57 protein-coding genes (2 of these 57 running past the window's edge) are annotated in these 54,571 nt (G+C 68.0%); 26 read left to right on the top strand and 31 right to left on the bottom strand.

All coding sequences use genetic code 11. The annotated features are described in order from the left end of the window. Positions 1–382, bottom strand: the start of a protein-coding gene (locus B3D50_RS10500) for an aspartyl/asparaginyl beta-hydroxylase domain-containing protein (protein ID WP_286951114.1). 782 nt of this gene lie to the left of the window's left edge; only the first 382 of its 1,164 coding nucleotides appear in the window; the start codon lies at positions 380–382; the stop codon falls past the left edge of the window. 190 nt (positions 383–572) lie between these two features. Here B3D50_RS10500 and B3D50_RS10495 point away from each other — a divergent pair, with 190 nt between their 5' ends. The 6 genes from B3D50_RS10495 to phhA all read left to right on the top strand — a co-directional run bounded on the left by B3D50_RS10495 (position 573) and on the right by phhA (position 5,040). Then, complete coding sequence (locus tag B3D50_RS10495) at positions 573–1,229, top strand: DUF47 domain-containing protein (protein ID WP_040345695.1); 657 nt, start codon at positions 573–575, stop codon at positions 1,227–1,229. A 6-nt stretch (positions 1,230–1,235) separates the two neighbouring features. Next, a complete protein-coding gene (locus B3D50_RS10490) occupies positions 1,236–2,237 on the top strand; it encodes an inorganic phosphate transporter (protein ID WP_286951113.1) in 1,002 nt (333 codons plus the stop codon). Continuing rightward, positions 2,237–2,683 (top strand): NUDIX hydrolase, encoded by a 447-nt coding sequence (locus B3D50_RS10485; protein WP_286951111.1) that lies wholly within the window; start codon positions 2,237–2,239, stop codon positions 2,681–2,683. The genes B3D50_RS10490 and B3D50_RS10485 overlap by 1 nt, the downstream gene beginning before the upstream one ends. Positions 2,684–3,023: 340 nt before the next feature. Next, entirely contained in the window at positions 3,024–3,539 is a 516-nt protein-coding gene (gene rplJ, locus B3D50_RS10480) for a 50S ribosomal protein L10 (protein WP_003165479.1), read from the top strand. A 55-nt stretch (positions 3,540–3,594) separates the two neighbouring features. Beyond that, positions 3,595–3,975: a 50S ribosomal protein L7/L12 gene (gene rplL, locus B3D50_RS10475; RefSeq protein WP_003165478.1), complete on the top strand. Its 381-nt coding sequence runs from the start codon at positions 3,595–3,597 to the stop codon at positions 3,973–3,975. Positions 3,976–4,164: 189 nt separating this feature from the next. Next, the gene (gene phhA / locus B3D50_RS10470; protein ID WP_286951110.1) at positions 4,165–5,040 is read left to right on the top strand and encodes a phenylalanine 4-monooxygenase; all 876 of its coding nucleotides are present in this window, start codon (positions 4,165–4,167) and stop codon (positions 5,038–5,040) included. A 352-nt stretch (positions 5,041–5,392) separates the two neighbouring features. On the opposite strand, the gene B3D50_RS10465 is transcribed toward phhA, so the two are convergent. The 6 genes from B3D50_RS10465 to B3D50_RS10440 all read right to left on the bottom strand — a co-directional run bounded on the left by B3D50_RS10465 (position 5,393) and on the right by B3D50_RS10440 (position 12,527). After that, positions 5,393–6,823, bottom strand: a complete 1,431-nt coding sequence (locus B3D50_RS10465) for an alkaline phosphatase PhoX (RefSeq protein WP_286951108.1) — start codon at positions 6,821–6,823, stop codon at positions 5,393–5,395. Positions 6,824–6,907: 84 nt separating this feature from the next. After that, the gene (locus B3D50_RS10460; RefSeq protein ID WP_286951107.1) at positions 6,908–7,354 is read right to left on the bottom strand and encodes a hypothetical protein; all 447 of its coding nucleotides are present in this window, start codon (positions 7,352–7,354) and stop codon (positions 6,908–6,910) included. 1 nt (position 7,355) lies between these two features. After that, positions 7,356–8,690, bottom strand: a complete 1,335-nt coding sequence (gene astB, locus B3D50_RS10455; protein ID WP_286951106.1) for an N-succinylarginine dihydrolase — start codon at positions 8,688–8,690, stop codon at positions 7,356–7,358. Continuing rightward, entirely contained in the window at positions 8,687–10,105 is a 1,419-nt protein-coding gene (gene astD, locus B3D50_RS10450; protein ID WP_286951105.1) for a succinylglutamate-semialdehyde dehydrogenase, read from the bottom strand. Before astD ends, astB begins: the two co-directional genes overlap by 4 nt. A 153-nt stretch (positions 10,106–10,258) precedes the next feature. Next, entirely contained in the window at positions 10,259–11,266 is a 1,008-nt protein-coding gene (locus tag B3D50_RS10445) for an arginine N-succinyltransferase (RefSeq protein ID WP_286951104.1), read from the bottom strand. 4 nt (positions 11,267–11,270) lie between these two features. Further along, positions 11,271–12,527, bottom strand: a complete 1,257-nt coding sequence (locus B3D50_RS10440; protein WP_286951103.1) for a hydrolase — start codon at positions 12,525–12,527, stop codon at positions 11,271–11,273. Positions 12,528–12,644: 117 nt separating this feature from the next. Between B3D50_RS10440 and B3D50_RS10435 the strand changes: the two genes are divergently transcribed. Together B3D50_RS10435 and B3D50_RS10430 are read left to right on the top strand one after the other, a co-directional pair. Beyond that, on the top strand, positions 12,645–13,103 hold the full coding sequence (locus tag B3D50_RS10435; RefSeq protein ID WP_003165469.1) for a hypothetical protein: 459 nt from the start codon (positions 12,645–12,647) through the stop codon (positions 13,101–13,103). A 26-nt stretch (positions 13,104–13,129) separates the two neighbouring features. Then, positions 13,130–13,471 (top strand): ArsC/Spx/MgsR family protein, encoded by a 342-nt coding sequence (locus B3D50_RS10430; RefSeq protein ID WP_286951102.1) that lies wholly within the window; start codon positions 13,130–13,132, stop codon positions 13,469–13,471. On the opposite strand, the gene B3D50_RS10425 is transcribed toward B3D50_RS10430, so the two are convergent. Continuing rightward, positions 13,468–13,692: a hypothetical protein gene (locus B3D50_RS10425; RefSeq protein ID WP_286951101.1), complete on the bottom strand. Its 225-nt coding sequence runs from the start codon at positions 13,690–13,692 to the stop codon at positions 13,468–13,470. The two genes, B3D50_RS10430 and B3D50_RS10425, sit on opposite strands and share 4 nt — an antisense overlap. 139 nt (positions 13,693–13,831) lie before the next feature. Between B3D50_RS10425 and B3D50_RS10420 the strand changes: the two genes are divergently transcribed. After that, positions 13,832–14,185 carry an ArsC family reductase gene (locus tag B3D50_RS10420; RefSeq protein ID WP_286951099.1) on the top strand — a complete coding sequence of 118 codons (354 nt, stop codon included), beginning with the start codon at positions 13,832–13,834 and terminating at the stop codon, positions 14,183–14,185. A gap of 3 nt (positions 14,186–14,188) precedes the next feature. On the opposite strand, the gene B3D50_RS10415 is transcribed toward B3D50_RS10420, so the two are convergent. Beyond that, on the bottom strand, positions 14,189–14,425 hold the full coding sequence (locus tag B3D50_RS10415) for a DUF2188 domain-containing protein (RefSeq protein ID WP_003165466.1): 237 nt from the start codon (positions 14,423–14,425) through the stop codon (positions 14,189–14,191). A 176-nt stretch (positions 14,426–14,601) separates the two neighbouring features. On the opposite strand from B3D50_RS10415, the gene B3D50_RS10410 reads away from it, so the two are divergent. The 6 genes from B3D50_RS10410 (at position 14,602) to der (ending at position 19,999) form a co-directional block, all read left to right on the top strand. Beyond that, on the top strand, positions 14,602–14,979 hold the full coding sequence (locus tag B3D50_RS10410) for a DUF6249 domain-containing protein (protein ID WP_088409930.1): 378 nt from the start codon (positions 14,602–14,604) through the stop codon (positions 14,977–14,979). Between the two features lie 26 nt (positions 14,980–15,005). Next, positions 15,006–15,563 carry an RNA polymerase sigma factor gene (locus B3D50_RS10405; protein ID WP_286951097.1) on the top strand — a complete coding sequence of 186 codons (558 nt, stop codon included), beginning with the start codon at positions 15,006–15,008 and terminating at the stop codon, positions 15,561–15,563. Then, on the top strand, positions 15,553–15,972 hold the full coding sequence (locus B3D50_RS10400) for a hypothetical protein (protein WP_286951096.1): 420 nt from the start codon (positions 15,553–15,555) through the stop codon (positions 15,970–15,972). The genes B3D50_RS10405 and B3D50_RS10400 overlap by 11 nt, the downstream gene beginning before the upstream one ends. Positions 15,973–16,116: 144 nt before the next feature. Beyond that, complete coding sequence (locus B3D50_RS10395; RefSeq protein WP_286951095.1) at positions 16,117–16,896, top strand: tetratricopeptide repeat protein; 780 nt, start codon at positions 16,117–16,119, stop codon at positions 16,894–16,896. Between the two features lie 24 nt (positions 16,897–16,920). After that, the gene (locus B3D50_RS10390; RefSeq protein WP_286951094.1) at positions 16,921–18,342 is read left to right on the top strand and encodes a PQQ-like beta-propeller repeat protein; all 1,422 of its coding nucleotides are present in this window, start codon (positions 16,921–16,923) and stop codon (positions 18,340–18,342) included. A 31-nt stretch (positions 18,343–18,373) separates the two neighbouring features. After that, positions 18,374–19,999: a ribosome biogenesis GTPase Der gene (der, locus tag B3D50_RS10385; RefSeq protein WP_046654295.1), complete on the top strand. Its 1,626-nt coding sequence runs from the start codon at positions 18,374–18,376 to the stop codon at positions 19,997–19,999. Between the two features lie 76 nt (positions 20,000–20,075). On the opposite strand, the gene B3D50_RS10380 is transcribed toward der, so the two are convergent. From B3D50_RS10380 to radA, 6 genes are all read right to left on the bottom strand, one after another. After that, positions 20,076–21,356 carry an O-antigen ligase family protein gene (locus tag B3D50_RS10380; RefSeq protein ID WP_286951093.1) on the bottom strand — a complete coding sequence of 427 codons (1,281 nt, stop codon included), beginning with the start codon at positions 21,354–21,356 and terminating at the stop codon, positions 20,076–20,078. 31 nt (positions 21,357–21,387) lie between these two features. Next, positions 21,388–22,149 (bottom strand): SDR family NAD(P)-dependent oxidoreductase, encoded by a 762-nt coding sequence (locus tag B3D50_RS10375; protein ID WP_286951091.1) that lies wholly within the window; start codon positions 22,147–22,149, stop codon positions 21,388–21,390. 39 nt (positions 22,150–22,188) lie between these two features. After that, positions 22,189–22,530: a VOC family protein gene (locus tag B3D50_RS10370; protein WP_286951090.1), complete on the bottom strand. Its 342-nt coding sequence runs from the start codon at positions 22,528–22,530 to the stop codon at positions 22,189–22,191. A gap of 6 nt (positions 22,531–22,536) precedes the next feature. After that, positions 22,537–24,042, bottom strand: coding sequence for an amidophosphoribosyltransferase (gene purF / locus B3D50_RS10365; protein WP_286951088.1), 1,506 nt, complete (start codon positions 24,040–24,042; stop codon positions 22,537–22,539). An 81-nt stretch (positions 24,043–24,123) separates the two neighbouring features. Beyond that, the gene (locus B3D50_RS10360) at positions 24,124–24,660 is read right to left on the bottom strand and encodes a CvpA family protein (protein ID WP_286951087.1); all 537 of its coding nucleotides are present in this window, start codon (positions 24,658–24,660) and stop codon (positions 24,124–24,126) included. 33 nt (positions 24,661–24,693) lie between these two features. Further along, entirely contained in the window at positions 24,694–26,067 is a 1,374-nt protein-coding gene (gene radA, locus B3D50_RS10355) for a DNA repair protein RadA (protein WP_286951086.1), read from the bottom strand. Between the two features lie 161 nt (positions 26,068–26,228). Here radA and B3D50_RS10350 point away from each other — a divergent pair, with 161 nt between their 5' ends. After that, positions 26,229–26,846: a Yip1 family protein gene (locus B3D50_RS10350; RefSeq protein WP_286951085.1), complete on the top strand. Its 618-nt coding sequence runs from the start codon at positions 26,229–26,231 to the stop codon at positions 26,844–26,846. 43 nt (positions 26,847–26,889) lie between these two features. Here the strand turns inward: B3D50_RS10350 and alr are convergent, their stop codons facing one another. The 8 genes from alr to rpsF form a co-directional block, all read right to left on the bottom strand. Beyond that, positions 26,890–27,939 carry an alanine racemase gene (gene alr / locus B3D50_RS10345; protein WP_286951084.1) on the bottom strand — a complete coding sequence of 350 codons (1,050 nt, stop codon included), beginning with the start codon at positions 27,937–27,939 and terminating at the stop codon, positions 26,890–26,892. 48 nt (positions 27,940–27,987) lie between these two features. After that, positions 27,988–29,490 (bottom strand): replicative DNA helicase, encoded by a 1,503-nt coding sequence (locus tag B3D50_RS10340; protein WP_286951083.1) that lies wholly within the window; start codon positions 29,488–29,490, stop codon positions 27,988–27,990. Between the two features lie 120 nt (positions 29,491–29,610). Next, on the bottom strand, positions 29,611–30,012 hold the full coding sequence (locus B3D50_RS10335) for a hypothetical protein (RefSeq protein WP_286951082.1): 402 nt from the start codon (positions 30,010–30,012) through the stop codon (positions 29,611–29,613). A gap of 51 nt (positions 30,013–30,063) precedes the next feature. Next, on the bottom strand, positions 30,064–30,438 hold the full coding sequence (locus tag B3D50_RS10330; RefSeq protein WP_286951081.1) for a hypothetical protein: 375 nt from the start codon (positions 30,436–30,438) through the stop codon (positions 30,064–30,066). 183 nt (positions 30,439–30,621) lie between these two features. Then, positions 30,622–33,030 carry a TonB-dependent receptor plug domain-containing protein gene (locus B3D50_RS10325; RefSeq protein WP_286951080.1) on the bottom strand — a complete coding sequence of 803 codons (2,409 nt, stop codon included), beginning with the start codon at positions 33,028–33,030 and terminating at the stop codon, positions 30,622–30,624. A 444-nt stretch (positions 33,031–33,474) separates the two neighbouring features. Next, positions 33,475–34,059, bottom strand: a complete 585-nt coding sequence (rplI, locus tag B3D50_RS10320; RefSeq protein ID WP_003165450.1) for a 50S ribosomal protein L9 — start codon at positions 34,057–34,059, stop codon at positions 33,475–33,477. A gap of 1 nt (position 34,060) precedes the next feature. After that, positions 34,061–34,336, bottom strand: coding sequence for a 30S ribosomal protein S18 (rpsR, locus tag B3D50_RS10315; protein WP_003167100.1), 276 nt, complete (start codon positions 34,334–34,336; stop codon positions 34,061–34,063). 11 nt (positions 34,337–34,347) lie between these two features. Beyond that, the gene (gene rpsF, locus B3D50_RS10310) at positions 34,348–34,725 is read right to left on the bottom strand and encodes a 30S ribosomal protein S6 (protein ID WP_003165448.1); all 378 of its coding nucleotides are present in this window, start codon (positions 34,723–34,725) and stop codon (positions 34,348–34,350) included. A gap of 245 nt (positions 34,726–34,970) precedes the next feature. On the opposite strand from rpsF, the gene B3D50_RS10305 reads away from it, so the two are divergent. The 10 genes from B3D50_RS10305 to B3D50_RS10260 all read left to right on the top strand — a co-directional run bounded on the left by B3D50_RS10305 (position 34,971) and on the right by B3D50_RS10260 (position 44,736). Then, positions 34,971–36,239, top strand: a complete 1,269-nt coding sequence (locus tag B3D50_RS10305) for an Nramp family divalent metal transporter (protein ID WP_286951078.1) — start codon at positions 34,971–34,973, stop codon at positions 36,237–36,239. A 102-nt stretch (positions 36,240–36,341) separates the two neighbouring features. Next, entirely contained in the window at positions 36,342–37,772 is a 1,431-nt protein-coding gene (locus B3D50_RS10300) for a purple acid phosphatase family protein (protein ID WP_286951077.1), read from the top strand. A gap of 101 nt (positions 37,773–37,873) precedes the next feature. Next, on the top strand, positions 37,874–38,818 hold the full coding sequence (gene fabD / locus B3D50_RS10295) for an ACP S-malonyltransferase (RefSeq protein ID WP_286951076.1): 945 nt from the start codon (positions 37,874–37,876) through the stop codon (positions 38,816–38,818). A gap of 176 nt (positions 38,819–38,994) precedes the next feature. After that, positions 38,995–39,735, top strand: coding sequence for a 3-oxoacyl-[acyl-carrier-protein] reductase (fabG, locus tag B3D50_RS10290; protein ID WP_046654273.1), 741 nt, complete (start codon positions 38,995–38,997; stop codon positions 39,733–39,735). 185 nt (positions 39,736–39,920) lie between these two features. Continuing rightward, complete coding sequence (locus B3D50_RS10285) at positions 39,921–40,160, top strand: acyl carrier protein (RefSeq protein WP_003165440.1); 240 nt, start codon at positions 39,921–39,923, stop codon at positions 40,158–40,160. 118 nt (positions 40,161–40,278) lie between these two features. Beyond that, the gene (gene fabF / locus B3D50_RS10280) at positions 40,279–41,559 is read left to right on the top strand and encodes a beta-ketoacyl-ACP synthase II (protein ID WP_286951075.1); all 1,281 of its coding nucleotides are present in this window, start codon (positions 40,279–40,281) and stop codon (positions 41,557–41,559) included. A gap of 1 nt (position 41,560) precedes the next feature. Next, a complete protein-coding gene (gene mltG / locus B3D50_RS10275; RefSeq protein ID WP_286951074.1) occupies positions 41,561–42,754 on the top strand; it encodes an endolytic transglycosylase MltG in 1,194 nt (397 codons plus the stop codon). Next, complete coding sequence (locus B3D50_RS10270; RefSeq protein ID WP_286951073.1) at positions 42,751–43,647, top strand: YicC/YloC family endoribonuclease; 897 nt, start codon at positions 42,751–42,753, stop codon at positions 43,645–43,647. Before mltG ends, B3D50_RS10270 begins: the two co-directional genes overlap by 4 nt. Beyond that, the gene (gene gmk / locus B3D50_RS10265) at positions 43,637–44,278 is read left to right on the top strand and encodes a guanylate kinase (RefSeq protein ID WP_286951072.1); all 642 of its coding nucleotides are present in this window, start codon (positions 43,637–43,639) and stop codon (positions 44,276–44,278) included. The genes B3D50_RS10270 and gmk overlap by 11 nt, the downstream gene beginning before the upstream one ends. 5 nt (positions 44,279–44,283) lie before the next feature. Then, the gene (locus tag B3D50_RS10260; RefSeq protein WP_286951071.1) at positions 44,284–44,736 is read left to right on the top strand and encodes a nucleoside deaminase; all 453 of its coding nucleotides are present in this window, start codon (positions 44,284–44,286) and stop codon (positions 44,734–44,736) included. Here the strand turns inward: B3D50_RS10260 and B3D50_RS10255 are convergent. From B3D50_RS10255 to B3D50_RS10220, 8 genes are all read right to left on the bottom strand, one after another. Further along, on the bottom strand, positions 44,733–45,773 hold the full coding sequence (locus B3D50_RS10255) for a L,D-transpeptidase family protein (RefSeq protein WP_286951070.1): 1,041 nt from the start codon (positions 45,771–45,773) through the stop codon (positions 44,733–44,735). The genes B3D50_RS10260 and B3D50_RS10255 overlap by 4 nt on opposite strands. A 36-nt stretch (positions 45,774–45,809) precedes the next feature. Then, a complete protein-coding gene (locus tag B3D50_RS10250) occupies positions 45,810–46,967 on the bottom strand; it encodes a pyridoxal phosphate-dependent aminotransferase (protein WP_286951069.1) in 1,158 nt (385 codons plus the stop codon). After that, positions 46,964–47,776: a 16S rRNA (adenine(1518)-N(6)/adenine(1519)-N(6))-dimethyltransferase RsmA gene (rsmA, locus tag B3D50_RS10245; protein WP_128720252.1), complete on the bottom strand. Its 813-nt coding sequence runs from the start codon at positions 47,774–47,776 to the stop codon at positions 46,964–46,966. Before rsmA ends, B3D50_RS10250 begins: the two co-directional genes overlap by 4 nt. Before the next feature lie 8 nt (positions 47,777–47,784). Further along, entirely contained in the window at positions 47,785–48,804 is a 1,020-nt protein-coding gene (gene pdxA / locus B3D50_RS10240; protein WP_286951067.1) for a 4-hydroxythreonine-4-phosphate dehydrogenase PdxA, read from the bottom strand. Continuing rightward, complete coding sequence (locus B3D50_RS10235) at positions 48,801–50,165, bottom strand: peptidylprolyl isomerase (RefSeq protein ID WP_286951066.1); 1,365 nt, start codon at positions 50,163–50,165, stop codon at positions 48,801–48,803. The genes pdxA and B3D50_RS10235 overlap by 4 nt, the downstream gene beginning before the upstream one ends. A 111-nt stretch (positions 50,166–50,276) precedes the next feature. Beyond that, the gene (locus B3D50_RS10230; protein ID WP_286951065.1) at positions 50,277–52,781 is read right to left on the bottom strand and encodes an LPS-assembly protein LptD; all 2,505 of its coding nucleotides are present in this window, start codon (positions 52,779–52,781) and stop codon (positions 50,277–50,279) included. A gap of 40 nt (positions 52,782–52,821) precedes the next feature. Next, complete coding sequence (gene lptG / locus B3D50_RS10225) at positions 52,822–53,925, bottom strand: LPS export ABC transporter permease LptG (RefSeq protein WP_269297858.1); 1,104 nt, start codon at positions 53,923–53,925, stop codon at positions 52,822–52,824. After that, positions 53,922–54,571, bottom strand: partial view of an LptF/LptG family permease gene (locus B3D50_RS10220; protein WP_286951064.1) — the 3' portion only. It continues 484 nt past the right edge of the window; only the last 650 of its 1,134 coding nucleotides appear in the window; its start codon lies off the right edge, out of view; its stop codon occupies positions 53,922–53,924. The genes lptG and B3D50_RS10220 overlap by 4 nt, the downstream gene beginning before the upstream one ends.

Below are 54,571 nucleotides of genomic sequence, written 5' to 3'. Positions count from 1 at the left end.
GTCGGTCGATCAGGTTGCTGGCGTAGTCCATCTGGCTGACGACGCCGGGCGGACAAGAGGCGCGCGGCGGGGCGATTTTCAGGGCGTTGCGATAGACTTCGACCGCCGCCTTGGTCTGATTGATCTTCTCCAGCATGGCGCCCTTGGCCAGCAACGCCATGAAGTCGTAGGGCCGCATGTCGAGCGCGTCGTCCAGGACGCGAAGAGAGGCGTGGTAGTCGCCCAGAAGGCGCAGGGCGACGGCGCGGTTCAAGGTGGCGTTGTGCGTCTGGCCGAATTGATCCGCCTGATCCAGCAGCCGCAAGGCGGAGCGAGGGTCGCGACGAGCGAGGGCCTGTCCGGCTTCGACGAGCAGGCGCTCCTGCTCCGCAGGGTAGGTCATGACAATTTAGGCCGTTATTCGAACACAAAGATGACATTTTCTTCATGCGCCTCGGCTGGAACGGCGTCAATGGCCGGGGGAGAAATCCGAGAATCCGTATGCGGATGACTTGACGAAGAGGCCGGAAGCCGGGACTTGGGGCGCCGGCTCGGTCCTCGATATGCGCGAGGCGGCCTTGCGGAGACGCCCCATGCTCAACTGGTTCCAGGCGCTGTTGCCGAAGGAAGACAACTTCTTCCGGCTGTTCGACGCCCACGCTCAGTCGCTGGTTCATGGCGCGGGCGCCCTGCGTCAGATGATGAACGGCGGACCCGCAACCGGCGAATGGTGCGCCAAGGTGGTCGCCCATGAGGAAGAAGCCGACGAGATCGCGCGCGAGGTGCTGTTCGCCGTACGCCGTAGCTTCATCACTCCGTTTGACCGTTCGGACATCCGCGGCCTGACCAACTCGCTGGACGACACCATCGACCAGATGCAGAAGGCGGCCAAGATCGTCACCCTGTACGAGATGCGCGACTTTTCGCCCAAGATGCAGGAGCTGGCCGACATCGCCGTCGAATGTGCGGCCCTGACGCAGGAGGCCTTCGGCCTGCTGCCGGCCATGCGCAAGAACCATGAGCGGCTGGCGATCCTGACGGAGCAGATCACCAATCTGGAAGCCCGCAGCGACGACCTCTATGACGCGGGCATGAAGGCGCTTTATGAGGCGCACCGGCACGACATGACGGGCGGCAACACCCTGGGTTTCATCATCGGCAGCCAGTTGCTGGATCACCTGGAGAAGGTGATCGACCGCTTCGAGGACGTGGCCAACCGCATCAACGGCGTTCTGGTCGAGCACCTGTAGGACACCATGGATCACGCCCTCCTGATCCTGGTCTTCCTGATCGGCGTCGCTCTGCTGTTCGACTTCCTGAACGGCCTGCACGATGCGGCCAACTCGATCGCCACCATCGTCGCCACGCGCGTCCTGCCGCCGATCTATGCGGTGGGGTGGGCGGCCTTCTTCAACTTTATCGCCTTCCTGTTCTTCGGTCTGCACGTCGCCGACACCATCGGGCGCGGCATCATTTCGCCGGACGTGATCTCGGACCAGGTGATCTTCGGCGCCCTGATGGGGGCCATCAGCTGGAACGTCATCACCTGGCTGGGCGGGATTCCGTCGTCCAGCTCGCACGCCCTGATCGGCGGCCTGCTGGGAGCGGGCATCGCCAAGGCGGGGACCAGCGCCGTGGTCGTCGCCGGGGTGCTGAAGACGGTGGGCGCCATCTTCATGTCGCCGGCCATCGGCTTCCTGCTGGCCCTGCTGCTGGTGCTGATCGTGTCCTGGCTGTTCGCCAAGGCCAATCCCAACTTCGCCGATCGCATCTTCCGGGGTTTGCAGTTCGTGTCGGCCTCGGCCTATTCCCTGGGTCACGGGGGCAACGACGCCCAGAAGACGATGGGGATCATCGCCATCCTGCTTTATTCGCGCGGCCTGCTGGGCGGCGAGTTCCATGTGCCCTTCTGGGTGGTCATCACCTGTCAGGCGGCCATCGCCCTGGGCACCCTGTTCGGCGGCTGGAAGATCGTTCACACCATGGGATCGCGCATTACGCGGCTTAGCCCCCAGCAGGGTTTCTGCGCTGAGACGGGCGGGGCCATCACCCTGTTCGCGGCGACCAGCATGGGCATTCCGGTGTCGACCACCCACACCATCACCGGCGCCATCGTCGGCGTGGGCGCGGCCAAGCGCGTCTCGGCCGTACGCTGGAGCGTGGCGCGCAGCATCGTCACCGCCTGGTTCATCACCATGCCCGCCGCCGCCGCCATCGGCGCGCTGTTCTACGCCCTGGGCGGGCTGTTCCTGACCTGATGTCCAGCAAGCCCCGTACCTTGTCTTCGGAAACGCGCCAGATCGCGGCCTTGCCTTGGCGGCATGGCTCGAACGGCGTGGAGATCATGATGATCACCTCGCGCGAGACGCGGCGCTGGGTCATCCCCAAGGGCAACCGCATGGCGGGCAAGACCGACGCCGAGGCCGCCGTGATCGAGGCCTATGAAGAGGCAGGCGTTCAGGGGGACGTCATGGGCGCGCCGATCGGCTGGTTCCGGTACGGCAAGCGGCTGAAGTCGGGGCGGGTCCAGGCCACCATAGCGAGCGTCTATCCGCTGGAGGTCTTCATCCAGCTGGGCGCCTGGCCCGAGGACGCCCAGCGCGAACGTCGCTGGATGTCCACCGAAGACGCCGCCGCAGTGGTGGACGAGGACGAACTGGCTGAATTGATCCGCGATTTCGATCCGGGGCGCGGAGCAGAGTAGGGCGTTTCGGCCCCCGCTGCCTGAGCGCGCCCTCAAAGCGTTGATTTTCCCGCCGGGCCGTGTATAGAGCCCGCATCTCGTCAGGGCCTCGGTTCTGACGACGCCTGTCCGAGAACTTCGGGATGCGGGGGTCGCCTGCGTCGTAAACGTCCAGAGAGCCCTCTGGCGCCGTGGGGAGATGGGGATGCAAAGACCTTTTGCCTGCCGGCATCCGGCGGGCGGGCCACGCTTCCTTCGGACAATAAGACCGGCCTGAACGCTGTGCAGCGATGCATGGCGCTTAAGCCAAATCCGTCGTCGGGAATAAGCCCGGCGGCGAATACCAAAACTGGAGACCACAATGGACCGCGCACAAAAAGCCGAGTCGATCGAATCGCTGAAGAGCGTGTTCGCCGACGCGGGCGCCGTGGTCGTGACCCACAACCTGGGTCTGACCGTTGTGGAGATGGAAGACCTGCGTGGTCGTCTTCGTAAAGAAGGCGGCGCGTTCAAGGTGGTGAAGAACCGTCTGGCGCTCAAGGCGCTGGGCGTCGAGGAAGGCAGCGAGTACCACAGCCTGTTCAAGGGCCCCGTGGGCATCGCATACGCCGCCGATCCCGTCACCGCCGCCAAGGTCACGGCCGAATTCGCCAAGGGCAACGACAAGTTCGTCATCCAGGGCGGTTTCATGGGCGACAAGGTTCTGGACGCCAAGGGCGTCGAGGCCCTGTCCAAGCTGCCGTCGCTGGACCAACTGCGCGGCAAGCTCATCGGCCTGCTGCAAGCCCCGGCGACCAAGGTTGCTGGCGTCCTGCAGGCGCCGGCCGGCCAACTGGCGCGCGTCTTCAACGCGTACGCGACCAAAGACGCCGCCTAAGCCCCGTCATCTCTGCATATCTCTCTGAACCTCATCCTACCGAAGGAAGACTAAAATGGCTGATCTCGCCAAAATCGTTGAAGAACTGTCGGCTCTGACCGTCCTGGAAGCCGCTGAACTGTCGAAGCTGCTGGAAGAGAAGTGGGGCGTTTCGGCCGCCGCTCCGGTCGCCGTCGCCGCCGTCGCCGGCGCTGCTGAAGCCGCTCCGGCTGGCGAAGAGCAAACCGAGTTCACCGTTGTCCTGGTTGACGGCGGCGACAAGAAGATCAACGTCATCAAGGAAGTCCGCGGCGTCCGCACCGACCTGGGTCTGAAGGAAGCCAAGGACCTGGTCGAAGGCGCTCCGCAGCCGGTCGTCGAGAACGTCTCGAAGCAGACCGCTGAAGAGCTGAAGAAGAAGCTGGAAGAAGCCGGCGCCAAGGTCGAAATCAAGTAAGATTTCGGATCTGGCCTCTGGATATCCAGAGACAGCTTTCAAAGCGAAGCGGGTCGGAGGGAAACCTCCGGCCCGTTTTCCTTTGCGCCGCGCCGCGCCACGAAAGCGCTGCAACAGCCGTGCGTGACGTGGACGAAAACGCGCGCTAATCTGCCCCGAAAGGCCATCAGAGCCGTGAGGAGCGTCCCCATGTCCGACTTCGAGCACGTTTTCGAGCAGCCGCCGGAAGGCGCCGCCGCCGACTGGACCATTCCTCAGAACTGGTCGGCCTATACCGAGGTCGAACACCAGACCTGGAACACCCTGTACGAGCGGCAGATGAAGATACTGCCGGGCCGCGCCAGCGAGGCCTTCATGCGCGGCCTGGACGCGCTGGACCTGAACGCGGGCGGCATTCCCGACTTCGAGATCATCAACCCCAAGCTTCAGGCCCTGACCGGCTGGACCGTGGTCTGCGTGCCGGGGCTGGTGCCGGACGAGGTCTTCTTCGACCACCTGGCCAACCGCCGCTTCGTCTCGGGCCAGTTCATCCGCAAGCCGGACCAACTGGACTACCTGCAGGAACCGGACATCTTCCACGATGTGTTCGGCCATGTGCCGATGCTGACCGACCCCGACTTCGCCGCCTATATGGAGGCCTACGGCAAGGGCGGGCAGCGGGCGGCGTCGCTGGGGATGCTGCCGAACCTGGCGCGCCTGTACTGGTACACGGTCGAGTTCGGCCTGATGCAGGAGGCGGGCGGCCTTCGCATCTATGGCGCGGGCATCGTCTCTTCGGCCACTGAGAGCGTCTTCAGCCTGGAAGACCCTTCGCCGAACCGTCTGGGCTTCGACCTGGAGCGGGTGATGAAGACCCTCTATCGGATCGACGACTTCCAGCAGGTCTATTTCGTCATCGACAGCATCGAACAGCTGAAGCGTGAGACGCTTCAGGACTTCGGCCCGATCTACGACCGTCTGCAAGGCGCCGAGGCTCTGCCGATCGAGGCCGTGCTGCCGGCCGACAAGGTGTTCACGCACGGCACCCAGGCCTACGCCGCCAAGGGCGGGCGGTTCGCCGCATAGGCGGCGCGCCTTTTCCCTCCCCATGAAGGGGAGGGAGAAAAACAGAGTCCAATTCGTCTGAATCGTCTGAATCTCTCCTCTGCGGCGGCGCGGGGGAGGGATCATCGCATGGGCGCAGGCGACGGTGTGAAAGCGCAGGTCTACGCGCGCCGACGCCGGAAATTGCCTGCGCTTGGAGGGGGAGGATGCGCTGACAGCCCTCTGTCCGTCACCCTTGGGCCTGTCCCGAGGGCCCATCGGGGCCTCACCCGCTACGGTTAGCGGTTAGGCGCGGCGATTAGACTCCGTGCTCGGGAGCGTGAGCTGAACCTGGGCCCTCGGGACAAGCCCGAGGGTGACGGAATGGGGGCCCTCAGACCCTGAACCGCTCCCACGGGCCGGTGACGGCCAGCGTCATGCCGGGGGAATACAGGTTCACGAACATGGTCCGGCCGTTCGGGGCCCAGCAGACGCCCGCGAACTCGGTGTTCGACTCGTCGGCGTCGTGGCGCATGGCGTTGCGGGCGATGGCGTAGACGCGGCCGTCGGGGGTGACGCCCTTCACGTGTTGAGTTCCGACCTGCTTGTCCTCGCAGCCGATGACGTGGCCGTTCGGGGCGATGGCGATGTTGTCGACATAGTCCAGCACGGCGCGGTCGCCCGCCTCGACGAACAGCTCCAGCATGCCCGGCTGGCCGGCCTCGTCCGACTGGCCCTCGCGCGGGCTGGGGACGTACCGCATGATCTGACCGTGACGGCCGACGCCGCCCGAGGTGCAGGTGAAATAGAGGTGATCTCCCGCCCAATGGACGCCTTCGCCGCGCGCGAACAGGGCCGCGCCCGAGGCGTGGCCGCGCAGGGACAGGTCGCCGTCGGGGCTTTCGACGTGATCCAGATCGACCCAGCGCACGGCCAGGCGCTGGCCCTGGCGCCACAGGACGTCGTTCCAGTTGCGGGTGTCGCCGCGCGCCTGATCGACCAGGGCCAGGGCCTGAAGGCGGCCGCCGGCGTGCAGGCGGCGCGGGTCGGTCGGCAGGTAGCGGTAGAAGAGGCTCTCGGCCGTGTCCTCGGTCATGTAGACGACGCCGGTGCGCGGATCGATGCAGGCGGCCTCGTGCTTGAAGCGGCCCATGGCGCGGATCGGGGTCGGATCGACCAGGCCGGTCGCGCGCGACGGCACCTCGAACACCCAGCCGTGGTCCTGGGGCAGGCCGTCCTTGGTCCCGGCGACGATCTCTTCGCAGCTCAGCCACGAGCCCCAGGGGGTGACGCCCCCGGCGCAGTTGACCGCCGTGCCGCCCAGGCTGAGGTGCTGGCGCTCGGTGCGGCCGGTCTTGAGGTTGTAGACGACGGTGGTCGTGCCGCCGCCCAGCGGGGCGACCGCGCCGTCCGTATCGGGGTAGACGCCGTAGACGCGGGCGCGGTCCAGGTCGCCGACCAGACGGTGGTTGGCGCCCCAGGCGCTGGCGTTGAACTCCAGCGGATTGACCTCGTGGTTGCGGACCAGGATCACCCGGTCCTCGTCCAGCCCGAAACAGCCCATGCCGTCGAACTTGTCGGGGGTCAGCAGGCCGTCGGCCATGGTCTCGCCCGCCTGGGACACGACGCGGTAGGAGAAGCCTTCGGGCAGGTCCAGCAGGCCGTAGGGGTCGGCCTTCATCGGGCCGTAGCCGAACACCTCGTTGCGCGAGGGGCCGTCGACGAAGCCGCCCGGTTCGGCGGCCATGGCTTGGGCGCGTTTGGCGTAGCCCGACAGGGCGAGGGCGGCGGCGGAGGCCATGAAGGCGCGGCGTGAAGCGATCATGCCCCGTGCTTACGAGCGGTGCATTACGGTCCGATGACGGCGGCTTGACCGCAGCGTGACGAGGGCTGCGGCCGATGGTCCTGTCTAGCGGCCCAACCGCGGCCAGGCGGTCCAGGTTCCGATGGCGTAGGCGAGGCCATAGACGAGGACGATCAGCGAACTCCACCAGATGAAGGGCATGATCCCGGCCGGACCCTGGGGGTTCAAGATCATGGCGGGGATCAGCACCAGGCCGCGCGCCAGATAGATGAGGCTGATAAGGATCAGCCCGGTCCTCAGCAGCGGAAGCCGGGGAAGGACGCCCGCGCCGGAGAAGGCGTAGGCGGCCCAGACCGTCAGGACTGTCGCTATCCCCGTCGTGATAAGGGGCGGATACCAGTGCCCCGCCTCGGCCATGCGGGTTATCTCTTCGCCCGCGCCGAAGAAGCGATAGCCTTCCGGCCCTATGCCGATCACCACAAGGTGGAGGGCGGCGGCCAGAAGGCTCAGGACGCCGCCTGCGATCAGCCAAGGATTGCGAGGGCGCGACACGTCAGATCCGCTGGAACGGATAGAAGCCGCCGCCGAGGTTCAGGATCTGCGTCAGCGCGTCCAGCGCGCCGCGCGTCTCGTCCAGCAGGGCGGGGTCGGCCAGGTCTCGCGCGGTCAGGCTGTCGCGATACCAGCGGCGGCCCCAGTCGGACAGGCGGGCGTGCAGGGCGTCGGTCAGGCGCATGGCCGGATTGGTCGCCGCCAGCTCGGCCTCGGTCAGGACGACCCTGAGACGGAGACAGGCCGGGCCGCCGCCGTTGCGCATCGACTGGCGCACGTCGACGTATTCGACATGGCCGATCGGGCCGTTGGAGGCGGCGAGGTTTTGCGCGACCGCATGGCTGCGCGGGTTGTCGCGCGTCTCGGTCGGGCAGATCAGGGTCAGGCGGTCCTGGCCCGGAACGCGGATCAGCATGGAGTTGAACAGATAGGAGCTGATGGCGTCGGCCAGCGGCAGGTCGACGGCCGAGACCTCGACGAACTGCGGCTGGAAACCGTCGGCGGCGGCGCGGATGGCGGCCTTGGTCGCTTCCGTGTCTTCGAAGGCCAGCTCATGGAAGAAGAGGGTGTCCAGCGCCCCGACGCAGACCACGTCGTTGTGGAAGGTGCCGCCGGCGATGGCGGCCTTGCCCTGACGCGCCAGGACGGCGCCGGACGCTTCGTGGCGGCGCATGATCGCTTCGGACGCCTCGCGCGTCTGGCGGGCGGGATAGGGACCGTCCCAATGCTCCCAGGCCTCGCGGCCCCAGACCATCAGATTGACGCCCGCCTCGCCGTGATCGCGGCACAGGCGGACGTGGTTGGCCGCCCCTTCGTCCGCCAGATGGGCGACCGAGGGCAGGGCGTCGTGGACGGCGAAGCGGCTGGCGTCGGGGAAGAGGGCGTCCAGCGCGCGCTTCGTCTGATCATGCTCCAGACTGCGGTGTAGATTGGTGATCAGGTTGGCGGGGGTGAAGTGGACGCGGCCGTCGGCGGCGTCGGCGCTGGGCGTCACCGTGGCGGCGTTGGCGGCCCACATGGGCGAAGCCGAACAGGCGGCGGCGGCGAAGGAGGGGGCGTCCTTCCATGCGCGTTCCAGCACCTGGGCGTCGGAGCCCGAGAAGCCGAGGTCGCGCAGGAAGGGGATGTTCGGCCGCTCATGCGGGGGCAGGACGAACTGGGGCAGGCCCAGGTCGGCCAGGGTCTTCATCTTGTCGAGGCCCTGCAGCACGGCCGCGCGCGGGTTCGACGCCTCGCCCTTGTTCAGGCTGGACGCCAGATTGCCCGGCGACAGACCGGCGTAGGAGTGGGTCGGCCCGATCAGGCCGTCGGCATTGGCTTCGACAGCGGAAGTCATGCGCGCAAGCCCTTGATCTCGTTTTCGATGTTCTTGACCGATCCCGCCTCGAAGCTGGCGACCGGATAGGCGCAGTAGTCGGCGGCGTAGTAGGCGCTGGGGCGGTGGTTGCCGGAGGCGCCCAGGCCGCCGAAGGGCATGTCGCCTGCCGCGCCCGTGGTCGGACGGTTGAAGTTCACCACGCCCGCGCGGATGCGGTTGATGAAGCGGTCCCAGTTCTTCGCATCGTCGCTGACCAGGCCTGCCGACAGGCCGTATTTGGTGGCGTTGGCGGCGGCGATGGCGGCGTCAAAGGTGGGGACGCGCAGCACCTGCAGGAAGGGGGCGAACATCTCTTCGTCCTCGACCGCGACGCCGGTGACGTCGATGATCGCAGGCTTCACGAAGGCGCCCGGAAGGTTGTCGACCGGACCGGAGGCGCGGATCACGCGCGCGCCCGCGTCGATGCGCTGTTGCAGGGCGGCCAGCGCAGCAGTCGCCGCCTTCTCGGAGATCAGTGGTCCGGCGTAGGGCTCGGGATCGCTGTCCCACGGGGCGAAGTTCAAACGGTCGGACAGGGCCGCCACCGCTTGGACGATGGCGTCGCCCTGGGCGCCTTCCGGCACGATCAGGCGGCGCGCGCACGAGCAGCGCTGGCCGGTGGTGACGAAGGCGGACTGGACCACAATGCCTGCGACAGCCTCGGCGTCGGCGGCGTCCCAGACGACCAGCGGGTTGTTGCCGCCCAGTTCCAGCGCCAGAATGACGTGGGGATCATCGGCGAACTTGCGACGGAAGTGTGCGCCTGCCGCGCCCGAGCCAGTGAACATCAGGGCGTCGATGGGCTGGTCCAGCAGGGCCGCGCCGGTGTCGCGCCCGCCCTGCACCATGTTGAACACGCCCTTGGGCAGGTCGGCGGCGTCCAGGCATTCGGCCATCAGCTGGCCGGTCAGGGGCGTTTCCTCGGAGGGCTTGAACACGACCGTGTCGCCCGCCAGCAGGGCCGGGACGATGTGGCCGTTGGGGAGGTGGCCGGGGAAGTTGAACGGGCCGAGCACCGCCGAGACGCCATGCGGGCGGTGCCGCAGGACGGCGCGGCCGAAGGCGGTTTCGCTGCTGCGCTCGCCGGTGCGTTCGTCATAGGCGCGGATCGAGATGTCGACCTTGCCCGCCATCGAGGCCAGTTCGGTCTTGGTTTCCCACAGGGCCTTGCCAGTCTCGCGACTGATGGCCTCGGCCATTTCGGGGGCGCGCTCTTTCAGGACGGCCTGATAGCGTTTCACCGCGTCGATGCGGTCCTGACGCGGGCGGTCGGCCCAGTCGGGGAAGGCGGCGCGGGCGGCCTCGACGGCGGAGGCGACCTGGGTGGCGGAGGCGGCTTCGCCTTCCCAGACGGTTTCGCCGGTGGCGGGGTTGGTGGAGATGAAGTGGGTCATATCAGTATCCGCTCATCCCGGCGGACGCCGGGACCCAGTACTTTGGCCGCATCTGAGCGGCGGGACGAAGGGCTATGTCAAATCGGCAGGCGTGGTGCCCGGGGCTCTCACTGGGTCCCGGCGTCCGCCGGGATGAGCGGGAAATCCCGAGAATCACGACTTCACCCGCACCGTGGCGCCGTCTTTGATCTTCAGGGCGGCGGCGACGTCGGGGGTCATGTGAACGGTTTCGCCGTCCACCAGGACGCGGGCGCGCACGGCGCGGAAGGCCGAGACGCTGTCGGTCGAGACTAGGCTGGGCAGTTCGACCTCGACCTCTTTCTCGATGCGGGCGGTCAGGACGCGGGCGTCGCGGACGGTGCGGATGTTGTCGCGGCCGCAGGCCACCGTCGGACCGGCATCGAAGATGTCGACCAGGCCGTTGGGGCGGAAGCCTTCGGATTCCAGCAGGGCCATGGCGGGCACGCCCTGCGGGTGGACCTTGCCGATCACGGCGCGCGCGGGTTCGGGCAGCAGGTCGATGTAGATGGGGTGGCGCGGGGCCAGGTCGAGGATGAACTGCTTGTCGGTCGAGCCGCTCATGCGGTCGGCGTCGTCGAAGTCCATGGGGAAGAACTTGTGCGCCACATGGTCCCAGAAAGGGCAGTAGCCGTCGGGCGTGAAGACGCCGCGCAGTTCGGCCAGCACGTTGTCGGCGAACAGATCCGGCTGGGCCCCGATCAGCATATAGCGCGACTGGCTGAGCAGACGCCCTGCGCCGCCCTTGCGACGGTCGGCTTTCAGAAACAGGGAGCCGACCTCGGTCCAGCCGGTGCACTCGTTCACCAGCACCAGGGTCTGGTGGTTCAGCTTTACGTTCAGCGACGGCGACTGGACGGTGTTGTTCACAACGCGGAAGCTGAAGAAGGGCCGCTTCAGCCCCACGGTCGCCTTGACCGAGCCGACGCCGTCGATGTCGCCTGTGTCGCCGTCTTCCAGCATCAGGGTGTACCAAGCCTCTTCCGGCGCGATCTTGCCCTCGAAGCTGGCCTTGCTCAGCTCCAGGCGTTCGCTGAGGACGTCAGCGTCCTCCGGCAGGCTGGTGAAGCCGGGGCCGGACAGGATGGCCAGTTCGAGCAGGTGGTGAAGGTCGGCGGGGCCGGCGGGGCGAACAACGAGCATGCGGTTACATCGTCTCCAGTCGGAGCTGTTTCAGTTTGAGGGCGTCGATCTCGCCCGAGGCGATCTTGCACAGGATCAGGGCCGACAGCTGCGCCCGTTCGACGAAGCTGGCGGGCCAGGCGAACTCCTGGTCCGAGTGGATATCGCCGCCGACGACGCCCAGGGTGTCGACGTTGGGCAGGCCTGCGGCGTGCAGGTTGTTGCCCTCGCAGACGCCGCCGGACGGCTTCCAGGCGATGGTCTGGCCCAGCAGGTCGCCCGCGTCGCGCACGGCGTGGAACAGGGCGGTCTGGCTGGCGTCCATAGGCTTGGGCGCGCGGGTCATGCCGCCGTGCAGGTCCAGCGTCAGGCCGGGGAAGGGCGGCTCGGCGGCGAGGGCGCGCACCGTTTCATCGATCCAGGTCGCGCTCTGGGCGTCCGGCACGCGGACGTTGAAGCGGACCACGGCGTTGTCGGCCACGACGTTGAGGGGGCCGCCGCCTGCGATCTTGGCCACATTGACGGTGACGTCCTCGCGCTGGCCGTTCAGGCCGTGCAGGCGGGCGGCGATGATGGCGGCGCCCGCGACGGCATTGGCGCCCTCGTGGAAGGCGCGGCCCGCGTGGGCGGCCTTGCCGGTGACGATCAGGTGGAAGTTGCCGCTGCCCTTGCGCTCGCTCGCCAGGGTTCCGTCGGAAAGGGCGGGCTCATAGGTCAGGCCGACGTGGCCGCGCGCGCCCAGTTCCGCCAGCAGGGGCGCCGAGGCGGGCGAGCCGATCTCTTCATCGGGAGACAGCAGCACGGTCCAGCCGACGCGGGCCTTGTCGGGGTGCGTCTCGAAGGCTTCCAGCGCGGCCAGCATGACGCTGATCCCGCCCTTCATGTCGGCGATGCCGGGGCCGTTCAGGGCGCCGTCGGCGCGCGCAACGACGGTCTGGAAAGCGCTGTCGGCGGGAAAGACGGTGTCGTAATGGCCGGTCAGCACGACCTGAAGCGGGGCTTCGGGCCGGGCGACGATCTTCAGGCAGTCGGCGTAGCTCTCGGCGATGACCGCGCCGCTGTCGGCGACGGTGGTGGAGCCTTGCGTCGGCACGCGCTCGACCGTGGCTGCGTCGAAAGCGGCGCGCGCCGTGGCGTCCAGAACGTCGAGAATCCGCGCCAGGCCTTCGGCGTGGCGGCTGCCTGAGTTGATGTTGGACCAGTCGACGGCGCGCTGAACTATGGCGTCGCTACGGGCCGCGACGTGATCGAGCACGGCCTGATCTTGAGGTTCGATCCGCATGGCGGCGACCCTAGACGGGCGGGCGCCAAAGGTGAAGGTGGGGCGATATCTCTCTCACGCACTTGGGATTTCGGCCTTGAGCGGGATAGTTTCTCCGCCTCAGTCAGGGAGTCGCGCATGAACCGACGGATCGCACCGCCCCAACCGTTCGCCCCGGTCGATTCGACCGAGACGGCGAGGGCGCTGGCGCGCGGCAGCGCCTGGGCCTTCTGGATCTGGGCGGGCGTGGGCCTGATGCAGGCCGGGCTGGTCTGGTTCCTGAGCGCGCCCGAACAGGCGGAGTTCCGCGGGGCGACGACGGGTTTCGCGGTGGTTTTCTCGGCCGTGGCCGCCGTGCTGGGCCTGGTGCAGTGGCGCCGGCCCAACCGCATCCTGCCGGTCTTCGGCCTGGCCTGGGCGCTTTATGAACTGAGCGCGATGTCGGTCAGCCTGATGGTCGGGGCGTCGCCGGCCGCGCCGGGGCTGCCGGGCTGGAGCGTCGGCGTGGCGGGGGCCGGCATGGTGCTGTGCCTGCTGCTGCACATCGGCGGCCTGCGCGGGGCGGGGAAGCTGGCGCAAGACGGCCTCAAGGCCTAGGTGAGGACGCAGACAGGAGCCTGACCATGACCGTCACCCTTTACCACAACCTGAAATGCTCGACGTCGCGCAAGGCGCTGGAGCTGCTGCGCGAACGCGGGATCGAGCCGACGGTGGTCGAGTATCTGAAGACCGGCTGGGACGCCGAGACCCTGAACCGCCTGGCGCGCGAGACGGGCGGGGGGCTGAAGGGCCTGCTTCGCAAGAAGGAGGCGAAGGCCGCCGAGCTGTTGGCCGCCGACGCGGATGACGCGAGGGTCCTGGCCGCGATGATCGAGAGCCCGGTCCTGGTTGAACGCCCGATCGTCGAGACGCCCAAAGGCGCGGCGATCGGTCGGCCGGTCGAGACGGTGCTGGGGGTGCTTTAGGGGCTCTTGGTTTTCCGAGCTTCTGCCTCCTGCGCTCGAATATGGGCTTCAACGGCCTCTGCCGCCTCTGCGGGGACTTCGGCGCGAGCTTCAACAGATTGCTGGACGCCTGCGATCTTGCCTGCCTCAACAGGCGTCGTCACCTTTGCGCTGACTTCATGGCGGGGCTCGGAGCAGGCTGATATGAGCACCAGGGTCGTTAAGGCTGCTGAACGCTTCATCTTCGCCTCCGTTTGATAACGTGACTCTTTCAAGCGAGCGTTGGTCCGTCGAGTGAAGATTTCTTCATGCGACAGGTAAATTGACCCCTCCGCGCTTCGATGCCAGACCCCGGCTGTTCGTCACGCTTGGAGTTCGCCCATGACCCGCACCCTGTATGGCATCAAGGCCTGCGACACGATGAAGAAGGCGCGCGTCTGGCTGGATCAGAACGGCGTCGCCTATGACTTCCATGACTACAAGGCCGCAGGGGCGAACCGCGCCGATGTGGAGCGCTGGGTCGCCGAGCATGGCTGGGAGAAGGTGCTGAACGGGGCGGGCACGACCTTCCGCAAGCTGTCGGACGCCGACAAGGCCGACATCAACGCCGCCAAGGCGGTGGACCTGATGCTGGCCCAGCCGTCTATGATCAAGCGGCCGGTGCTGGACCTGGGCGACGGGCGCACCCTGTTGGGCTTCAAGCCGGACGTCTACGCCGCCGCCCTGAAGGGCTGAGGCTCAGTCCTCGACGGCGGTGGTCGGGCGGTCGTGGCCGTCGGCGCGCTCGGTGACCCACTGGCCCGACGCGTCTTCATATTCGATCCAGAACGTGCGGTCCGGCACGCGCTGTTCGCGCGCCGCGGCCGTAGCCGCCGCCAGCGCCGCCGCGTGGCTGGGGAAGGTCTCGGAATAGCTGTCGCCCAGTTGGTAGGCCCAGCCGCCGTCGTGCTGGACGATGCGATAGGTGATGGTCATGCGCCGCTCCGAAGAGATCGGCGACAGCGTTGAACGCCGTTTCGGGCGTGTCGAGTCACGCTGTGGTGACGCATTACGAAGAGTTCATGCGCGCAACTGCATCCGTAGGCGATCATCGCCGCCTCTTGTGATCAGAAGGCCGCCGCATCAGGCTCGGCCGAACAGGGGTCAAACTCATGGACGAAGTCCTCATTCCGCTGACATTCTTTGCTATGATCGCGGCCATCGTTCTTGTGCCGTCGTGGCTGAAGAGCCGCGAACGGCGCGAGATGCAGGCCACGTTGCGAGCCTCCATCGAGAAGGGGCAGTCCCTTCCGCCGGAAGTGATCGAAGCCATCAGCAAGGACAATGCGAAGGCGGTCCCGACGGCCGCGCGCGATCTGCGGGCGGGCGTGATCCTGCTGTCGGTCGCGATCGGCATCGCCCTGTTGGGCTATGCGGTCAGCTTCGCCGACTTCGACGCCTTCTATCCCATCGTCGGGGGCGCTGCGATCCCCGGCATGATCGGTCTGGCCTTCATCATTCTGAGCTTCTTCAACAAGAACAAGGGCTGAGGCGGGTCGGAACAGGGAAAGCCGTCATGGCCCGAGACTTACGCGATCTGCACGACGTCGAGTTGGCCGGGCTTGCGGCCGGCGGCGGCCGCCGCGAGTTCGGCGAACTGGTTCGTCGGCACGGCTCGGCGGTGCGGGGCCTGCTGCGCCGCATGGGCGCCCAGCCTGCGCTGGCCGACGACCTGGCCCAGGACGCCTTTCTGCTGGCGTTCGAGAAATGCGCCGAGTTCCGGGGCGAGGGCACCTTCGCCGCCTGGGTCAAGCGCATCGCCGCCCGCATGTATCTGAAGCGCATTTCGAAGGAGGCGCGCTATGTGGCTGAAACCGAAACGGAAGATGTCGCGCCTGCCGTCGACAGCATCGGCCGCGTCGATCTGGATGAGGCCCTGCGCGGTCTCAGCGATGCGGAACGCCTGTGCGTCTCCCTGTGTCACGGCCCGGGCCTGTCGCACCCGGAAATCGCCGCGGCCATGAATTTGCCGCTTGGAACGGTGAAATCTCATGTCAAGCGTGGTCTGGATAAACTTCGGGCCCGGCTCCAGCCGGGGCCGGTTACAATCGGGAGCGCATCTCATGTCGGCTGATGAATTCGACCCGACGATCGAGCGCCTGTTCGCGCAGACGCCGCACTTTCCCGATTCGGTCTTCTTTGAAGCGGACGTGGCCGCGCGGCTGAACAAGGCCTCGCGCGTGCGGTCCGTGGCCCTGTCGGCGGCGGGGGTGATCGGGGGCCTGATCGCGGTGCGCGAACTGCTGGGCGTCAACTTCCAACTGGGACCGAACGGCTTCACCGCCCAGGCGGGCGGCGGCGTCGATTCGGCCGGAGCCCAGAGCGGGCTGGCGCTTCAGTCGCTGCTGGAGCGGAGCGGGCTGGGCGATGCGGCCCTCGGCTCCATTGGCTCCATGGGCGGGATGCAGATGTTCTGGGCCACGGCCGGGGTGCTGGTCGCCTTGCTGGCGGCGGGCGTTGTGAAGCTGTCGCAACAGATCTGAGCGCCGTTTTCCCGCCCCAGTCCCGGCTTAGGGCTGGAAAAAGCCGTTTCGCGCCCAACGCCTGCGTTGCGGCCGTGACGCCGAACCTCTAGGGTCGCGGCGTTTTTATGATCGGCCTTGGCTGCATTTTTGGGGCGACGTTTCGTGGTTGATGTCTTCGAACAGGTCGAGGAGGAGCTTCGCTCCGAACGCTATAAGCGTCTGGCTCGCACCTGGCTGCCGATTCTTGGCGGGCTGCTGGCGGTCGCCCTGGTCGCCGCGCTGGCCTGGTGGGGCTGGCAATCCTATGTGAGTTCGCAGGCCGACAAGGCCTCGGCCGCCTATGAGCAGGGCGTTCAGGCGCTGCAGGCGGGCAAGCCCGCCGAAGCCAAGACCGCCTTCGCCGAGTCGGCCAAGGCCGGTGGCGGCTACAAGGCCCTGGCTTTGATGCAGCAGGCGGGTCTGGCCCAGGCCGAGAACAAGACGACCGAGGCCGTGGCTCTGCTGGATGAAGCCGCCAAGGCCGCCCAGGATCCGATTCTGTCCGACATCGCCGCCCTGAAGGCGGTCTTCCTGGTCATGGACACGGCCTCGCTGGAAGACGTGCAGAAGCGCCTGGAGCCGCTGACCGGTGACAAGCGCCCGATGCAGGCCTTCGCCCAGGAAGCCCTGGCCATGGCCCAGCTGCAGCACGGTAAGACCGCCGAGGCGCGTCAGACCTTCGTGCAACTGCAACTCGGCCAGGATGTGCCGGACCCGGTGCGCCAGCGCGCCCAGGCCGCCGTTCAGGCCGTCGACACCGGCACGGCCGCCAATCTGGCCGCCATCGTCAAGGCCGCCGCTGCGCTGCCGACGCCCGCTCCGGGCCAGGCGGCTCCCGCCGTCGCCGCTCCGGCCGAGGCTGCGGCCCCGGCTCAAGCGCCCGCCGCGACGCCTGCCCCCTGATTTGACTCCCTCGGGACGCCAACCATGACCAAAACCCTTAAAGTCGCCCTGTTGAGCGGTCTGGCCCTGACCGTCGCGTCATGCGGCACGGTCCGCAACGCCCTGCCGTTCGGTCTGGGCGGAGACAAGGAGCCGGTTGCGACGGCGACCGAGGGACAGCGTGTCTCCATCCTGCAGTTCGAGCAGCAACTCGCGCCTTCGGCGGCCCTGTCGGGTCGTGACTTCTTCCTGCCGGGCCCGCAGGCGGCGACCGCCTGGAGCCAGCCGGGCGGCAACGCCGAGAACGCGGTCGAGCATGTGATCGCCGCGCCTGAGTTCACCGTCGCCTGGCGGCGCGACATCGGCGCAGGCTCGGCGAATGATCGCCAGGTCATGTCCCCGGTGGTGGCCGAGGACGGCAAGATCTTCGTGCTGGACGGCGAAGCGGGCGTGACCGCCGTGGACGCCGGAACCGGCGCGGTGCTGTGGAAGGCCAGCGTCAAGGTCGAGGAGGCTGATCGCGGCCGCCGCTTCCTGGGCATCGGCCTGGGCGGCGGCAAGGGCGGCGGCGGCTTCGGCGGCGGCGTGGCCGTCAGCGGCGGCAAGGTCTTCGTCTCGTCGGGCTATCGCGTCATGACGGCCTTCGACGCCAATACGGGCGCCGAGCTGTGGCGCACGCCGGTCGACCTGCCGATCCACGGCGCGCCGACGGTGGCGGGCCAACGCGTCTATGTCGTCGACGTCGACAACCAGTTGATGGCCTTCAACGTGGCCAACGGCCAGCAGGACTGGTCCTATCGCGGCATCACCGAGCCGGCCCGCATCATGCGCGCCTCCAGCCCGGCGGTCAGCGGCGGCACCGTGGTGGCGCCCTTCTCGTCCGGTCAGATCGTGGCCCTGCAGGCCACCAACGGTCAGCCGGTGTGGGAGCAGGTGCTGTCGCGCACCAGCCGCACCAGCGCCCTGTCTGAACTGCGCGACATCGCCGGTCGTCCGGTCGTCAGCCGCGGTCAGGTCTACGCCATCAGCCAGTCGGGCGTGATGCAGGTGATGGACCTGCGCAGCGGCCAGCCGAAATGGTCCCTGCCCATCGTCGGGGTGAACCAGCCCCTGCCGGTCGGCGACGTGGTCTATGTGGTGTCCCAGGCGGGCGAACTGACCGTGGTCAACCGCGAGACGGGCCAGGTCTATTGGTCGCGCGACCTGAACCAGGGCCGCGTCCGCAAGGAAGGCGGCTTCCTGGGCTTCGGAAAGCGCACCGTGCGTCCGGTCTGGTCCGGTCCGATCCTGGCGTCCAACCGTCTGGTTCTGGTTAACTCGGACGGCGAGGCCGTGGCCTTCGATCCGAAGACCGGCGCCCAGACCGGCAGCCTGAAGCTGGGCGCGGCCGCCTATATCGCCCCGGCCGCCTACAACGGCGCCCTCTATGTCCTGACCGACAAGGGCCAACTGGTCAGCATCCGCTGACCTTTTCACCGATTTAAGCTAGAAGGCCGACATGGCTCTGAAGGTCGCCATCGTCGGCCGCCCCAATGTGGGCAAGTCGACACTGTTCAATCGCCTCGTCGGCAAGCGCCTTGCGCTGGTCGATGATCGCCCCGGCGTGACCCGAGACCGCCGCTACGCCGACGGCGTGATCGGCGACATGGATCTGACCCTGATCGACACCGCGGGGTATGAGGACGTCACCGACGAAAGCTTGGAAGCCCGGATGCGCGAGCAGACCGAGGCGGCGATCGAGGACGCGGACCTGATCCTGTTCATGATGGACGCGCGCGAAGGCGTGACCTCGCTGGACCGCATCTTCGCTGACCGCCTGCGCAAGGTGCACAAGCCCGTCGTCCTGCTGGCCAACAAGTCGGAAAGCCGCGAAAGCGGCGGCGGCGTGGGCGAGGCGCACGGCCTGGGCTTCGGCGAGCCGGTGCCGATCTCGGCCGAGCACGGGGAGGGCATGGCCGACCTGTATCAGGCGATCCTGGCCGCGTCGGAGGACATCTTCATCGAGGAAGTCGACGAGCCGGAAAAGCCGATCCGCATCGCCGTCATCGGCCGTCCGAACGCGGGCAAGTCGACCCTGATCAACCGCCTGATCGGCGACGACCGCCTGCTGACCGGCCCGGAAGCCGGCATCACGCGCGACTCCATCTCGGTGGACTGGGTCTGGGAGGGCAAGAACATCCGCCTGATCGACACCGCCGGGATGCGCCGCAAGGCCCGCGTCCAGGAGAAGCTGGAAAAGCTGTCGGTCGCCGACACCATCCGCGCCATCACCTTCGCCGAGGTGGTGATCATGGTGATGGACAAGGACGACGCCTTCGACACCCAAGACCTGCAACTGGCCGATCTGGTCGAGCGGGAAGGGCGGGCGCTCGTCTATGTCGCGTCCAAGTGGGATCTGGAAGAAGAGCCGCAGTCGCGCCTGGCCGAGCTGAAGCGCCTGGCCGACGACAAGCTGCCGCAGCTGCGCGGTTCGCCCTTCGTGGCGCTGTCGTCCTTCAACGGCCGCGGCGTCGAGCGTCTGATGCCCGCCGTGCTTCAGGCCTATGACACCTGGTCGGTCAAGGTGAAGACCAAGGATCTGAACGACTGGCTGTCCCTGGCGACCCAGAGACACCCGCCGCCCGCCGTGGACGGCAAGCGCATCAAGCCGAAATACATGGCCCAGACCAAGGCGCGTCCTCCGACGTTCGTGCTGATGGCCAGCCGCGCCGCGTCCATGCCGGAACACTACAAGCGCTATCTGATCAACTCGATCCGAGAGAGCTTCGACCTGCACGGCACGCCGATCCGCCTGAACGTCAAGTCGGGCTCGGCCAACCCCTATGCCGAGGGCGGCGCCAAGTCCGGCCCGGAACGCTTCAAGGGCGACGCCAAGACCGCCCCGCGTCGGGTGATCAAGGCCGAGAAGGCCGAGAAGCTGTCCAACCTGCCCGGCAAGGCGCTGGAGCAGAAGGCCAAGGCCGGCATCAAGCCCAAGGTGAAGCCTCTGGGCGGGTTGAAGGCCAGCGCGTCCAAGAAGGCGGGCTCCAACGCCTTCATCGGCAAGGGCGCGCGCGGCGGCGCACGCCAGGTGTCCCGCTCGGGCCGCGTCCGCACGGGCCAGAAGGGCGGCGCCAAGCGCTGACGATGTCGTCCCGGCCAACGGGACGTCTTTCGCCCATTGCTCAGATCTGCGCTGATCGCTCCGCCTTGCGCGGTGATCAGCGTGGGCGACTGGGCTGTTCGGGTTCGTCGCCGAGCGCGAGCTTCAGGGCCAGGGCGACCATGACGACCCAGCGCAGCTCATGCCAGTTCATGGCGATGCTCTCGCTGAGCATGGTGAAGGTGAAGGAGGCCATCATCGGCAGGGCCACCCAGCCGCCGGGACTGGTGTAGGCCGCCCATAGCGATTGCGCCCATATCTGCACCAGCCACAGGGCGAACAGGATGACGCCGCCCAGTCCCAGGGCGATGTATATCTCCAGCCAGCCGCTGTGGGCGTTGGCCGGGATGAAGTGGGCCTGGTGCCCGATCCAGGCCTTGGGGCCGGTGAAGCTGGGGTCGTCCCATACCGCGCCGTAGCCGAAGCCGCGCCAGGGGTGCTCGGACATCTGCTGCATGATGCCGGACCAGATTTCTGTGCGGCCGGTCAGTGTGGCGTCCTTGCCCAACAGCCCCAGCACGACGTCGGTTTCGGCGGAGATCAGCAGGGCGCCGCCGATGACGACCACGACAGCCAACCAGGTGGCGACGACGGCGCGCAGGGGGCCGGACTTCACCACGGCGACGAAGCCCATGGCGCTGAGCGACAGCAGCAGCACCAGCAGGGCCGTCTTCGAGGTCGACAGGATGACCAACGCCACGGAGACGACCGCCAGGCCGAACCACAGCTTGCGCCGCTCGGGAGCCATGACGCCCGCGGCCAGCAGGAAGATGGTGGTCTTCACCATGACATGGCCCAGGCCGTTCTTCTCAAGCCACAGGCCGCGCCAGGCGCCGGGGAAGAGCTCCTGCATCCGGCCGAAATCGGGCAGCAGCGCGCCCAGCAGGAAGGAGAGGACGGCCAGGGCGCCGAGGGTTCCCGCTATGATCTCGGTCAGGCTGCGCCAGCTCCACCGCGAGGCCAGGGCCACGCCCGCCAGGGTGGTGAACAGCAGGGCCGGAATCCGCCGAGCCGTCAGATCGGGCATGATGGACCAGAAGTAGGTGGCCGCCGTCAGCAGCAGCAGGGCGATCAGCAGCGGCGATCGGACCATGCCCCTGATCGCGCGCTCGGGCTTCATGCAGACCAGCACCACAGCCAGTAGATAGGCCGGATAGTAGAAGTTGCGAAGGAAGTCAGCCGAGCGCGCGCCGTAGTCGGTCAGCGGCGCGCTCCAGAAGCCGACATAGGTGAGGATCAGGCCGACTGAAGCGATCAGCGCCACAACGTCGGCCAACGGGGCGGCGCGGACCAGCGGCAGGGACGAACGACGCAGCGTTGAGCTTGTCGCGGTTCGCACGTCCGTCGCCGGTCCTGTCGGCATGAAGACCCTAGACCAGGGCGTCCGCCGACAGGCCTTGCTTCCATTCCTTGAAGCTGACCGTCAGAGGCGGAGTGAGATCAGGGCGGGCCAGTTCGACGATCAGGGGACCGATCTCCGAAGGATGCGGCAGAACGCTGGGATCTTCGCCCGGGAACGCCTGGGCGCGCAACTGCGTCCGCATCCGGCCCGGATCGACGATGCTGGCGCGCACCGGCGTGCTCTCGATCTCGTCGGCCCAGCATTTGACCAGGGCCTCGGCGCCCGCCTTGGTCGCGGCGTACATGCCCCAGAAGGCGCGCGGCTGCCTGGCGACGCTGGTGGTCAGATGGATGGCGCGTCCGGCGTCCGAGGCGCGCAGCAGCGGCTCCAGCGAGCGGATCAGGCGGTAGACGCCGGTGAAGTTGATCTTTTCGATCTTGGCGAACTCGCGCGGTTCGGCGTGGGCGACCGGCGTCAGGCCCGACGGGCCCATGGTGGCCGCCGCCTGAACCCAGATGTCCAGCTTGCCGAAGCGTTGGAACAGGGCGCCGCCCAGGCGGTCGATGGCGCCGCCGTCCACCAGGTCGAACGGGACGAGGCTGGCGTGCTGGCCGGTGGCGGCGAAGATCTCGTCGTCCAGCTCTTCCAGGGCGCCTTGGGTGCGCGCGGCGGCGACGACGTGGGCGCCGGCCTTGGCCAGGGCCAGGGCGGATTCGCGGCCGATGCCGCGCGAGGCGCCGACGACCAGGGCGACGCGGTTGGCGAGAGGGAGGGAAGCGTGTTCGGACATGGGGCCGCTGATAGCGCGGCCGGACGCCGGGCGAAAGGCTCAGTAGCCCGGTGCGGGCTGCCACAGGCTGAAGCTGACGCCCTGATCGTCGCTGACCACGACCGACAGGCCGGACGGGCTCTCGGCCGGCACGGCCGCGCGGCCGCCCAGCTCGGTCACGCGGGCGCAGGCGGCGTGGATGTCGTCCACGCGGAAATAGAGATTGGGGAAGGCCTTGTGCTCGCCCTTGGTGAGGCCGAAGGCAGGGTCGGACCCGGCCACATGGGCGTAGGTCGGGCTGGACGAGGCCTCGTCGAAGCGCCAGCCGAACAGGCCCGCGTAGAAGGCGCGGGCCTTGTCGACGTCAGGGGTGTCGAGCGTGAAGTAGCCGAGCTGGATCATCCAGCCTTAAGCGGTCACCAGCAGAGAAAGTTGCTTCCCGCGCGGATCGCGGCCGCCTTCCTCGATCTCACGATCCAGCAGGCGGGTCGGATAGTCGCCGGTGAAGTAGTGGTCGGTGTACTGCGGGCTGGCGGCGTTGCGTGGTCCGGCGCCCAGGGCGTCATACAGGCCGTCGATGGACAGGAAGCCGAGGGAATCGACCTCCAGAACCGCGCGCATTTCTTCCATGTTGTGGGTGGCGGCCATCAGCTGCGACCGCTCGGGCATGTCGATGCCGTAGAAGTCGGGGAAGAGGATCTGCGGGCTGGCCGAGCGCAGGTGAACCTCCTTGGCGCCCGCCGCGCGTACGGAGCGGACCAGCTTCAGCGAGGTGGTGCCGCGCACGATGGAATCGTCGATCAGCACGACGCGCTTGCCTTCCAGGGCGGCGCGGTTGGGGCTGTGCTTCATCCGCACGCCCTTCTGACGGGCGCCCTGGCTGGGCTGGATGAAGGTGCGGCCCAGATAGTGGCTGCGGATGATGCCCATTTCATAGGGCAGGCCGCTTTCCTGGGCGTAGCCGAGGGCGGCGGGAACGCCTGAGTCAGGCACCGGCACCACGATGTCGGCTTCGACCGTGTGTTCACGCGCCAGGCGACGGCCCATCTCCTTGCGGACGTCATAGACCGACAGGCCGTTCACGACGGAATCGGGACGGGCGAAGTAGACGTATTCGAACAGGCACGGACGGGCGGCGCGCGCGGCGAAGGGCTTGATCGAGGTCAGGCCCTCCTCGTCGATGACCACGACCTCGCCGTGTTCGACGTCGCGCACGAAGGTGGCGCCGATGGTGTCCAGGGCGCAGGTCTCGGACGCCAGCACCCAGGCCTCGCCGACCTTGCCCAGCACCAGGGGACGGATGCCCAGCGGGTCGCGCGCGCCGATCATCTTGTAGCGGGTCTGGGCCACCAGGGCGTAGCCGCCCTCGATCCGGCTCAGGGCGTCGATGAAGCGGTCGACGATCTTGGCCTTACGGCTGCGGGCGATCAGGTGAAGGATGGCCTCGGAGTCCGAAGTGGACTGGAAGATCGCGCCTTCCGAGACAAGTTGCGCATGCAGGTATTTGAAATTCGTCAGGTTGCCGTTGTGGGCGATGGCGATGCCGCCCTGATCCAGATCGGCGAACATCGGCTGGATGTTGCGCAGGAAGCTGCCGCCGGCGGTGGAGTAGCGGGTGTGGCCGATGGAGGCCTGGCCCGGCAGGCGTTTCGTCAGTTCGGCGTTGCCGAAGGCGTCGCCGACGAGTCCCTGGTGCCGTTCGGTGTAGAAGCGGTCGTCGTGGACGCTGGCGATGCCGCAGGCTTCCTGGCCACGATGCTGCAGGGCGTGCAGGCCCAGCGCGACGATGGAGGACGCCTCGTTCTCGGGCGCGCCCCAGACGCCGCAGACGCCGCATTCGAGGCGCAGCTGGTCGTCTTCCGGCTCACGCCAATGCTCACGGTGAACGACGGGTTCGGCGATATGGTGGCGCATCGTCAGGCTCCGATGACCGGGGAAGGATAACTCAAAGGGCGGCGCCGCGCACGTAAGCCGCCCAGGCGTCCGGGGCAAGCCTCATTGGTCGGAAAACCCTTCGCGAACGGAAGAACCGACCACAGGGGTCAGGGCGTCGGCGCCCTTGCCCAGGGTCGGCAGCACGATCTGGATGGCGCGGGCGGCGCCTTCGCTGACCGGGGCGGTGGCGGCTTCGGACAGCCAGCGCGGCGGGTTGTCCTGCATGGCGCCCATGATGACCAGGTGCACCGCGCCGATCAGGCCCAGGGCGCGGATCAGGCCGACAGCAAGACCCAGCGTCTGGTCCAGCACGCCGAGGGCATGGCCGCGCGCGCCCTGCGAAATGGCCGAACCGAGGAAACGCAGGCCGAAGTATAGGATGACGAAGACCAGCCCCACGGCCAGCACCGACCCGGCCCAGTCGGGGTCGACCAGATTTCGCCCGATCGGCGCCGTCCACGGCAGGGTGATCAGCGCCAGCAGCGCCGCCAACATGAAGCTGAACAGGGCCGTGAGCTCGCGCATGCCGCCCCGGAACCATCCGGCGGCGCCCGAGGCCAGCAGGGCCAGGATCACGAAGACATCGTAGCCGGTCACGCGCTCTGCGGCCTCAAAGGATGGTAACGCGCCTTAGTAGCGGTTCTGGGAGATTCGCTCGACCGCGTCGGCCAGGCGGGTGAGGACGGTCAGGGCGACATCGCCCTTCTTCACCTTGCCATTGGCTTGTGGCGGCGCGAGGGCGCGCTCGAAGCCCAGCTTCTTGGCCTCGCGCAGGCGGGCCTCGGCGCGACCGACGGCGCGGACCTCGCCCGACAGGCCGATCTCGCCGAAGACGACGCAGCCCTGGGGCAGGGGCATGTCCAGCGCCGAGGAGATCAGGGCGGCGGCGGCGGCCAGGTCGGCGGCGGGTTCATTGATCCGCATCCCGCCCGCGACGTTTAGATAGACGTCCTTGTCGCCGAACCCCAGACCGCAGCGCGCCTCCAGAACCGCCAGCAGCATGGCCAGGCGGCCGGAGTCCCAGCCGACGACCGCTCGCCTTGGCGTGCCGTATGCAGAAGGCGCGACAAGAGCCTGTATTTCTACCAGAACGGGGCGTGATCCCTCGATCCCGGCGAAGACGGCGGCGCCGGGCGCCCGGTCCTTGCCTTCGCCTAGGAACAGGGCCGAGGGGTTGGGCACTTCGCGCAGGCCGGCGTCGCCCATCTCGAACACGCCGATCTCGTCGGTGGCGCCGAAACGGTTCTTGCCCGCGCGAAGGATGCGGAAGGGATAGCCGCGCTCGCCCTCGAAGCTGAGGACGGCGTCGACCATGTGTTCGACCACGCGCGGCCCGGCGATCTGGCCGTCCTTGGTGACGTGGCCGACCAGGACGATGGCGGGGCCGCCGTTCTTGGCCAGCCGCACCAGTTCGGCGGCGCAGGCGCGCACCTGGGTGATGGAGCCGGGGCCGGCGTCGTGCGCATCGCTCCACAGCGTCTGGATGGAGTCGATGATGACGATGTCGAACGGGTCGCGCTTCAGAGTCGTCAGGATGTCGCGCAGGGCGGTGGCGGAGGCCAGCGAGACGTCGGCGTCGGCCACGCCCATGCGTTTGGCGCGGGCGCGGATCTGCTCGATCGCCTCTTCGCCCGAGATATAGGCGACCTTGGCGCCGTTGCGCGCCGCCTTGGCCGTGACCTCCAGCAGCAGGGTCGACTTGCCGACGCCGGGGTCGCCGCCCAGCAGGATGGCCGAGCCCGGCACCACGCCGCCGCCGCAGACGCGGTCGAACTCGGTCACGCCGGTGACGATGCGCGGCGGCTCAGGCGTGTCGGATTGCAGGGTCTCGAACTGCACCCCGCGCCCGCGCGCGGTCGAGGCGGGCTTCAGGGCGCCGGGTGGGGCCGTCTTGGATTCCTCGACCAGGACGTTCCACTCGCCGCAGGCCGAGCATTGCCCGGCCCATTTGGAATGAACCGCCCCGCAGGATTTGCAGACGAAGAGAAGAGAGTCGCGCGCCATGGCCCAGACCTACCAGATCAGACGGGCGAGGGCAGGCGGGTCGGATCGGTTTACGTCCGAAACTGTCATAGGGAGAGTGCGGGCTTGCGTCGGCATCCACACAGCCGTCATTCTGACATGATAAGGCCGTGATCCGACTCAACCGCCCAGAAGGCTACCGAATGACCCTGGAAAACCCCCCCGCCGTCGATCCCTCGCTCGTCTCGCGGGTCAAATACATCCTGACACGGCCCAAGTTCGAATGGCCGGTCATCGACGCCGAAAGCGCCAGCATCAAGGGGTTGTTCACCAGCTACGCCGTCGTCTTGGCGGCCATTCCGGCGGTGGCGACCATCGTGGGCCAGATCGCCTTCGGTCATCGCGGCCTGTTCGGTCCGGTGCTGGCGGGCGCGCTGAGCTATGTGCTGAGCCTGCTGAGCGTCTACATCTTGGGCCTGATCATCGACGCCCTGGCGCCGACCTTCGGCGGGACCAAGAATCCGGTGAAGGCGATGCAGGTCGCCGTCTATTCCATGACCGCCGCCTGGGTGGCGGGCGTGCTGAACGTCCTGCCGATGCTGGGCTGGCTGGCGGGCCTGCTGGGCCTGTACGGCTTCTATCTGATGTATCTGGGTCTGCCGACGCTGATGAAGACCGCCGCCGACAAGGCGCTGGGCTACACCATCGTGGTAGTGGTCGCGGCCATCATCCTGAACGTCATCGTCTTCGCCATCGTCGGCGCGGTGATCGCCAGCTTCGTCATTGTCGGCGCGGGCGCCACGGCGTTCGCCCTGAGCTAAGTCTGAAGAAGGGCTGGGGCCTTGCGCCTCAGCCCTTTGCTATTCAGCCCTGATAGACGCGCGGCACGCGCGGCGTGATCGAGGTCAGCAGCTCATAGCTGATGGTGCCCGCCGCCGCCGCCGCGTCGTCGATCAGGCGGTTGGCGCCGAAGATCTCCACCAGATCGCCCGCCTTGACGTCCAGGCCGGTCACGTCGACCGCCAGCACGTCCATCGACACCCGGCCGATGATCGGCCGCATCTCGCCCGCGATGAAGACCTGCCCCGTGGGGCTGTAGGAGCGCAGCACGCCGTCGGCGTAGCCCGCGCCAACGGTGGCCACGCGCATCGGCCGCTCCGCCTTATAGCCTTGGGAATAGCCGACGGTTTCGCCTGACGGAACGTCGCGCACCTGCACCGCCTGGGCGATGAGGCTGGCGACGGGGGCGATCTTCTCGTGCGGGCGGCCTTCCGGCCCGCCGCCGTAGAGGCAGATGCCCGGCCGCACCACGTCGAAGGCGAAGTCCGGCCCCAGGAAGCAGCCGCCCGAGTTGGCGAAGGAGCGTGTCACGCCCGGATAGCGGGCCGCCGCCGCCGCATAGGCGTCGCGCTGGGCGCGGTTCAGCGGGTTCGACGGTTCGTCCGCGCAGGCCAGATGGGTCATCACCAGTTCGAGACCCTCGAACGGTTCGGGCGCGTCCTCGACGCGAAAGCCCAGGCGGTTCATGCCGGTGTCGATCTGAAGCCCGCAGGCCCCGCCGCCCGCCGCCTGCCAGATCTGAAGCTGGGTCGGGTGGTTGATGACGGGCCGCAGGTTGGACGCCTTGAGCATGGCGGCGCCATCGCCGTGGCAACCGTCCAGAATGTAGATGACCGGCTCAGGCCCTATCGCCTCGCGCAGACGCACGCCCTCGGCCGCGCGGGCGACGAAGAAGGTGCGCGCGCCCTCGGCCATCAGGCGCCGGGTCACGGCGGCGGCGCCCAGGCCGTAGCCGTCGGCCTTCACGACCGGATTGACCGGCGCGCCGCTGACGGCGCCCAGGGTGCGATAGTTGCGGGCGAGCGCGTCCAGATCGACGTTGAGGATGGCGGGAGCGAAGGCGGGGGAGGTCATGGCGACGGTTATAGGCCGCTGTTCAGGCGGCGCCACCGCTTTGACGGCCTACTCCGGAATATCCGCATAGGCGCCGCCGTAGCTGCCGTCATGGGCCAGGTTGCCGAAGCGGGTGGTGTTGGAATCGAACGCCAGCTTGACGATGCCGATGGGGCCGTGACGCTGCTTGCCGATGACCACCTCGGCCTGGTGCTGCAGGCGGTCCATGTCTTCCTGCCACTTCAGGTGTTCTTCGGTGCCTTCGCGCGGCTCGGCGCGGCCCAGGTAGTAGCTTTCGCGATAGACGAACATGACGCAGTCGGCGTCCTGCTCGATCGAGCCGGATTCCCGCAGGTCGGACAGTTGCGGCCGCTTATCCTCGCGCTGTTCGACCTGACGCGACAACTGCGACAGGGCGATGATGGGGACGTTCAACTCCTTGGCCAGGGCCTTCAGGCCGCCGGTGATTTCGGAGACCTCCTGCACCCGGTTCTTCTGGCTGTTCTCGCCGGTCGTCACGAGTTGCAGGTAGTCGACCACGATCAGGTCGAGGCCGTGCTCCATACGCTTCAGCCGTCGCGCGCGCGCCGCCAGCTTGGAGATGGACAGGCCGCCGGTGGCGTCGATGTAGAGGGGGCTTTCGCCGATCTCGATGGCGGCGTCGCGGATCTTGCCGAAATCCGAGGCGTCGATCTCACCCTTTCTCAGCTTGTCCGAGGACACGCCGGACGCATCGGCCAGGATACGCATGGCCAGTTGTTCGGCGCTCATTTCCAGCGAGTAGAAGGCGACGACGCCGCCGTCGACGGTCTTGCGCCCGCCGTCCGGCGTCGGCTCCCAGCGATAGTTGCGCGCGACGTTGAAGGCGATGTTGGTCGCCAACGCGGTCTTACCCATCGAGGGACGGCCCGCGAGGATCAGAAGGTCGGAGGGGTGCAGGCCGCCCAGCTTCTGGTCCAGGTCGTCCAGACGGGTGGCTAGGCCCGCCAGCTTGCCCTCGCGCTGATAGGCCTCGCCCGCCATTTCCACAGCGCCTGACAGGGCCTGCGAGAAGGACACGAAGCCCGACGACGGCTTGCCTGTCTCGGCCAGGGAATAGAGCGTTTGCTCGGCCTGTTCGATCTGTTCGTCGGCGGGCGTCTCGGGGTTGGGCGCCTCCTTGATGATCTCGCCGCCGATGCGGATCAGGTCGCGGCGCAGGGCCAGATCATAGACGACGCGGGCGTAGTCGGGGGCGTTGGCGGCGGGCGGCGCCCGGTCCACCAGATCGGCGAGGTAACGCAGGCCGCCGAACTCCTGGAACGCCGGATCCTGCTTGAACCGCTCCATCAGAATGGTCGGCTCGGCCAGCAGGCCCTGACGGATGTGATCCTCGATGGCGTCGAACAGGCGCTGGTGGAAGGGTTCGTAGAAATGGCTGCCGCGCAGACGGTCCGACAGGCGCTCGAACACGGCGTTGTCGAACATCAGCGAGCCCAGAAGGGCCTGCTCCGCCTCCAGGTTGTGGGGCATGGACGACACCTGCACGGCGTCGTTGGCGTCATAGGGCATCGGAGCGAAGGCGGCGTTCATCGGCATCATCAATACGCATAGGCGCGCCCTGCGTCAGACGCGGGCGGGGTCGTGGTCGTGGACAGTCGCCGACGCCTGTGGACGGGCGCGGAAAACCGCTGTCGGATCAGTAGGAGGTCGTCAGGCGCGGCAGGGGTAGCGCTCGGCCATCCAATCGCGCACGGCCTGGGTCACGGTGATGCGACGGCGCGATTCCGGCATGGTCTCGAAGCGCGCGACCAGGGCCTCGGGCGTGATGCCGGTGCCGGAGGCGGGGATGCAGTGCGCCGGCGTGCGGCCCGCCGAAACGGCCGAGGCCTGCTCGGCCTTCACCGTGCTGACGGCGCCGGTGACGACGCGGATCAGACGGCGGGTGTCCGGGCGCATCATGGCCACGGCGCGGTTGCGCGGGATGTCATGACCGATCGTCAGGAACTGCTGGACGGTCATGTCAGACGACTGGGCCTGGGCCAGGGGCGCGGAGGCGAGCAGAGTCAGGGCGCCTAGCGACGCGGCGAAGAGGACGTGAACGGAACGCGGCATGGAGGGCTAGATGCGCGCGCCTGCGCCGCTGTGCAAGGGTTCAGGAGTCGATCAGGCGGGGCAGGGGTATTCCTCGGCCATCCACTCGCGCACGGCCTGATTGACGCTGATGCTGCGCCGCTGGGCCGGGATGGCGTTGAAGCGGTTCAGGATCTGCTCTGCCGACAGGCTGATCTTGCCTTCGGGGATGCAGGTCGCAGAGCGTCGTCCTGCGGCCTTGGCGGCGGCCTGATCGGCGCGCACCGCCTTGAAGGCCCCGCTGAACTCATTCATCAGCCGCCGCGTGTCCGACCGCAGCAGCGCCGTGGGATTGCGAGGGATGCGGTTGGCGGAGGTCAGGAACTCCTGCACGGTCATGGCGGCGGCCGCGCTGGGCAGGGCGGACAGCGCCAGGGCGGCGACGGCGGCGAATGTGGCGGCTTTCATGGGCTTCCCTCCCGCGAGACGGTGAAGCCTAGCGCGCGGTTCGCGACCGAACCATGACCGACGAACGTTGGCCCATATTAAGTTTTCGTCAGACGCGGCGGCTCCCCGCGGGCCGCCGCGCCTGACGAGGGAGGCGCGCTCAAAGGACAGGGAGGAAGCCCCGATGCGCGCGCTCCAAGTCCATCACCACTTCACGTTCAACCGGGCGTAGCCGTAGCGGCCGTTGAACCCGAACGGCGAGTAGTAGGGGAAGCCCAGCACGCCGTTGTTGTTCAGGTTGGCAGGCACGAAGTCCGGGTATTCGTCGAAGACGTTGTCCAAGCCGATCGCCAGGCCGACCCGGTCGGTGATCTGGAAGCGGCCTTCCAGGTCGATGGTGGTCTTGTCGCCGGTCGAATAGTCGTTGGCGGACGTCGAGCCGGGTTGCAGCACGCTGGCGTAATAGGTCGCTCGCGCGGTGGCGCCCCAGCGGCCCTGGCTCCAGTCGGCCGAGGCGGAGACCTTCGTGTCCGGCGTGCCCTCCTCGATGGTCAGGATGCGCTGGCGCGCGAACAGGGTCGGGACCGGGTTCAGCACCGAGGAAGAGGTCGGGGTCTTGGTCACGCTGACGTCGTTGACGTTGGCGGCGACGGTGAAGTCCCAATCGCCCGCCGTCTCGGTGCGCAGGCGATAGCGGCCGACGATGTCGACGCCTTCGGTTTCGGTCGACACCCCGTTGAGGAAGAAGCGCGCGGCCTGGACGCCCAACGGGTCCAGCAGACCGGCGACCTGGGACGAGAAGCTGCGGTTGATCAGCTCCGACAGGACGATCTGGTTCTCGATCTCGATGCGATAGGCGTCGACGGTCAGGTCGAAATTACCCAGCCGGATCACGGCGCCCAGGGTGTAGTTGGTCGAGGTCTCGGCCTTCAGCGGACGGGCGCCCAGAACCGAGGCGACCTCGCTGGTGGCGGGGAAGGTGCCGGTTTCGACGAAGCCGCCGTTCTGCACGACCGAGGAAGTCGAGGTGAAGAAGCTCTGCTGCAACGACGGGGCGCGGAAGCCGGTCGAGACCGAGCCGCGCAGGGCGAAGTGCGGATTGAAGTCGTAGCGGGCGGCGAACTTGCCCGTCTGGGCGTCGCCGAAGTCGGAATAGTCCTCGACGCGCAGCGCGCCCTCGACCCTCAGTTTTTCGGTCAGCGGGATCTCGACATCGGCGTACAGGGCCACGGCGTCGCGGTCTTCATCGACCGCGTTCGAGGGCTGGAAGCCGGGGAAGCCCTGGGCGCCGCCGGCCAGGGCGGTGTTCGAGCCCAGCGGGCCGCGGTTCCACGATTCCGGCTGACCGGCGTCGATCTTGTAGTTCTCCTTGCGGGCCTCCAGACCCCAGGCGAAGTTCAGCGGGCCGCCGTCCAGGCCGATCTCGAACTGGCGGGTGAAGTCGGCGCCGAAGACCAGCTGGTCATAGGTCAGGCCGCCGGAATCGAAGCTGGTCAGGGAGTCGGCGCCGTAGGTGGCGTTCAGCGAATCCTCGGTGCGGAATTCCAGGGCGTTGCGGCCGTAGACCAGGCTGAAGTCGGCGTCCCATCCGGCCAGTGTCCCGCGCACGCCGGCGGCGGCGGACAGATCCTGGGAATTGATGGCGACCTTGGGCAGGAAGCCGTTCGGATAGATGGCCGGGACGTTGTTGGGGTTGTTCGACAGGCGCGGGAAGGCGGCGGAAGAACTGTCGCGCTCCTGATAGCCGGCCCAGCCGTAGGCCTCCCAGTCGGCGTTCAGCGGCTTGCCCGCATTGGCGAAGACGCTCCACTGCTCGACCCTTGGGTCGCCGAAGCGGGCGGTGATCGCGCCGTTGGCGGCGGGGCGCGGGTCGTAGTCCGAGCGGTTGGTCGGGTCGCGGTCGGAATATTCCGCCGACAGGGTCAGGAAGCCGTCCGAGCCCAGGCCGAAGCCCTGCCAGGCCGAGACGGTGACGGCGCGGCCGTCCTGCTCGTCGCGCTTGCCGCGCGCGGTCTCCACATTGGTGAAGTACTGGCCGTAGGTGACGCTGGCGCCGCCGCCCTCGCGGGCTTCCTTGAGGCGCAGGTTGACCACCCCGGCGATGGCGTCCGAGCCGTATTGCGCCGAAGCGCCGTCGCGCAGCACCTCGACCCGGTCCAGGGCGCCGCTGGGGATGGCGTTCAGGTCGACGGCGGCCGAGCCGCGGCCGACCGTGCCGTTGACGTTGACCAGGGCCGAGGCGTGGCGGCGCGTGCCGTTGACCAGCACCAGGGTCTGATCCGGCGACAGGCCGCGCAGGGTGGCGGGGCGGATCGAGTCCGTGCCGTCGTTGGCCGAGGGCCGCTGGAAGGTCAGGGACGGCACCGTCTGGGCCAGGGCGGCGGCGAACTCGGTCGTGCCGCGGTTCTGCAGGGTCTCGGCCGTCACCACGTCGACGGGGGCCAGGGTGTCCAGGCGCGAGCGGGCCGGGGCGCGAGTGCCCGTCACCACGATGTCGTCGACCGAGGTCGCGTCGTCAGGAACAGTTTGGGCGCTGGCGACGCCTGCGATCAGCAGGGCGACGCCGGATACGGCGGCCAGAAGGGCGGGGCGGCGGGGAAAGCGGGAGGTCATCTCGAGAGGTCGTCTTTTCTGATTGGACGCACGTCAGGGATCGCCGCCGCGGAAGGGCGGACGTCAGGCGCGTCGGGAAGCAAAATTCTTAAAGCGGACGGAAACCGCGGGCCGGCGGCGGGCCGGTCGTGGGGGACGGTTTCAGTGTCGCGGGCACGGACATCGCGCCGGTCGGACTGCCGGGCGATGCAGTCGGGCGTAAAGGCCGGGGCGCATCGTCATCTCCTGCCCGTCAACGGCGACGAGCCATGGCGATATTGCGGTGCGAAAACGGCGACGCCTATCGAGATTATGTGCGGGGTCGGTGAGAAAAACTAAAGATCGAGCGATGTGCCTAGCATCCGCTCATCCCGGACGCCGGGATGAGCGGTTAGGGTGCAGCCCAAGAAAAAGGGGCGCTTCCTTGCGGAAACGCCCCTCGATCATCTCGCCGAAGCGACAGGATCAGGCTTCGTCGCCGAAGCCTTCCTGTTGGCCGGCGCCGCCTTCCAGCAGCTCCTGAGCGGCCTGGTCGGCGGCGTTACGCTCGTCGTCGAACTGAGCGCGGATCACGTCCTCGCCCTTCGCTTGACGCTCGGCTTCGTCGGCCGAACGGGCGATGTTGATCTTGACGGTGGCCGAGACCTCGGGGTGCAGGCGAACCAGCACTTCGTGGACGCCCAGCGTCTTGATAGCCGTGTTCAGGACGACCTGCGAGCGCTCGACCTTGCCGCCTTCGGCGCGAACGACCTCAGCGACGTCGCGGCCGGCGACCGAGCCGTACAGCTGACCGGTTTCGCCGGCCTGACGGATCATGACGTAGCTCTGACCGTCGATCTTGTCGGCGATCTTCTGAGCTTCGGCCTTGTTCTTGTCGTTGCGGGCCTCAATGGCGGCGCGCTCGATTTCGAAGGCCTTCAGGTTGGCTTCCGTGGCCCGGCGCGCTTTGTCGCGCGGCAGGAGGAAGTTGCGGGCGAAGCCGTCCTTGACAGTGACGACGTCGCCGATGGCGCCGAGGTTCTCGACGCGTTCCAGCAGAACGACCTTCATCTTACTTCACCACGTACGGCAGCAGGGCCAGGTAGCGGGCGCGCTTGATGGCCTTGGCCAGCTCGCGTTGCTTCTTGGCGGAAACGGCGGTGATGCGCGAGGGCACGATCTTGCCGCGTTCGGAGACGTAACGCTGCAGCAGCTTCACGTCCTTGTAGTCGATCTTCGGCGCGTTGGCGCCCGAGAACGGGCACACCTTGCGACGACGATAGAAGGGGCGACGGGCCGGGCCGGAGCCGGCCGGAGCGCCCGGGATGGGGGCAGTCGTATCGGTCATGATCCGGTTCCTTATTCCGAAGCCGCGGCGTCGTCGCCGCGCGGGGCGCTGCGGTCACGCTCGCGTTCACGGCGGGCCAGCAGGGGCGACAGCTCCAGGTCGAGTTCCTCGACGCGGATGGTCAGCCAGCGCAGCACGTCTTCGTTGATCGACAGCTGGCGCTCGACTTCGGCCATGGCGGCCGGCGGGCAGTCGACGGCCATCAGCGAATAGTGAGCCTTGCGGTTCTTCTTGACCCGGTAGGTCAGGTTGCGCAGACCCCAGTACTCGATCTTGGCGACGGAGCCGCCGTTTTCTTCGATCAGAGCCTTGATGGTGTCGTTCAGCGCTTCGGCCTGTTGCGCCGAGATATCCTGGCGCGTCATGACCGTGTGCTCGTAAAGAGCCATGCGGCATTCTCCCTTGGCGGACATCGGCGCGGGCGAACCGGGTAGTTCGTCCACGATGGCTCCTGACGCGGCGGACGGGAGTTTCCCGACCCTTTGACGTTCCGCAGCAGGACCGAAGCCCTGGAAAGGGCGCGCCTATACGGGAAAAACCCCGGCAGGGCAAGGCGCGGCGGCCCTTGCGCTGGCGATTGGCATGGGCGGCGAAGCGCGGCACGGTTACGGTTCACGCAACCGGAGCCTTCAGCATGACGCAAACGCCGACGCCGAGGAACCGCTGGTCGCTGATCGGGCCGGGAATCGTGGTGGCGGCGACCGGGGTGGGGGCGGGCGATCTGGTCGCCACCCTGATCGCCGGATCGCGCTTTGGCTACGCCCTGCTGTGGGCGGCCGTCGTCGGGACCGTGCTGAAGATCGCCCTGGCCGAGGCCGTGGGCCGGTGGACCCTGTCCAGCGAGCGGACGATGTTCGAGGGCTGGTCCAGTCTGGGCGGCGGCTGGCTGGACGGGCGGCTGAACTGGGCCGGGCTCTATTTCGGTGTCTATGTGGTGGTCTGGGGCTTCGTCTACGGGGCGGCGGCCATGACCTCCACGGCCCTGCCGCTGGCGGCGCTGTTCCCCGTGCTGGAGCTCAAGGCCTGGGGGATGCTGAGCGGAGTCGCCGGGTTGATCTTCGTCTGGTTCGGCGGCTACGGCCTGTTCGAGAAGGTGATGACGGCCTGCGTCGGGGTGATGTTCGTCACCGTCGTCGGCCTGGCCGTGATCGTCACCCCGAACCTGCCGGAGTTGCTGACCGGCCTGTGGCCGAGCCTGCCGGAGGGGGCGGCCTTTTACACCCTGGGCCTGATCGGCGGGGTGGGAGGCACCATCACCATGGCGGCCTATGGCTATTGGCTGAACGCCAAGGGCTGGAAGGGGCCGGGCTGGATGGCGGTGATGCGGCTGGACAATCGGGTGGCCTATGTCGTCACCGGGGTCTTCGTGGTCGCCATGCTGATCGTCGGGGCCGAGCTGCTCTATAGCGCCGGCATCGCCTTGCAAGGCGGGGATCGGGGGCTGCTGGACCTGGACCAGGTGCTGCGCGAGCGGTTCGGGCGGCCGATCTCCATTCTGTTTCTGGTGGGCTTCTGGGCCACCAGCTTCTCCAGCCTGCTGGGCGTGTGGCAGGGCGTCAGCCTGATGTTCGCCGACTTCACCGCCCATGTGCGCGGCCGCTCCGAAGATCCCCAGGCGCGCGGCGACAAGAGCCGGGCGTTCCGCGCCTACGCCCTGTGGCTGACCTTCCCGCCGATGCTGCTGCTGTTCATGGACCGGCCGTTCGGACTGATTGTCGCATATGGGGTGCTGGGGAGCCTGTTCATGCCTTTCCTGGCGGGGACGCTTCTGTGGCTGCTGAACAGCGCCCGGACGCCGCAGGAATGGCGCAGCGGCTGGATTTCCAACCTGTTGTTGGGAGCGGCGGCCCTGCTGTTCGCCGTGCTGGCGGGCAAGGAGCTGCTGGGCCTGATCCCGTCGTAGTCGGCCTATTCCTCGCAGGAGTTTCACAAAAGCCCCGGCGAACCGTCGCATTGGGCCGCTAGGCGTCGCCCTCGACCACGTGAGGTTCGGGGAAACATCGTCATGAAGCTGTCCGTCGCCTATTTGGCCGCGTCTGTTCTGCTGGCCGCCGCGCCCTCCATGGCCCAGGTCGTCGCGCCGCCGGACCCCGATCCGCTGCCGCCGCCGCTGCACGCGCCGAACGGCCGCTGGGCCGCCAAGGGCTGGGCCGACCGCATCGTGCTGAGCCCTGCCGCAGACGCCGCGCGCGGCGCCGCCGTCGCCTGGCGCACCGACGCGCGCCAGACCGCCGCCGAAGCCCAGATCGCCGAGGAGATCGATGGCCCCCTGCTGGGCTTCGCCGCCCGCACCGTGGCCGGGACCACGGCGCCGATCGAGAACGAGAACGGCCGCGCCCTCTATCATCAGGCGCGCTTTGACGGGCTGAAGCCGGACACGCGCTATGTCTATCGCGTGCGCGCCGCCGACGGTTGGAGCGAGTGGCTGCCGTTCCGCACGGCGAAGGCCGAGTTCGCGCCTTTCCGTTTCATTTATCTGGGGGACACCCAGAACGACATTCTGGAGGTCGGTTCGCGTGTGATCCGCTCGGCCTTCAAGGAGGCGGGACCGGCGGCCCTGGTCGTCCATGCGGGCGATCTGGTGGCCCAGCGCGAGGTCAAGGTTCACGACGACGAGTGGGGCGAATGGACCGAGGCGGGCGGGCGCGCCTTCGCCATGACGCCGCAACTGCCCGCCAGCGGCAACCACGAATACGTCGACCACATTCTGCCGAACGGCGAGGAATCGCGCCTTCTGGGGCCGCACTGGCCGCTGCAGTTCGCCCTGCCGGACAACGGCGCCGAGGGGGCGAAGGCGACCAGCTATTACGTCGATTATCAGGGCGTGCGTTTCATCGTGCTGGACGGTACGGCGGCCATCGACCTGGGCGCCGGGGAGAGCCAGACGCGCTGGCTGGACAAGGTGCTGGCCGAAAGCCCGGCGCGCTGGAACGTCGCCCTGTTCCACCAGCCGATCTACACCTGCGCCCGGCCCGAGGACACCGAGGAGTTGAAGGCCGCCTGGAAGCCGATCTTCGACGCCCGCAACATCGATCTGGTGCTGCAGGGGCACGACCACTGCTATGGGCGCGTCTCCAACCCGGCCGGGGCCGAGGCGTCGCGCGCCGACAGCGCGGCGGGCCGTCCGCAGGGGCCGGTCTATGTCGTCTCGGTCACCGGCTCCAAGATGTATGGGCTGAACGATCGGGCGGATACGCAGCCGGTGCGCGCGGCCGAGAACACGGAGCTGTATCAGCTGATCGACGTCGAGGCGGATCGCCTGTCGTTCCGCGCCTTTACGGCGACGGGCGGGCTGTACGACGCCTTCACGCTGGAGCGGCAGGCCGACGGGACAAAGCGGCTGGTCGAGACCCAGGACACCCTGCTGGCCCTGCGTCGTTGTGACGGCGCGGCGGGGCCGGACGACCGTCCCTGCACGGCGGAAATCAAGGACTGAGGACGGGCGCGAGGCCTGTCTGCTGTCGCGTTCTTCTTGCCGTAGGGGAGGGATTCGCCTACCCCTCGCGGCTTGATTCAACGGATGACGGACGATCCCGGATGAGCCTCGCGCTTCTCTTTCCCGGTCAGGGCAGCCAGTCGGTCGGCATGGGCGTCGCCCTGTCGGACGCCTTCGCCAGCGCGCGCGAAGTCTTCGCCGAGGTGGACGACGCCCTGAACCAGAAGCTGTTCGAGCTGATGCGCGAAGGGCCGGAAGATCAACTGACCCTGACCGAGAACGCCCAGCCGGCCCTGATGGCCGTGTCGGTCGCCACGGCGCGGGTGCTGAAGGTCGAGTTCGGCGTCGACGTGGCGCGCGCCGCCTTCGTCGCCGGTCACTCGCTGGGCGAATATTCGGCCCTGGCGGCGGTCGGGGCGATCAGCCTGTCGGACACCGCGCGCCTGCTGAAGCTGCGCGGTCAGGCCATGCAGCGCGCCGTGCCGGTGGGCAAGGGCGCGATGGCCTCGCTGATCGGACCCAAGACCGATCTGGCGCTGGCTGAAGAGGCCGCCAAGGCTGGTTCGGCGGCGGGCGTCTGCGTCGTCGCCAACGACAACAACAAGGGCAACGTCGTCATCTCGGGCGACAAGGCCGCCGTGGACCTGGCCATCGAAAAGGCCAAGGAACTGGGCGCGCGCGCCATTCCGCTGAACGTCTCGGCGCCCTTCCATTGCCCGCTGATGCAGCCCGCCGCCGACGAGATGGCGGCCGCTCTGGCTGATGCGAAGATTGTGGCGCCCGCCGTTTCGGTGGTCGCCAACGTCACCGCGCGCCCGGAAACCGACGCTGAGGTCGTCCGCCGCCTGCTGGTCGAGCAGGTGACGGGCCGCGTGCGCTGGCGCGAGAGCATGGAGTGGATGGCCTCTGAAGGCGGCGTGACCCGCTTCGTCGAGGTCGGCTCGGGCAAGGTGCTGACCGGCATGGCCAAGCGCATCGCCCCCGACGCCGAAGCTCTGGCGCTGAACACGGCCGAAGAGCTGGAAGCCTTCGCGAAAACCCTTTGATCCTTCTCCCCTTGCGGGAGAAGGTGGCTGGCGCAGCCAGACGGATGAGGGGTTTCGCGGCCGGGTCCGACAGAGCCTCTCAAAGTTGAAAACACGGCAGGGGTCGGCAAGACCCCTCATCCGGCCCTAACGGGCCACCTTCTCCCGCAACGGGAGAAGGAAGAGGAGAGACAGAGATGTTCAACCTTACCGGCAAGACCGCCCTCGTGACCGGCGCCACCGGCGGCATCGGCGGGGCCATCGCCCGCGCCCTGCACGCGCAAGGGGCGACCGTCGTCTTGTCCGGCACGCGCGAAGCCGTGCTGGCCGATCTGGCCAAGGAGCTGGGCGAGCGGGCGCATTTCGCTACGGCGAATCTTTCGGATCCGGAGTCGGTCGATAATCTGGTGAACGCGGCCGAGACGGCGGCGGGCGCGCCGCTGGACATCCTGGTCGCCAACGCGGGCATCACCAAGGACGGCCTGCTGATGCGGATGAAGGACGAGGACTTCCAGTCGGTCATCCAGATCAACCTCGAAAGCTATTTCCGTCTGACCCGCGCGGCGGTGAAGGGGATGATGAAGCGCCGTTCGGGCCGCATCATCGGCATCACCTCGGTGGTCGGCGTCACCGGCAACCCCGGTCAAACCAACTATTCCGCCTCCAAGGCCGGCATGATCGGCTTCTCCAAGTCGCTGGCCCAGGAAGTCGGTTCGCGCGGGATCACGGTCAACTGCATCGCGCCGGGCTTCATCGCCTCGCCGATGACCGACGTGCTGAACGACCAGCAGCGCGAGGCCATCCTGTCGAAGATTCCGGCCGGACGTCTGGGCGCCGGCGACGAAATCGCCTCGGCCGCCGTCTATCTGTCGTCGGATGAAGCGGCCTACGTCACCGGCCAGACGCTGCACGTCAACGGCGGCATGGCGATGATCTGAACCCGTTGCGCGGCGCCATCACGACGCGCAACAGACTATTTCCACGCCGTCACCCTGTGCTAAAGGGCTCGGACGTCTTTCGGGGGTGAGTCTCATTGAGGCTTGATCCCGACAGGCAGCCGTGACACGGCGAAACAACCCAAGACCCGCCTTCACGGCGATTTCAAACAGGCAGAGAGACACTCATGTCCGACACCCTCGAACGCGTCCGCAAGATCGTGATCGACCACCTGGACGCCGATCCGGACAAGGTCACCGAGAAGGCTTCCTTCATCGACGACCTGGGCGCCGACTCGCTCGACAACGTCGAACTGGTCATGGCCTTCGAAGAAGAATTCGACGTCGAAATCCCGGATGACGCCGCTGAGCACATCCAGACCGTCGGCGACGCGGTGAAGTTCATCGACGAGAAGCTGGCCGCCTGATCCGGCTGCGATTCGTCGCACTTACCAGCTGATGGCCGCCGTGACGGACCCCTAGCGGGACCGTCCGGCGGCCATTAGTGTTTCTGGCTACGATTCTGACCAAGAAGGAGCGCGAACCATGCGCCGCGTCGTCATCACGGGCCTTGGCCTGGTCACGCCTCTGGGCACGGGCGTCGAGCACGTCTGGAAAGGCATTCTGGAGGGTCGTTCGGGCATCCGTCCGATCACCGCCTTCGACACCGAAGGCTACGGCTGCACCATCGCGGGCGAAGTCCCCAGCGTCGACGGACGCGGCGGCGGCGAGGCCGGTCAGCCGGGCGTCTTCGATCCCGATCAGGTGATGTCGGCCAAGGACCGCAAGCGCGTCGACAACTTCATCCTGTACGCCATCGCGGCGGCGGACGAGGCGCTGGCGGACGCGGACTGGAAGCCGGAATCAGAAGACAACAAGGAAGCGACCGGCGTCATGGTCGGCTCCGGCATCGGGGGGCTGGGCCCCATCGCCGACACGGCCATCGTGCTGAAGGAACAGGGCGTCCGCCGGGTCAGCCCCTTCTTCATCCCTTCGGCCCTGATCAACCTGGCGTCGGGCCAGATCTCGATCCGCCACGGCCTGAAGGGTCCGAACCACTCGGTCGTCACCGCCTGCGCTACCGGCGCCCACGCCATCGGCGACGCGGCCCGGATGATCGCCTTGGGCGACGCCGACGTCATGGTGGCGGGCGGCGCCGAAAGTTCGGTCGTGCCGATCGGCATCGCGGGCTTCCTGGCCTGCAAGGCGCTGTGCACCGCCTATAACGACACGCCCGAGAAGGCGTCGCGCCCCTATGACCGGGGCCACGCGGGCTTCGTCATGGGCGAGGGCGCCGGGATCATGGTGCTGGAAGAGTACGAACACGCCAAGGCGCGGGGCGCCAAGATCTACGCCGAGGTCGTCGGCTACGGCATGAGCGGCGACGCCTATCACATCACCGCCCCGTCGGAAGACGGCGACGGCGGCCTGCGAGCCATGAAGGCGGCGCTGAAGCGCGCCGGGATGCAGCCGTCGGACCTCGACTACGTCAACACCCACGGCACCTCGACCATGGCCGACTGGATCGAACTGAAGGCGGTCGAACGCCTGGTCGGCGATCACGCCAAGGATCTGGCCGTGTCGTCCACCAAGTCGATGACGGGGCACCTGCTGGGCGCCGCCGGGGCGATCGAGAGCATCTTCTCGGTCCTGGCCATCCGCGACCAGATGGCGCCGCCGACCATCAATCTGGACGATCCGGAGATGGAGACGCCGATCGACCTGATCCCGCACAAGGGCAAGGCCAAGAAGATCGACGTGGCGATGTCCAACAGTTTCGGCTTCGGCGGCACCAATGCGGCCGTGATCTTCAAGAAGGTCGACTGACTTGGCCAAGGCTCCGTCCCGCCGCACACCCAAGGTTCGCATTCCCAAGTCGCGCGTTCCGAAAAAGGGCGGCGGGGGCGGAGGTTCGCGCTCCGGTCTTGGTATCGGCCTGATCACCGCCGCCGGGACGCTGGGTCTGTTTCTGGTCGCGGCGCTTGTGGCGTTCTGGGCCATCTACTGGGGGCCGGGGCCGAAGGCGGCGGAAGGGGAGGCGACAATCGTCACCCTGCCGTCCGGGGCGGGCGTTCCGGCCATTGCGGCCAATCTGAAATCGGCGGGGGTGATCCGCTCCACCGACCTGTTCCGGGCCGCGATCAGCCTGACCGGCGCGGACCGCAAGATCCGCGCGGGCGAATATGAGGTGCCGTCGGGCGCCTCTCTGGCGACGGTGGTGGGCCTGCTGGTCGACGGCAAGGCGGTGCGCCACTACGTGACCCTGCCCGAGGGCTGGTCCAGCGCCCAGGCGGTCGACATCCTGATGAAGCAGCCGGTTCTGACCGGCGAGGTCGAGGTTCCGCCCGAGGGCAGCCTGTGGCCCGAAACCTATGAGGTCACGCGCGGCGAGACCCGCGCCGCCGTCATCGCCCGGATGCAGCGCGCTGCAAAAACCAAGCTGGAGACGCTGTGGGCCGCCCGCTCGCCCTCCACGATCGTCACGACGCCGGAAGAGGCGGTCATCCTGGCCTCCATCGTCGAGAAGGAGACGGGCATCGCCTCCGAACGGCCCGAGGTGGCGGCCGTCTTCACCAATCGCCTGCGTCTGGGGATGCGGCTGGAGAGCGACCCGACCATCGTCTACGGCGTGACCAAGGGGCGGCCGCTGGGACGCGGCATCCTGCTGTCGGAACTGCGCAATCCGACGCCGTGGAACACCTATCTGATCGACGGCCTGCCGCCGACGCCCATCGCCAATCCGGGCGAGGAGGCGATCAAGGCCGTACTGAACCCGCCGCGTTCGGAATACGTCTTCTTCGTCGCCGACGGCACGGGCGGCCACGTCTTCGCCCGCACCTATCAGGAGCATCTGCTGAACGTGGCGCGCTGGCGCGAGATCGAACGCCGCAAGGCCGGTCTGGCGGCGGGAGAGAGCGCGCCTGAGACCTCGCCGGCGCCTATGACGGACGAGGCCGCGTCGCCTCTCGCCATTCCGCCGGGTGCCAAGGTCATTCGCGTGCCGACGGAGGCCGGACGATGAGTCAGATTTCAGGCCAAATCTCGGGCATGACCGGCTTTGGCCGGGCCGATGGGGCGCTGGACGGCTGGACCTGGACGGTCGAGGCGCGCTCGGTCAACGGCCGGACGCTGGAGACGCGCTTTCGCGGGCCCGGCGGCTTCGACAATCTGGAGCGGCTGGCCAAGGCGGCGGCGCAGGCGCGGCTGAACCGGGGGCAGGTGACGCTGGGCTTGCAGGCCAAGCGCGCCGAGGGGAGCGAGCCCGCGCCGCGCGTCAATGAGGCGGTGCTGGCGACCTATCTGCGGCTGGCGAACCAGTTGGCGGAGGAGGGGGCGACCCCGCCCTCGGCCGACGGCCTGCTGGCCTTGCGCGGCGTGATCGAGGTCGCCGATGAAGATGAAGACGCCGAGGCTCGCGCCGCCCTTGAGGCCGCCATGGCGGCCACGGTTGAACAGGCGCTGGATGCGCTGAAGACGTCGCGCCAGCGCGAAGGCGAGCAGCTGACGCCGGTCATCCACGACTTCGTCGGGACCATCGAAGCTCTGGTCGCTCGCGCTGAGCTTGAGGCGTCGGCTCAGGTCGAGGCCATCCGCGAACGCTTTACTCGTCGTATCAGCGAACTGGCGCCCGATGCGCCCGGTCTGGACGAGCGCGTCTTCCTCGAGGCCGCGGCGTTGGCGACCAAGGCTGACGTGCGCGAGGAACTGGACCGGCTGACGGCCCATGTCGCCTCGGCCCGCGCACTGTTGCAGCAACCCCCCGCCGGTCGAAAACTCGACTTCCTGATGCAGGAATTCATGCGCGAGGCGAACACCCTTTGCTCGAAATCCGCTACGACCGCGCTCACCGGAATCGGCCTGGAGTTGAAGGCCGTCGTCGAGCAGCTTCGAGAACAAGTTCAGAATGTCGAATAACCGCACCCCTCGCCGTGGCGTCCTGCTGATCGTGGCCAGTCCGTCGGGGGCCGGAAAGACCTCGCTGTGCCGCCGCCTGATGGCCGACCACAAGGGGCTGGAGCTGTCCGTCTCCATGACCACCCGTGACATCCGTCCGGGCGAGGTGGACGGGCGAGACTACAACTTCGTCAGCAAGGAAGAATTCCAGCGTCTGGTCGACGCCGACGCCTTCCTTGAATGGGCCGATGTGCACGGCAACCGCTACGGCAGCCCGGCCGCTCCGGTCGAGCGGGCGCTGGCGGAAGGACGCGACGTTCTGTTCGACATCGACTGGCAGGGCGCCCGCGACGTGGCCGCCAAATGCCCCGGCGACGCCGTGCGGGTCTTCATCCTGCCGCCCAGCCTTGAGGAGCTTCGCCGCCGTCTGGTGACGCGCTCTCAGGACGCCGAGGACGTGATCGAGCGCCGCGTCGCCAACGCCAAGGGCGAGATCGAGCACTGCGACGACTTCGACTATGTGCTGGTCAATGAAGACTTCGACCGATCCTATGCCGAACTGGCGCACATCTATCACGCCGAGCGCAGCCGCCGTCACCGCAACCTGTGGGTCGACGGCTACAAGCAGGCGCTGCTGAAGGAAGTGGTCTGACGCCCATGTCCGAGGCTGAACACCGCCGCTGGCTGGCCCAGGCCGTCGATCTGGCGCTGGAGAACGTCAGGGCGGGCGGTCGGCCGTTCGGGGCGGTGCTGGTCAAGGACGGCGCCCTGATCGCCAGCGGCGTCAACCGGATGCTGGCGACGAACGATCCCAGCTCCCACGCCGAGATGGAGGCCCTCCGTCAGGCGGGGCCGGCGCTGGGCGGCGTCGACCTGTCGGGCGCGATCCTCTACGCTAGTGGCCACCCGTGCCCCATGTGTCTGGCGGCGGCGGTGATGACGCGGGTCAGCGCGGTCTACTACGCCTTCAGCAATGCGGACGCCGAGCCCTACGGCTTCTCCAGCGCGGCGACCTATCAGGCGCTGGGCGTGACGCTGGACCCGCCGCCGTTGCCGCTGACGCAGCTGGACCTGCCGGGTCGGACGGCGGCGGAGCTTTACGGCGCCTAGCGGAAGGTCACGCGCACGCCCGGTTTGACCTTGGAGGCCAACTGTTCGGCGTCCCAGTTGGTCAGGCGCACGCAGCCGCTGGAGAACGTCTTGCCGACCTTGGACGGGTCCGGCGTGCCGTGGATGCCGTAGGTGTCGCGCGACAGGTCGATCCACACCGAGCCGACCGGATTGTTCGGCCCCGGCGGCACGATGACCTTGCGGTCGCCCCGATCATAGCTGACCCGATCGGGGTCGTAGGTGTAGTTGGGCTCGGGCGCGACGCCGACGACGGTCAGCTCGCCCGAGGGCGCCGGGCGCGCCGAACTGCCGATGGTGGCGGGATAGAAGGCCAACAGCTTGTCCGCCGCGTCATAGACCCGCACCGACCGCTCGGCCTTGTCCACGACGATGTGGGCCACGTCGTCCGCCAGATCGGTCTGAGCCACGGCGGCGACGACGATGGTCTGGCCCGCCTTGCCGAAGTCGACGCCGGGATTGAGCGCCTGCAGCAGGCCCTCGGTCATGTGGAATTTCTCGGCCAGCATCTCCAGCGGCGTGGCGTAGCCGACGGTCTGGAGCTTGGCCATGTCGGCCAGATCGGCCGGAACCTGGCCGATGAAAGGACCGGCCAGGTCAGCGGCGGCGATCGTATAGTCGGTCAGGACGCGGCCGTCGTCGCCGGCGGTCAGGCGGCGGAAGACCTCGGCGTCCAGCACCCCGTCCTGGGGCAGTCCGGCGGCTTTTTCGAAGGCGGCGATCGCCTGGCGGGTGTTGTCGCCGCCCAGGCCGTCGATCACGCCCGGCGAGAAGTTGGCGCGGTCCAGCAGGATCTGGGCGCGCGCCGTCGCCGCGTCGGGCCGCGCGGGTTGACCCTCGACGGGGGCGGCGACGGTCTCGAATACGGCGGCCTCGACCGCCTCACGATTCAGAGCCGAGGCGGCGGTTTCGGCGACCGGGGGCTGTTCGGGCCTCGGGGTCTCAGCAGGCGATCCGCAGGCCGCGAGCACGGCCAGGGTGAAGGGCAGGACTGAGACGGCGAGACGCGATTTCGACATGAAAGCTCCGAAGGTTCCGGGGCTTGTCGAACGCTCCTAGGCTGTCCGCTGTTCCTGCATTTCCTCGGTGCGCGCGGCGAAGAAGGTCTTCATGCGGGCCAGGGCGTCCTCGATCTCAGGCGTCGAGACGGCGAAGCTGAAGCGGATGAAGCGGTGGCCGTTCACGGGGTCGAAGTCGACGCCCGGCGCCGTGGCCACGCCCGTCTCGCGCACCAGCTTCTCGCAGAAGGCCATGCTGTCGTTCGTCAGGTGGCCGATGTCGGCATAGATGTAGAAGGCGCCGTCCGGCGGGGCGATCGAGCGCAGGCCCATGGCGGGCAGGGCTTCCAGCATCCGCTCGCGGTTGGAGCGATAGACGTCGATGTTGGCTTCCAGCTCTTCTTCGCAATCCATGGCGGCCAGGCCGGCGAACTGGCTGAGCGTCGGCGGCGTCAGGAACATGTTGCCCATGCGCGCGCGGGCCTGCTGGACCTCTTCTTCCGGCAGGATCAGCCAGCCCAGACGCCAGCCCGCCATGCTCCAGTATTTGGAGAAGCTGTTCACGATCATGGCCTTGTCGTCGAACTGCAGCATGCAGGGCGTGTCGTGGCCGTAGGTGATGCCGTGATAGATCTCGTCCGAGATGATGCTGATGTTGCGCTCGCGGCAGACCTCGACGATGGCCTTCAGCTCGTCCTCGGCGATGACGGTGCCGGTCGGGTTGGCGGGGCTGGCGATGATGACGCCCTGCGGCGCCGGGTCCAGGTCGCGCAGCGCCTTGGCCGTCAGCTGGAAGCGCACGTCGGGGCCGCAGTCGATCTCCTGCGGGACGATATGCAGGGCCTTCATCGTGTTGCGATAGGCGACATAGCCGGGGCGGGCGATAGCCACGCGGTCGCCGGGAGCGAAGCGCATGTTCAGCGCCACCACCAGGGCGGGAGAGGCGCCGGCGGTCATGATGACGCGCTCGGGATCGATGACGACGCCGTAACGGTCCTTGTACAGCTTGGCCACGCGGGCGCGCAGATTGGGGCTTTCCCAATAGCCGCCGGCCTCGGCGTCGACCACGCGGTGGGCCTCGGCGATGGCGCGGCTGGGGGCTCCGGTCGAGGGCTGGCCGAACTCCATATGGATGACCGACTGTCCTTCAGCCTTCATCTCGTGGGCGATGCGGCTGATGGCGATGGCGCGGAAGGGTTCGATTTCTACTGTCATGTCAAAGCGTCGGCCAATCTGAGGAAGCCCGCCACGTCGATGGTCTCGGCGCGGGCGTCGGGTTCGATTCCAGCGGCTTCGCACAGGGCGGCGCCGCCAAGTTGTTTCAGGCTGGAGCGCAGCATCTTGCGACGCTGGCCGAAGGCGGCCGCCGTGACCCGTTCCAGCCGCTTCAGGCGGTCGGGGGCGGGGCGCTCGGCCAAGGGTATCAGATGCACCACGGCCGAGGCCACCTTGGGCGGCGGGGTGAAGGCGGCGGCGGGCAGATGCATGACGATGCGCGCTTCGGCCACGGCCTGACTGATGACGGCCAGCCGGCCATAGGCGTCCTCGCCTGGTTGGGCCACCACGCGCTCGGCGACTTCCTTCTGGAACATCAGGGTCAGGGCGCACGGCGTCCACGGCCCCGTCAGCCATTTGATCAGCAGCGGCGTGCCGACGTTGTAGGGCAGGTTGGAGACCAGATGCGCGGGGCCCTCGACGAGTTCGGCTTCCTTCACCTTCAGGGCGTCGGCCTCGACGATGGTCAGGCGGCCCGAGCCGTCGTCCAGTTCGGACAGCAGGGGGATGAAGCGCGGGTCTTTCTCGACCAGCACCACCTTGCCTGCGTCGCTTTCCAGCAGGGCGCGGGTCAGGCCGCCGGGGCCGGGGCCGACCTCGATGACGGCGCGGCCGTCGAACGGCCCGGCGTAGCGGACGATCTTCCGCGTGACGTTCAGGTCCAGCAGAAAGTGCTGGCCGAAGCTCTTCTTGGCCGACAGGCCGTGGGCGTCGAGCGTTTCACGCAGGGAGGGCAGATGATCGGTCACGAGGCCTGTTAGCGCGCCGCGCGCGCAGACGCCATCTCAGAAGCCAGGCGGACGGCGGCGATGAAGCTGTCGGCGCGGGCGACGCCTTTGCCCGCAATGTCGAAGCCGGTGCCGTGGTCGGGCGAGGTGCGGACGATGGGCAGGCCAAGGGTGGCGTTGACCCCGCCCCAGAAGTCCAGCGTCTTCACCGGGATCAGCGCCTGATCGTGATAGAGGCAGACCACGGCGTCGTACCGCGCCCGTGCTTCCTCGTGGAACAGGGTGTCGGCGGGCAGGGGATCGGTGATGTTCAGCCCCTCGGCGCGCAGGGCCTCGGCGGCGGGGCGCAGCACCGTCACTTCCTGCAGGCCGATGGCGCCGCCTTCGCCCGCGTGGGGGTTCAGCGCGGCCATGGCCAAGCGCGGGGCGGCGATGCCGAAGTCGCGTTTCATAGATTCGTGGACGACGCGGGCGACGCGGGCGACGCGCTCCCCGGTCACCAGTTCGGGCAGTTGGTCGATCGGCACGTGGATAGTGACGAGGCAGGCGCGCAGGTTCTGCGCCGTCAGCATCATCACCGGGCCGCGCGTGCCGCTGAACGGGATGTCGGCGGTCAGTTCGGCGATGAACTCAGTGTGGCCGGGAAAGCGGAAGCCGGAGGCGTACATGGGCGCCTTGGCGATCGGCGCCGTTACCAGGCCGCAGCCTTCGCCCGACAGCACCAGATCGACGCCGCGTTCGATCCAGTCGGCGACGGCGACGGCGTTGGCGGGCTCAGGCTGACCCGCCGCTACGGGGGCGGGCGCCGGATGGTGCAGGACGGGGATGGCGCGGCCGAAGACGCCGGCGGCGTCCGCGGGGCTGAGGACGGCCTCGACCGGCTGGCCCTGCGCCTTCAGAACATCGGCGTCGCCGACCACGACGAAGGGCGCGACCGGCGCCAGGGGGCCGGGCGCGGAGCCCAGCACCGACCAGGCGCGCGCGATGATCTCCGGCCCCACCCCTGCGGGGTCGCCCATCGTGACGATGAGCGGCCGGAGCGTCGTCATTGCTTGATTTCGATCAGGGCGTCGGCCCGCAGGTCGCGCAGATAGCGGCGGCCCAGCATGGCGTAGTTCTGGTTCTGCAAACGGGCTTCGACCTGTTGCGCCGAGGGGGCGTCGGGACCGCCCAGGCGGCGATCGCAGACGGCCAGCAGGTGCACGCCCAGCGGGGTGCGGACCGCCGTGCTGACTGAGCCGACCTCGGCCGAGCGGGCGACCTGCTGGAACTGCGGCAGCAGATCGGCGACGTCGCTCTCGCCCAGATCGGCGCCCAGCAGGCCCGGCTCGGACCGAGCGCGGGTCAGGATGTTGTCGCAGGTCAACTGGCCGCGCAGGGCCTCGAGGCGCTGGGTCGCGGCGGCCACCTGGGCCTCATCGGCGTTTTCCGGCAGTTCGACCATGACCTGCTTCATCTTGACCATGCTGGTCGAGGCGCCCGAGCGCTTGTCGCGCATGTAGAGGATGTAGACGCCGCCATCGACGGGGATGGGGTTCGACAGCTGGCCGGGCTCCAGCGTGTCCATGACGGACTGCAGGGCGGGCTGGACCGTGCCTTGGACCACCCAGCCGGCGTCGCCGCCGCGGGCGGCCGAGGGGGCGGCCGAGAACTGGCGCGCCACGGCCATGAAGGGCGCGCCCTGGATCATCTGCTGCACCAGTTGGCGCGCGCCGTTCATGGCCTCCTGCATGCCGCCGACGCGGGCGGCCTCCAGGTAGATTTCGCCGATCAGATACTGAGGCTTGGTCGCCGATTCGGTCATCTGGCGCATGGTCTGCTCGACCTGGCTCTTGCCGACGCGGGCGCGGTCGCGGAAACGGCCGCCGACCAGTTCGCGCCAGCCGATCTCCGTTCGCAGCTGCTCGCGGAAGGCGGGGATGCTGATCCCGCCCTGTTCCAGGAAGTTGATGTAGCTGGCCGGCGTCGTGCCCGCCTGACGGGCCATGTCGGCGATTTCCTGATCGACTTCGGCGTCGCCGATCTTGAGCTGTTCGAACTTGGCCAGTTCGGCGGCCTGAAGGTGCTGGTCGATCAGGTCGTTCAGCGCCTGTTGCTGGATGGCGCCGATGTTTTCTTCGGTCGGCTGGACCTGGGTCATGGCCATCAGAACCAGCATCCGCTGACGCAGGTCGAAGCCGGTGATGATGCGGTCGTTGACCGTGGCGATGATGCCGTCGGACAGGCGGAATTGCGGCGCAGGCGCGGTGCGCTGGGGCGCTTCCTCGGCGGCGGGGTTCAGCGCGCCGGCGGCCGGAGTCTGAGGCGCGGCCTGCGCAGGAGCGGGAGACGCCGAAGTCTGAGCCGAGGAAGGCTCCACGGCCGCCACGACCATAAGGGCGGCCAGGGCGGCTCCCGTAGAGTAACGCATCAAACCCATCGTCAGTCCTGATTCCCTAAAGCGGTCCCGAGCCGGTCGGCGGCGATCGCCACGCCGCAGCGCCGGGGCGCAAGCTCCCCTACGCCGCAATGCGCGCCCTGCCTACCGCATATCATTGCGATCATAGCCTGAAGCCCCAAAAGTGGCGAGGTTAAGACGGATGTAAACGCCTTCCGCCGGGCCGGTCGGCCGGACGCGCGTGTTGTCGCGCCGCCAGCCCAGCTCAATGCGGAAGCAGTCGTCGTCATACAGCAGGCCGACCTCCGACCGGGTGACGATGTCGCGTTGCATGTCGGCGATCCCCGTCACCGCCACGCCCCAGTTGCCGTAGATGAACTGGTGACCGGAGAGCTGGACGAACTCGTAGTTGCGGTTCTCGGGGCCGTCCAAGGGGTTCGAGCTGTCCACGATGTAGCTTACGCTGGCCAGGTTCCGGCGTCCCCAGCGGCCGTCGACGGTCGCCTCGGCCCGACGAACTTCGCCATTGCCGTCGATCGTGGCGTGGAACCAGCCGCGCATGCGATCCGAGGGATTGAACGACCCCTGAACCACCCAGTCCGACGTCCGGCTGGCCAGACCCGAGGGGTCATAAAGGCGCGTCGGATCGTCCGGGATCGGCGTCAGGTATTCGTCCTGATCGTCTGCGCGCATGCTGCGGCCGATGAACAGACTGGCCGAGCGCACCTCGTCCCAGTGCAATGTCGCGCGCGCGCCCGCCGTGAAGCGCAAGCCGCCTTCCAGCAGGTCGTAGCCGGGGAAGCGATCCATGCGGAAAAGGGACAGGTGGTCCAGCTCCGTGATCTGGCTGTCCTCGTTCGGAATGCGTCGATCCAGGTCCGCCTTGTTGGAGATCGACACCTGGGCCATCGGCTCCAGGATCAGGTCGGACGAGGCGCTGAGGCGGCGATACAGGGGATAGCTGACGTCGACCCCGGCGCTGGCGCGCGTGCGGGTGTAGATGTCGTTCTCGACGCCCATGGCGGGCGGCAGGTCGTCCACAGAATAGACGTCGGCGCGCAGGTCGACGAACGGCTCCCAGCGGATGCCGATGGGCGAGATCATCGCGCGGCGCCATTCCGCCTGGCCGGTGATGCGGCGGCTGTCGACGCCGGGCAGGCCGTCGGTGGAGCCGCCGGGAATCAGTTCGGGCGCCAGGGTGGGGAAGCCGACATAGGCGTCGCGGGTCAGGGCGACGGCGGAGCCGCGCAGACGCAGGCGGCCGCCGAAGATGGGGCCTTCCGGCTCCCATCGCGCCTCGATCAGGGGCGCCACCAACGGCAGGGTGTTGTCGTCTTCGAACACCAGATAGCCGCTGGAGTTGCGGAAGTCGGTGTCCGAATACGATGGATCCAGCCTCAGGCTCTGCATGGTGAAAGCTGCGACCGACAGATAGGAGCGCTCGGTCTGGCGCTCGGCGTAGAGCTGGCTGATCAGGCGACGGCTGTCGCCGTAATAGAGGCCGTTGTCCTGATAGGCGTCGCGCACGTCATAGCGGTCGAACAGCGTCTTGTCGGAGACGCGCTCGGCCGTGAAGCCCCAGCGCCAAGGGCCGTCCGGGTCGAAGGCGCCGTGGGCCAGAAGATAGCTGCGCGCCGTCTTGTCGCCGAAGCGGACGTTGCTTTCCGCGCGACCGTCGCCGTCCAGGTCGAAGTCGCCGAAATTTCGGCCGTAGGTGGCGCCGCCGCGCGCCACGATCATGCCGTCAGCGAACCGCTTGCGCCATTGCAGGTTCAGCAGCGGCGCGACCTTTGTGTTGAACTGCGGGCTGATCAGAACGTCCTCGGACGGCGAGATGACGTGCAGATAAGGAATCTCGAGCGAGACGCCCCGGCCGGACTGGTAGTCGCCCCACGGCACCAGGAAGCCCGAGGCGCGGTCCACCGTCGGATCGGGATGCGAGAAGGCGGGCAGGTAGAAGATCGGCACGCCGCCCAGGCGGAACACCACGTCGCGATACAGGATCGCGCGCAGCTCCTCGTTCTGCACCGCCTTGGAGGCCTGGATGGAGACGCTGGGCGTCTTGGCCGCGCCGTCCACGGTGCAGATGGGGCAGGGGGTGAAGATGACGTTGTTCAGCTCGCTGACCGTTTCGGAACGGCGCACGGCGGTGGCGGCCATCAGGCTGGAGCCGTTCGACAGGCGCGTGGCCAGGTCGACGGCCACGCCCGTCTTGAAATCCGAATCCAGTTCGATGCGCTCGGCGTGAACGACCGAGCCGTCCGGCGCCGTCAGTTCAGCGTCGCCCGAGGCCGTGGCGATCTGGCTTTGCAGATCATAGGTGACGTCCCTGGCGCGCAGGCTGTGGTCCTGAATGCGAGCCAGAACCCGATCCTCGGCCGAACCCTGGGCCGAGACGAGGTCGCCTTCACGTTGGGCGGAATCGGCGTCCATGTAGACGGCGTCGGGCGTCAGACCGTCTGCGCCCGGCGTCTGAGCGGCTGTTTGCGGCGCCGCCTGAACGGCGGGGGTCGGAGCCGGCGCCTGGGCCTGGGCCTGGGCGGCGTAGGCCAGTCCTGGCGCAGACAGGGGCGCGCCTATGACCAACGCCGCGCCGGTCAACAGCCGAAGGCGCAGGGCTCCCATGCGGGGGAGACGGCGATGGGTCATGCGGTGTCCACTCATTACCGGCCGGGCGGAAACCGCTCGATTAGCCGTCTTCGGTATAGAACAGCAAGGTAAAGGCGGCGAGAGCCGTCAATATAGGCGGCAGCCAGGCGGCGACGATCGGCGGCACGACCTCGGCCGAACCCATGGCTGAGGAGAACTGATTCAGGAAGAAGAAGGCGAAGCCCAGCACCACGGCCGCCACTGTCATCCGCGCCAGATCGCCCAGGCGCATCAGCCGCAGCGAGAAGGCCGCCGCCAGAATGGACATGGCGCCGAAGATCAGCGGCGTGGCCAGAAGCTGTTGCAGCCGCAGCTGGTAGGCGGTCGAGGCGAAGCCGGCGTCCTCGATCCGACGAATCTGGTTGGGCAGGGACCAGAAGGGCGTCGACTGCGGTCGGGCGAAACGCTGGAAGGCCTCTTCGTCGGCCAGGTTGGACGGCAGGTCCAAGGTGGCGTAGCGCACCGCCCGCTGGCCTGTCTGCGCGCCCGCGGCGTCGGTCAGTCGCCAGCGCCCGGCGTTGAGCGTCGCCGTGGCGGCGTCCACGCGCTCGGTGAAGACGCGACGGCCGCTCGAGGTCGTGGTGTAGATGAAGAAGGTCGCGTCCAGAAGCCGTCCGCTGGCTTGCTCCTGGCGGCCTCCGCGAATGATCATCTGACGGTTGGCGTCGCCTTCGCGCAGCCAGACCGCCTGGCCCGATTCGCTGCCGGGAACCGAGCCGGAGATGCGGGCGCGTTCGCGCTGCCAGACGGCGTCGCCCGCCGCCGCCATCGGGCCCAGCACCGTGACCGTCAGCACGCCCAGCGCCACCGCCGCGCCCGCCGCCGGCAGGACGAAGCGCCAAGCCGAAACGCCCGCCGCCCGCATGGCGATCAGCTCGCTGCGCCGGTTCAGGCTGACGAAGGCGCCCAGCGTGCCGAACAGGAAGACGAAGGGCAGAAGCTGCACGATCACCGATGGCGACTTGACCATCACCAGGCCCAGGATGCGCCCGCCCGACAGTTCGCCGGACGAGTTCAGCCCGCGCGAGACCTCGACGAAGTCGATCAGCATGACCAGGGCGGCGATGACGGCCAGGGCCACGCCCAGCGCCTTCATCTGCTGGATCAGCACATAGCGTTCGATACGGCCGAGACGGAGCTTCATGCGAACCTCGCCTTCAGGCGTTCCAGCGGCGCCCAGGTGCGGCGACGGCGCGGCTTCAGCGCGCGGAACAGGATGCGCAGGGCCAGGAATGTGGCGGCCAGCGGCACGACGTATTGCAGGATGTTGAGCGCGCCGTTCCAGGCGCTGCCCGCCACCAGGCCGTACCCGATGACGCGCAGGATCAGGAAGGCGCCCGCCGCCCTGGCGATGCGTCCGGCGTAGCCGCTGCGGCTGAAGGCGCCGCCCAGGATGGCCGCCAGGGCAAAGGCCATGGCCGCCAGGGCGTAGAGAGGCGAAGCCAGGCGCGAATGGCCCTCGGCCGCCAGCTCGCCGCGCGTTCCGGCGCTTTCCAGCAGGGCGGGGGTCGGGTCGAACAGGTCCGTCAGCCACAGGTCCGACGGCTTGAAGCGGATGCGCTCGCTGGTCTTGGCGTAGGGCGACAGGTCGAACACCTGCTGGTCGAACGAGAGCTGGTTCAGCACCTCGCGCGAGGAATAGCGCTGCATCGAGCCGTTCTGCATGGTCAGCACCGGCAGGCCGTCGACGCGGCCGAAGCGGGCCGTCTCGGCGTCCCAGGTCGTGACCGTCTTGCCGTTGTCCAGGTAGACGAAGAGGTTCTTCATCAGGCCGTTCTGCTCGATCTGCT

It is taken from the genome of Brevundimonas sp. UBA7507, from assembly GCF_002478355.1.
In the GTDB taxonomy this organism is placed as follows: Bacteria; Pseudomonadota; Alphaproteobacteria; order Caulobacterales; family Caulobacteraceae; genus Brevundimonas; species Brevundimonas diminuta_D.
The sequence above is the reverse complement of the archived record's forward strand: the minus strand, read 5'-3'. Positions and strand labels throughout refer to the sequence as shown.

Excerpts from the sequence above, each read along its gene's own strand:
- B3D50_RS10350 (WP_286951085.1), top strand. The coding sequence starts at position 26,229 with ATGACCCTGGAAAACCCCCCCGCCGTCGATCCCTCGCTCGTCTCGCGG.
- B3D50_RS10330 (WP_286951081.1), bottom strand. The coding sequence starts at position 30,438 with ATGAAAGCCGCCACATTCGCCGCCGTCGCCGCCCTGGCGCTGTCCGCC.
- B3D50_RS10405 (WP_286951097.1), top strand. The coding sequence starts at position 15,006 with ATGGCCCGAGACTTACGCGATCTGCACGACGTCGAGTTGGCCGGGCTT.
- fabD (WP_286951076.1), top strand. The coding sequence starts at position 37,874 with ATGAGCCTCGCGCTTCTCTTTCCCGGTCAGGGCAGCCAGTCGGTCGGC.
- fabF (WP_286951075.1), top strand. The coding sequence starts at position 40,279 with ATGCGCCGCGTCGTCATCACGGGCCTTGGCCTGGTCACGCCTCTGGGC.
- B3D50_RS10250 (WP_286951069.1), bottom strand. The coding sequence starts at position 46,967 with ATGACAGTAGAAATCGAACCCTTCCGCGCCATCGCCATCAGCCGCATC.
- astB (WP_286951106.1), bottom strand. The coding sequence starts at position 8,690 with ATGACTTCCGCTGTCGAAGCCAATGCCGACGGCCTGATCGGGCCGACC.
- B3D50_RS10400 (WP_286951096.1), top strand. The coding sequence starts at position 15,553 with ATGTCGGCTGATGAATTCGACCCGACGATCGAGCGCCTGTTCGCGCAG.
- B3D50_RS10340 (WP_286951083.1), bottom strand. The coding sequence starts at position 29,490 with ATGAACGCCGCCTTCGCTCCGATGCCCTATGACGCCAACGACGCCGTG.
- B3D50_RS10305 (WP_286951078.1), top strand. The coding sequence starts at position 34,971 with ATGACGCAAACGCCGACGCCGAGGAACCGCTGGTCGCTGATCGGGCCG.
- rplJ (WP_003165479.1), top strand. The coding sequence starts at position 3,024 with ATGGACCGCGCACAAAAAGCCGAGTCGATCGAATCGCTGAAGAGCGTG.
- B3D50_RS10490 (WP_286951113.1), top strand. The coding sequence starts at position 1,236 with ATGGATCACGCCCTCCTGATCCTGGTCTTCCTGATCGGCGTCGCTCTG.
- B3D50_RS10260 (WP_286951071.1), top strand. The coding sequence starts at position 44,284 with ATGTCCGAGGCTGAACACCGCCGCTGGCTGGCCCAGGCCGTCGATCTG.
- B3D50_RS10435 (WP_003165469.1), top strand. The coding sequence starts at position 12,645 with ATGAACCGACGGATCGCACCGCCCCAACCGTTCGCCCCGGTCGATTCG.
- der (WP_046654295.1), top strand. The coding sequence starts at position 18,374 with ATGGCTCTGAAGGTCGCCATCGTCGGCCGCCCCAATGTGGGCAAGTCG.
- purF (WP_286951088.1), bottom strand. The coding sequence starts at position 24,042 with ATGCGCCACCATATCGCCGAACCCGTCGTTCACCGTGAGCATTGGCGT.
- B3D50_RS10430 (WP_286951102.1), top strand. The coding sequence starts at position 13,130 with ATGACCGTCACCCTTTACCACAACCTGAAATGCTCGACGTCGCGCAAG.
- gmk (WP_286951072.1), top strand. The coding sequence starts at position 43,637 with ATGTCGAATAACCGCACCCCTCGCCGTGGCGTCCTGCTGATCGTGGCC.
- B3D50_RS10425 (WP_286951101.1), bottom strand. The coding sequence starts at position 13,692 with ATGAAGCGTTCAGCAGCCTTAACGACCCTGGTGCTCATATCAGCCTGC.
- rpsR (WP_003167100.1), bottom strand. The coding sequence starts at position 34,336 with ATGACCGATACGACTGCCCCCATCCCGGGCGCTCCGGCCGGCTCCGGC.
- B3D50_RS10465 (WP_286951108.1), bottom strand. The coding sequence starts at position 6,823 with ATGATCGCTTCACGCCGCGCCTTCATGGCCTCCGCCGCCGCCCTCGCC.
- B3D50_RS10485 (WP_286951111.1), top strand. The coding sequence starts at position 2,237 with ATGTCCAGCAAGCCCCGTACCTTGTCTTCGGAAACGCGCCAGATCGCG.
- B3D50_RS10255 (WP_286951070.1), bottom strand. The coding sequence starts at position 45,773 with ATGTCGAAATCGCGTCTCGCCGTCTCAGTCCTGCCCTTCACCCTGGCC.
- B3D50_RS10390 (WP_286951094.1), top strand. The coding sequence starts at position 16,921 with ATGACCAAAACCCTTAAAGTCGCCCTGTTGAGCGGTCTGGCCCTGACC.
- B3D50_RS10370 (WP_286951090.1), bottom strand. The coding sequence starts at position 22,530 with ATGATCCAGCTCGGCTACTTCACGCTCGACACCCCTGACGTCGACAAG.
- lptG (WP_269297858.1), bottom strand. The coding sequence starts at position 53,925 with ATGAAGCTCCGTCTCGGCCGTATCGAACGCTATGTGCTGATCCAGCAG.
- B3D50_RS10495 (WP_040345695.1), top strand. The coding sequence starts at position 573 with ATGCTCAACTGGTTCCAGGCGCTGTTGCCGAAGGAAGACAACTTCTTC.
- alr (WP_286951084.1), bottom strand. The coding sequence starts at position 27,939 with ATGACCTCCCCCGCCTTCGCTCCCGCCATCCTCAACGTCGATCTGGAC.
- B3D50_RS10375 (WP_286951091.1), bottom strand. The coding sequence starts at position 22,149 with ATGTCCGAACACGCTTCCCTCCCTCTCGCCAACCGCGTCGCCCTGGTC.
- B3D50_RS10235 (WP_286951066.1), bottom strand. The coding sequence starts at position 50,165 with ATGCGTTACTCTACGGGAGCCGCCCTGGCCGCCCTTATGGTCGTGGCG.
- B3D50_RS10335 (WP_286951082.1), bottom strand. The coding sequence starts at position 30,012 with ATGCCGCGTTCCGTTCACGTCCTCTTCGCCGCGTCGCTAGGCGCCCTG.
- rplL (WP_003165478.1), top strand. The coding sequence starts at position 3,595 with ATGGCTGATCTCGCCAAAATCGTTGAAGAACTGTCGGCTCTGACCGTC.
- B3D50_RS10285 (WP_003165440.1), top strand. The coding sequence starts at position 39,921 with ATGTCCGACACCCTCGAACGCGTCCGCAAGATCGTGATCGACCACCTG.
- pdxA (WP_286951067.1), bottom strand. The coding sequence starts at position 48,804 with ATGACGACGCTCCGGCCGCTCATCGTCACGATGGGCGACCCCGCAGGG.
- B3D50_RS10300 (WP_286951077.1), top strand. The coding sequence starts at position 36,342 with ATGAAGCTGTCCGTCGCCTATTTGGCCGCGTCTGTTCTGCTGGCCGCC.
- B3D50_RS10415 (WP_003165466.1), bottom strand. The coding sequence starts at position 14,425 with ATGACCATCACCTATCGCATCGTCCAGCACGACGGCGGCTGGGCCTAC.
- astD (WP_286951105.1), bottom strand. The coding sequence starts at position 10,105 with ATGACCCACTTCATCTCCACCAACCCCGCCACCGGCGAAACCGTCTGG.
- B3D50_RS10230 (WP_286951065.1), bottom strand. The coding sequence starts at position 52,781 with ATGACCCATCGCCGTCTCCCCCGCATGGGAGCCCTGCGCCTTCGGCTG.
- fabG (WP_046654273.1), top strand. The coding sequence starts at position 38,995 with ATGTTCAACCTTACCGGCAAGACCGCCCTCGTGACCGGCGCCACCGGC.
- B3D50_RS10420 (WP_286951099.1), top strand. The coding sequence starts at position 13,832 with ATGACCCGCACCCTGTATGGCATCAAGGCCTGCGACACGATGAAGAAG.
- rplI (WP_003165450.1), bottom strand. The coding sequence starts at position 34,059 with ATGAAGGTCGTTCTGCTGGAACGCGTCGAGAACCTCGGCGCCATCGGC.
- phhA (WP_286951110.1), top strand. The coding sequence starts at position 4,165 with ATGTCCGACTTCGAGCACGTTTTCGAGCAGCCGCCGGAAGGCGCCGCC.
- B3D50_RS10325 (WP_286951080.1), bottom strand. The coding sequence starts at position 33,030 with ATGACCTCCCGCTTTCCCCGCCGCCCCGCCCTTCTGGCCGCCGTATCC.
- B3D50_RS10410 (WP_088409930.1), top strand. The coding sequence starts at position 14,602 with ATGGACGAAGTCCTCATTCCGCTGACATTCTTTGCTATGATCGCGGCC.
- rpsF (WP_003165448.1), bottom strand. The coding sequence starts at position 34,725 with ATGGCTCTTTACGAGCACACGGTCATGACGCGCCAGGATATCTCGGCG.
- B3D50_RS10270 (WP_286951073.1), top strand. The coding sequence starts at position 42,751 with ATGAGTCAGATTTCAGGCCAAATCTCGGGCATGACCGGCTTTGGCCGG.
- B3D50_RS10440 (WP_286951103.1), bottom strand. The coding sequence starts at position 12,527 with ATGCGGATCGAACCTCAAGATCAGGCCGTGCTCGATCACGTCGCGGCC.
- radA (WP_286951086.1), bottom strand. The coding sequence starts at position 26,067 with ATGGCGCGCGACTCTCTTCTCTTCGTCTGCAAATCCTGCGGGGCGGTT.
- B3D50_RS10445 (WP_286951104.1), bottom strand. The coding sequence starts at position 11,266 with ATGCTCGTTGTTCGCCCCGCCGGCCCCGCCGACCTTCACCACCTGCTC.